Origin of the sequence: Aquabacterium sp. (assembly GCF_049317225.1) — a bacterium.
Lineage (GTDB): Bacteria > Pseudomonadota > Gammaproteobacteria > Burkholderiales > Burkholderiaceae_C > Aquabacterium.
On sequence record NZ_JBMOIR010000002.1, the window covers coordinates 227,196 to 281,529 of the forward strand.

The following is a 54,334-nucleotide window of genomic DNA, read 5'->3' on the forward strand; positions in this document are numbered from 1 at the left end:
TGCAAACACATCGGCACTGATGCGGGCAATGTGGCAGTGGGGTCCGAGTCCATCGTGCAGGCGCGTGGACACCGCGCGCAGCACATTGTCGCCAAACTCATGCCCCAGCATGTCATTGATGGAGGCAAAGCCATCAATGTCCAGCACGCCGACGGTCAGGGGTGTAGGCGCCACGGTCAGCCTTGAAAGCTGCTGCAGGAACTGGTTGAGATTGGCAATCCGCAGCAGGGGGTCGACGTAGGCTTGGTCGACCAGTCGGCCGTACAGCAAGACATTTTCAAAGCCTGCAGACATGGACGAGCAAAACACCTCGACCAGATGGCGATCAAGGGGCGGCAGATCGTCAGGGTGATCAATGTAGGCAGCCAGCCCTCGGCCATCAGAGGTGGCAAAGTACAAAACCATGCCTTGGCAGAACAGGCTGCGACGTTCTCGCAAACATTGCTCCAAGGCTGCTTGAACTTGAGGGATGCCCAGTTCGTCCAGGGGACGCTGGATGAGTTCGCCGTAGTGACCTGCGGCCGCAATCACGCGCGCCGGGTCTCCGCTGTTTTCCAGGCCGGCCTGCGCGCAGATGAGGCCTTCTGGGCGCATGCCCAGTAAGGCACACAACTGGTTGACCACACCTTCGGCGAACAACTGCATGCCGTGCAGCTTGCTGAGTTCGGTACTGGCGCGGACCACCATCTCCAACCCTCGGCGGGTCTGTTCATGCGTGCGCATCTGCCGATAGGCGCGCAATGCGGTGGTGAGGCTGGTGAACAGGCGAACCCGTGTCAGCTCCGACTTGGTTCGGTAGTCATTGATGTCGTAATTGCGGATGGTCTCCAACTCGGGGGCGTAACCCGGTTGACCGGTCCGCAGCACGATGCGCAGTGCTTCCCGCCCCAGCTTGTGGCGAACTTCGCCCACCAACTGCAGGCCGGCATCTTCGGACTCCATGACCACGTCCAGCAGCATGACGGCGATGTCGTCGTGCGTTTGCACCAGGTCAAATGCTTCCTGGCGCGAGTACGCGTGGTGGATGTAGAGCGCGCGACCTTCAATCAGCAGGTCACGCAGCGCCATTTCGGTGGCCTGGTGGACGTCGGCATCATCGTCCACCACCAGAATCTGCCAGGCGTTGTGAGCGATGGCGGGTGCGGTGCTCACCTCGCCATCATCTTCGATTAAGACGAGTAAATCGTCGTCGGCACCGTTGGGTGTGGCGCCGATTTCTGTTGAGGACGATTGATGTGTGCGATCACTCATGTCCGGGTGTCGTCTGACGAGAAATGGATCACGTCACTATATGTCGCCCGGGCCCGTCGCGTATGCGGAATGACGCGAACCTGTCGTCATCATTCGCAAAAACAGGGCGGGAGCCCCCAAGAGTGGGAAGCTTGCGCCCTGTGTGGTGTTGACCTTTTCGGACTCAGGAGCGATTGCCGTAGCGTCGCTTCATCGTGGTGATGTGAGAAATCACCTCGGTGGAAATTTCCGAGAACGGGGACCCGGAGTCAATGAGTGCGGAGGCCTCGCTGTAATCCCGCGCATTGATCTTGCGGGCGACATCGGAGGCAGTCTTGTGGAACTGCGCGTGCGTGGTCTGCAGCTTCACAAACTCTGGCTTGGAGCCCCAGCGCGAGCCGCCTGGGCCGTGAATCCATTTGCCCAGCGCGCAGCGATCATCTCGGCACAGTGTCTCAGCGTCCAGCGTCGTTTGTTCGCTGATGGCTGCACGCAGTTTGACCTTCCATTGTCGATGGGCGTCAACCGCCGCGTCGAAGTCGAATTTGTCTGCGCTGACCTCTGCTCGCTCCTTCAGGCGAACATGTGCGGGCAACTTGAAACGGGCGACTTCTTCGGCCAGCGCGAAAGCCTGATCACGCATGGCGGACGAGGCTGCTGCGGTCTCTTCGACCAGGGCCGCGTTTTGTTGCGTCATCCGATCCAGTTCGTTGACAGCGGTGCCAATTTGCTCGATGCCTTGGTGCTGTTCGCGTGCCCCCGTGACCACGTTTTGCAGCAACTGGCGGACCATCACCGACGAATCCACGATCTCGGAGATAGTCTTGCCCGCGCTGCGAACCACGGCTGTGCCGGTTTCCACCTGTTCGACGCTCTTGCCGAGAATGGTGCGAATCTCTCGTGATGCTTCCGCGCTTCGTTGTGCCAGAGTGCGCACCTCAGCCGCAACCACGGCAAAGCCGCGACCTTGTTCACCGGCTCGCGCGGCTTCCACCGCAGCATTCAATGCCAGGATGTTGGTCTGGAAGGCGATGCCGTCGATCGTGGTGATGATTTCGCCAATCCGTGCAGACGATGCCTGGATGTTCTCCATGGTCGAGACCACGTTGATCATGGCTTGGCCACCTTGCTCGGCGATTTCGGCATTGCGCTCAGCAACGCGACTGGCTTCCTGCGTGTGATCGGCTGTGTTGCGCACCGTGGAGGAGATCTCCTCCATCGATGCGGCGGTTTCTTCCAGGTTGGCTGCAGCCTGTTCAGTGCGGCTGGACAGGTCCATGGCACCGCTGGCGATCTCGCTGCTGGAATGCACGATCTCCCCGCTGGACTGACGTACCTGAAGCACCATGTGACGCAGCGAGTCCTGCATGGTTTGCAGCTCGACCATCAGGTCTGCTGCCTCGTCTTTGCCCCAGGGGTGCGGTTCGGTGGTCAGGTCACCGTCGGTGATGGCGCGAAGGTGGCGTCGGGTTTCCTTCAGGCCGCCGTCCATCACTTTGTAGAACGATACGAACAAATAGAAGACGATCACGACGCCGAGGCCGACGATGCTGCCCACAATGGTGACGTTTGCGCGAAGTGCGGCGTACAGGTCATCGACGAATGCACCGGTGCCGACCACCCAGCCCCATTGAGGGAAGCCCTGTACGTAGGCGAATTTGTCGACCGGGATCGATCCACCTGGCTTGGGCCATTGGTATTCGACGTAGCCATTGCCTCGCTCGTGAACTCGCGCAATGAACTCCTGGAACAAGGCCACGCCGTTGGGATCCTTCATGTCCAGCACGACTTTGCCATTGAGGTCTTGCTTGGACGGGTGCATCAACATGCGCCCGTCCATGTCGTTGATCCAGAAATAGTTGTCGCGGTCGTAGCGCAGTTTTGCAATCTGTGACTTGGCAAACGCCTGCGCATCTTCCCGCGTCATCTTGCCGGACTGCTCTTGCTCGTAAGCCCAACTCAGGGTCCCGATCGCCAGTTCAACCTTCTCTTTCAGGGCGTCGCGGCGTTCTTGCTTCACGTGCAGGAAGCTGGTCTGGACCTGCCAGGCAACCAGCACCACAAATGGCAGGAACAGCACAACCGAAATCAGCCAGGCCTTGTAAGAAAAGGGGAGTTGGCGAAACAGTCTGATGCCAGGGGCCCAGAAGCCGTGATGCTCAAAAAAGCCTGCTTTGGAATCGTCAGCAGCAGTACCTACGGTGGCGCCCACCGAGGGCTCATACGCAATCATCTTCATCGGACTACTTCTATGTGACAGTGGGTGGCGTTTTATGAGCGCCAGCGACATTTAGTGATCGGTGCAAATGAGGCAACCTTGAGCCCGGGATTGCCTTAATCCGGATCAATTTGCGGCAACGCAAAGTGTGTTGGAACGGGATGCCCAGGTTTTGGCGACAGCGCGGCGACATCCGCCAAACACCCGCAAAGCAAAAAGCCACCGCTAGGGTGGCTTTCGCAGCGAAGTGACTGATTCACTTGGCTTTATTTTGGTGGCGCTTCAGGGATTCGAACCCCGGACCTGCGGATTATGATTCCGTCGCTCTAACCGGCTGAGCTAAAGCGCCAACGAGACTGAAAGTATATGCTGAAAAATGCGCGGTGCGCAAGAGGTGTCGCAAAAAATCTGCAAAACGTGCGCTCTTGAAAACAACGCGGACGTCGCCACATGAAGTTCGCATTTGTTTCGCAACCCCTTTGTTGCTTCAGAACACGCCATGACAAAGCAAACCCATTCCTTCCAGGCCGAGGTCAAGCAACTGCTGCACTTGGTCACCCACGCGCTGTATTCCAACAAAGAGATCTTCCTGCGTGAGTTGATCTCCAACGCGTCTGACGCCTGCGACAAGCTTCGCTTCGAAGCGCTCGACGACAGTGCGCTGTATGAAGACGCACCCAATCTGGAGGTGCGCATCCTGGTTGACAAGGCCAACCGCACACTCACCATCCGCGACAACGGCATTGGCATGAGCGCCCAGGAAGCCATCGATCACCTGGGCACCATTGCCAAGTCCGGCACCAAAGAGTTCATGGGGCGCCTGTCGGGCGACCAGCAGAAAGACGCCCAACTGATTGGTCAGTTCGGCGTGGGCTTTTACAGCGGCTACATCGTGGCCGACAAGATCACGGTTGAATCACGCCGTGCAGGTCTGTCGGCCGAAGAGGGTGTGCGCTGGGTCAGCGAGGGCACTGGCGACTTTGATGTTGACGCCATCACCAAGTCCACCCGCGGCACCGACATCATCCTGCACCTGCGCGAAGGTGAGGATGAATACCTCGCCGCCTGGAAGCTGCGCAGCATCATCGGCAAGTACTCGGATCACATCTCGCTGCCCATCCTGATGCAAAAAGAGGAGTGGGACAAAGACAGGGGCGAATACGTGGCCCAAGACGAGTGGGAGACCGTCAACAAGGCGGCGGCCCTGTGGACCCGCGCCAAGAGCGACATCACGCCCGAGCAGTACCACGAGTTTTACAAGCAGATCAGCCATGACAGCGAAGACCCGCTGGCCTACACCCACAACCGCGTGGAAGGCCGCAGCGAATACACGCAGTTGCTGTACGTGCCCCAAAAGGCGCCTTATGACCTGTGGAACCGCGACAAGAAGGGTGGCTTGAAGCTTTACGTCAAGCGCGTCTTCATCATGGATGACGCCGAGGCGCTGCTGCCGAACTACCTGCGCTTCGTCAAAGGGGTGATCGACTCTGCCGATCTGCCTCTCAACGTCAGCCGCGAAATCCTGCAGGAAAGCCGTGACGTCAAGGCCATTCGCGAGGGATGTACCAAGCGCGTGCTGAGCATGCTCGAAGACCTGGCGAACAACGAGGATCAAGCCAAGCGCGAGCAATATGCGGCGTTCTGGAAAGAATTTGGTTCGGTGCTGAAAGAGGGCATTGGCGAAGATTTTGCTAACCGCGAGCGTCTGGCCAAGCTGTACCGTTTCGCGTCCACACACGACGAGTCGGGTGAGCCAACCGTGTCACTGGCGGACTATGTGTCGCGCATGAAGGATGGGCAGGACGCCATCTATGTCATCACGGCCGACAGCTTGGTTGCTGCCAAGAACAGCCCGCAGTTGGAGGTCTTCAGGAAGAAGGGCATCGAGGTGCTGCTGCTGACGGACCGGGTCGATGAGTGGCTGCTGTCTCACCTGTATGACTTTGAGGACAAGCCGCTCCAAAACGTCACCAAGGGTGCGGTGGATCTGGGCAAGCTGCAGGACGAAGACGAAAAGAAGAAGGCCGAAGAAGCGGCAGAAACCTTCAAGCCTGTGCTGGAGCGCTTGAAAGCGGCTCTGGGTGAGCGCGCCAAGGATGTGCGTGTGACCACGCGTCTGGTGGATTCGCCTGCCTGTCTGGTGACTGAGTCGGGTGACATGAGTGCGCACCTGGCCCGTCTGCTCAAACAGGCGGGGCAGTCGGCGCCCGATGTCAAGCCGGTGCTCGAGGTCAACCCCGAGCACGCACTCGTCAAAAAGCTCGAGTCGAGCGAGCATTTTGACGACCTGGCGCACATCCTGTTTGATCAGGCCCAGCTGGCAGAAGGGGGGCAACTGGAAGATCCGGCGGCCTATGTGCGCCGCATCAATCAACTGCTCATGACGGCCGCCGTCTGAGTGGGGTGGTGAACGCGCACGGCGCGTTCCCAAAAACACAAAGCCACGTTCCTTGCGGACGTGGCTTTGTTCATTGTGGGGGCCTGATGAGTGTCAGTTGGTGGACATCAGCATCCGCAACCAATCGCTGATGTGGATGGCGCGGTACTTCACCCGGTAAATCACCTCGGCCGCCAGAGACTGCAGCGAGCTGTTGAGGTGGGTCTTCATGGTGTCGGGGGGCAGTTTCAGCCACGCTTCAGCGTCTTGCCCATCGTCATATTCCAGCGCAGCGCCGGCTTTGGTGGCAATGCGCAGCATGGGGGCGTTTTCGCTCAGTGCGTGAATCATCAGGTGACTGGCGTGTTGATTGCGAGCGTGCGTGATGGCGTGCATGAACAGGCGCAGGCCCAGGCCCTTGCCTCGCCCGGCGGGCAGCACGGACACGCCAAACTCCATGGCGCGACCCCGATGGGTGGAGTCCACGCTGCCTGCTTGCTTTTCGGGCATGGCAGCCAGGTGCGCCACCGCGACCAGATGCAGGTGCTTGTCGAAAATGCCGAAGACTTCGTCGCGCTTGAAATCGATCGAGGCCACGTACTGGGTCATTTGCTGCGTGGTGGCCTGGAAGCCAAAGCGCAGATAGCGATCATGCTCATCCAGTTGCAGCAGGTGGTCCAGGATGCGCTTGCGATGGCGTGCATGCAGATCCCGAATCGGGATCCATCCATCGGGCAGGCGCGGGCGCGCATGGGTCACCATGCCCCCTTGTGGGCCCAAGCCAAAGCGATCCAACTCTTCTGATGGTTTTGTGGCGGTCATGTCGACCCCTTTCTTGCCCAGACACCTCTGTGGCATCGGCATGTTGCGTCGCAACATGGTCAGGGTTAACCCGGATGCTAGGTGAATATTGTGCCTGTCGCAAGGCGCTTAATGCTTCAAGTTGGTGCCTGGTAGTCCAATTCTGGTCTTTTTTTGTGTTGCGTTAAGACTGGTGGGGTTGCTGCGCGTCAGGGTGCTTGCGGGCTTGATGAAAATCCAGCTAGAATGATCGATTCCCGACATGGCTGCCGGGAAGGTTGCGTTGGTGTTGGCGTTTGCTGGCGCTGAATGTGACTTGCGATTGCGGGTGCGCTGTACTTTTTTGCGCCCGTGGCTCGTTGCTTGAGAGGCCTCCACTTTCCAAGAAGAGGTGCCAATGGTGACAGTCAGCCAGTTTTTTACTTAGGAAATCTCATGAAGACCTTCAGCGCCAAGCCGGCAGAAGTGACGCACGAGTGGTTTGTGATCGACGCCACCGATAAGGTGCTCGGACGTGTCGCCAGCGAAGTGGCACTCCGTCTGCGCGGCAAGCACAAGGCCATTTATACGCCTCACGTGGACACCGGCGACTACATCGTCATCGTCAACGCCGACAAGATCCGCGTCACCGGCACCAAGGCCACCGACAAGATCTACTACCGTCACTCTGGCTTCCCTGGCGGCATCTACGCCACGAAGTTCAAGGACATGCAAGCCAAGCATCCTGGCCGCGCCATCGAGAAGGCCGTCAAGGGCATGCTGCCCAAGGGTCCTCTGGGCTACGCCATGATCAAGAAGCTGAAGGTCTACGCAGGTAGTGAGCATCCGCACACCGCCCAGCAGCCCAAGGCCCTGGAAATCTAAGGAGCGGCCACATGATTGGTAACTGGAACTATGGCACCGGCCGTCGCAAGTCGTCCGTCGCCCGCGTCTTCATCAAGAAGGGCACTGGCCAAATCATCGTCAACGGCAAGCCTGTTGAACAATATTTCGGCCGTCAGACCTCGATCATGGTCGTCAAGCAGCCTCTGGTGCTGACCAACAATGTCGAAGCTTTCGACATCAAGGTCAACGTCCACGGCGGTGGCGAATCCGGTCAAGCTGGCGCTGTGCGTCACGGCGTGACCCGTGCCCTGATCGACTACGATGCAACGCTGAAGTCCGAACTGAGCCGCGCAGGCTTCGTGACTCGCGATGCTCGTGAAGTCGAACGTAAGAAGGTCGGTCTGCACGGCGCTCGTCGTCGTAAGCAGTTCAGCAAGCGCTGATCGAACTTCCTGGACCGGTTGTGTCAAACAATCGGTTTCCAGCACCCCGCCCCAGGCCCGCGCCTCGGGCGGGTTTATTCTTTATACCTTCCTGATTTTCCTAAAGGACACCTCATGATCAAGGTCGGCATCGTCGGCGGAACCGGCTACACCGGTGTGGAGCTTCTGCGTTTGCTGTCTCAGCACCCGCAAGTCCAGATTCAGGCCATCACCTCGCGCAAAGAGGCGGGCATGCCGGTGGCTGATATGTATCCCAGCTTGCGCGGCCATGTGGATCTGGCTTTTGTGACGCCAGATGATGCCAAGCTGACGGAGTGCGATGTGGTGTTCTTTGCCACGCCCCATGGCGTTGCCATGGCGCAGGCCCGCGAGTTGCTGGCGGCCGGCGTCAAGGTGATCGACCTCGCCGCCGATTTCCGTCTGCAAGACACGGCCGAGTTCGAGACGTGGTACGGCATGGCGCACACCTGCCCGGACATCTTGTCCGAGGCCGTGTACGGTCTGCCTGAAATCAACCGCGAGGCCATCAAGCGTGCGCGCGTGATCGGCAATCCGGGCTGCTACCCCACCTCGGTGCAGTTGGGTTTTGCGCCCCTGCTCAAGAACAAGCTGATCGAGACCACGGGACTGATCGCCAACTGTGCGTCCGGCGTGTCGGGTGCAGGTCGCAAGGCCGAAGTGCACACCCTGTTGCCTGAGGCTGCAGACAACTTCAAGGCATATGGCGTGAAGGGCCATCGCCACGGTCCGGAGATCAATCAGCAGTTGCGCGCCATCGCTGGCGACAGCAGCGTCAATTGCCTGTTTGTGCCGCACCTGCTGCCCATCATCCGCGGCATTCACTCCACGCTGTATGCGCGCCTGAACAGCGCAGGGCAGGCGGCTGATCTGCAGACGGTGTTCGAAGAGGCTTACCGCGGTGAGCGTTTTGTGGATGTGCTGCCGGCTGGCAGCGCCCCGGAAACCCGCTCGGTGCGCGCCTCGAACACCGTGCGCATTGCCGTGCACCGTCCCTTGCCCGATACCGTCATGGTGCTGGTGGTGGAAGACAACCTCACCAAGGGGGCCTCGGGTCAGGCTGTGCAGTGCATGAACCTGATGTGTGGCCTCGATGAGCACCTGGGCTTGACCGGCGTGCCGGTGTTGCCCTGATGTACCGATGAATGCCCGTGTTCATGGCAAGGTCGACCCCGGCCGTGTCATGATTCGGGCTGTCCAAGACCGATTGAATTCCCCACGGAGATATCCATGAGCGCCGTTGCTGATCAAGCCGCTGAATCCTTTGCTTCCGACATGCCTGCACCCATCATCTTCACGGATGCAGCCGCTGGCAAAGTGGCTGAACTGGTGGCCGAAGAGGGCAATCCTGACCTGAAGCTGCGCGTGTTTGTGCAGGGTGGCGGTTGCTCGGGCTTTCAGTATGGTTTCACCTTCGACGAAGTCGCCAACGACGATGACACGAAGATGGAAAAGAATGGCGTGACCCTGCTGATCGATGCCATGAGCCTGCAGTACCTGGTGGGCGCTGAGATCGACTACAAGGACGATCTGGAAGGCGCGCAGTTCGTGATCCGCAATCCCAATGCGCAAACCACTTGTGGTTGCGGTTCGAGCTTCTCGGTCTAATCGACCTCGAGATGATTCGGCGTGCTCAGCGCGCCGGATACAGGGCTCCCAGGACGCGTGGTCCTGCGGCGCCCGTGACGGCTGGCACATTGCCGGCCTGACGTTGCACATGGGTCCAAGCTAGCCATGCAAATGCGGCGGCTTCGACCTGCATGACGTTCAGCCCCCGCTCGTCAGAGCGCAGAACCTTGGCACCCGCGAGGTGTCTGTTCAGTCGGCGCATCAGGTCGCCGTTGAGGGCGCCCCCTCCGCACACAATCACTTCCTTGGCTTCTGGTGCATGTTGCTGGATGGCCTCTGCGGCGCTGCGTGCCGTCAGCTCGCACAGCGTGGCTTGCACATCAGCAGGCGCGGCAGCGTGGGGCCATGTGGTCAGCCAGCGCGCCAGCCAGTCGGGATTGAACAGATCGCGCCCCGTGCTTTTTGGGGGGGCTTGCAAAAAGAACGGGTCTTGCAATCCCGCCTGCAAGGCGTCGGCATGGACCTGTCCGCTTGCCCCCCAGGCGCCATCGGCGTCAAAGGTGCGGCCGGTGTGCGTGTGACACCAGAGGTCGAGCAAGGCGTTGCCGGGGCCGCAATCAAAGCCCAAGGGCGCATGTTCAGGTCGCAGGATGCTGACATTGGCCATGCCTCCTACGTTCAGCACGGCCACCGTGTGGGTAGGCTGGGCAAACACCGCCTGGTGGAAGGCGGGGACCAGAGGAGCGCCGTGGCCGCCTGCGGCCACGTCACGGCTGCGAAAATCCGCCACCACATCGATGCCTGTCAATTCGGCCAATAGCGCTGGCTGGTTGATCTGCAAGGTGTAGCCGAGTTCGGGCCGGTGGCGCACTGTTTGCCCGTGTGCCCCGATTGCCTGGATGGCGCTGGCGGGCAGGCTGCAGTCGGTCAGCAGCGCCTCGACAACTTCTGCGTACATACGTGCCAATGCCTGCGCGGCCAAGGCGCTGCGATGCAATTCGTCGGCCCCGGGCGTGTTCAGCGCCATCAGGCTGTCGCGCAATGCGCTGGGGAAGGGGCGGTGTTGATGGGCCACGGTTTCCCAGCCGTGAGGCGTGGTGCGTGCGATCACCCCATCGACGCCGTCCAGCGAGGTGCCCGACATCAAGCCGATGTACAACTCAGAAAAAAGCCCGCTGGCGCGGGCTGAGGGGAGCAGGTCCGGCTTCATTCGAAGCGTGGGCCCGTTTGTGCGCCGGCGGTGTGCCAGTCAGAGGCCTGGTTGAGGCGCTGGGCCACGGTGGTGGCAACCTTCTTGAAAGCGCCCAGCGACTGAGGTGACAGCTGCAGGCTTTCCGAGGCGCGGGCAATGACCATCGGGTCAATTTGCTTGCCATTGACCTTGAACTCGAAGTGCAGGTGCGGGCCGGTGGCCCAGCCGGTGGCGCCAACAGCACCAATGCGGTCGCCTTGGTCAATGCGCTGCCCGCGACGGACATCAATGCGGCTCAAGTGGGCGTACACCGTGGTGCGGTCCCCGTTGTGCTGAATCTGAACCACGTTGCCGTAGCCGTTCTGAACACCGGCGAAACTCACCACGCCATTTCCGACGCTGCGAACGGGGGTGCCGGTCGGGGCGCCGAAGTCCACGCCCAAGTGGGCTTTCCAGGTTTTCTGGATCGGGTGGAAGCGCATGGCAAAGCCCGAGGTCACACGCGAGAAGGCCAAGGGCGACGCCAGGAACGCACGGGTTTTGGACTTGCCGGTCAGATCAAAGTACGCACCCTTGCGGCCCGACTCTTGATACCAGACAGCGTCGTGAGTTTCACCCTTGTTGATGAAGCGCGCGGCCAGCACCTTGCCGGATGCGTGTCCCCAAGTGATGGGCTCACCATCTGCGGTGTGGGCTTCGTAGAGTGCGGAGAACGTATCGCCCTTGCGCAGTTCGCGGCGGAAGTCGATGTCGCTACCAAAAATCTCAGCAACCTGCGTGGTCACGGCATCGGGCATGCCTGCGTCATCGGCTGCAGCAAACAGCGAAGATTGAATCGTGCCGGACACCAACTGTTGACGCACTTCCAGTGGCACGATCTGCTGGCGGGCGGTGAAGCCGTTGGCCGTGCGCTCAATGATCAGGCGAGTGAAATGCGTTTCGTTGTCGCCATCACCGGCAGGGCCGCGGACGATCAGTTCGCGCAAACGACCGTCTTCGACCAAGGCCTTGATGGCTTTGCCGGTACGGCCCTTCAACAGGTTTGCGGCCACCGTGTCATGCCGGATGAACTGGGCAGCGTCGGCATCGTCCACACCCAAGCGCTTCAGCAGACTGTCGACCGTGTCGGCCGGACGGGTGAGCTCGCTGCGGTAGAGCGTCAGCGATTGATTGTCGATGGCCTGCACTTGCGCAGCCAGTTGACTGGGTTCAACCGATTCGGTGATTTGCGTGATGACGGGTGCGGGGCCTGGCGGCAAGGCGCCCAAGTCTGACACACCGAATGCGGTCACGGCCGAGCCAGCCAAGACCGTCAGCACCGCAGCACTGACGCGACGGGGGTGACGGTGCGCGAAGGATTGAACGGCTGTGGCCACCGAGATCGCTGTCGACAGCGGAGAAAACTGCCCGGCCTTGAACAACTTGAATGAGGTCAAAACTTGAATTCCCATCGGATCCGGTGGCGGGGAGAAGGCTCTCCCCTAAAATCTGCCCTCAGACGAAGCCAAGGCTCACGCCTGTGGACACCCACAATCTGCCAAGTATAGCCCCCACGAAGGGGGGTGTCAGGCATGATTTTCACCAGCTGGTCAGATATGTCTCAATCCGAAAAAAACACCGCAACCCAGCCCGAATTTCCTGTAACCGACCGTGTAAAGGAGGCTCTGGCTGTTACCCAGCGTGGTGTCGACGAGCTCTTGCCTGAGAACGAATGGGTTCGCAAGCTGGCGCGTTCTGAAGCCACGGGCGTGCCGCTGCGTATCAAGCTCGGCCTGGATCCGACTGCGCCCGACATCCACTTGGGTCATACCGTGGTGCTCAACAAGCTGCGTCAACTGCAGGATCTGGGGCATCAGGTCATCTTCCTGATTGGCGATTTCACGTCCTTGATTGGTGACCCGTCCGGTCGCAACACCACTCGTCCGCCCTTGACGCCCGAGCAAGTCAAGGTCAATGCCGAGACCTACTACAAGCAGGCCAGCCTCGTGCTGGATCCGGCCCGTACCGAAATTCGCTACAACAGCGAATGGTGCGATGCCTTGGGCGCACGCGGCATGATCCAGCTGGCCAGCCGCTACACCGTGGCACGGATGATGGAGCGCAATGACTTCCATGACCGCTTCCATGCTGGCACGTCCATCAGCGTGCACGAGTTCTTGTATCCCTTGATGCAAGGCTATGACTCGGTTGCGCTGAAGTCGGACCTCGAATTGGGCGGGACGGACCAGAAGTTCAACCTGTTGATGGGGCGCCACCTGCAGACCGAGTACGGCCAGGAGGCGCAATGCATCCTGACCATGCCCTTGCTGGAAGGCTTGGATGGCGTCGAAAAGATGTCCAAGTCCAAGAACAACTACGTGGGCATCAGCGAAGCACCGAACTCGATGTTCGCCAAGTTGATGAGCATCAGCGACGACCTGATGTGGAAGTACTTCACCTTGCTGAGCTTCCGCCCGATGGACGAGATCGCCAAGCTGAAGGCCGAGTGTGAGTCGGGGCGCAATCCACGCGATGCCAAGGTCCTGCTGGGGCAGGAAATCGTTGCGCGCTTCCACAGTGCTCAGGCGGCTGAAGCAGCGCTGGCTGACTTCATGAATCGCGCACGTGGTGGGATCCCGGATGATCTGCCAGAGGTCACCATCTCCCTGCCTGCTGAGGGTCTGGGAATCGGTGCGTTGCTCAAGCAGGCCGGCCTGGTGCCCTCCACCAGCGAAGCCGTTCGCATGATCGAGCAAGGTGGCGTGAAGGTCGACGGCACAGCGGTCAGCGACAAGGGTCTCAAGCTGCCAGCGGGCACGTTTGTGCTGCAAGTTGGCAAGCGCAAATTCGCGAAAGTCCACCTGAAAGGATGATTTCCTGACAGCTGGGTGTTACCCCTACGCATGAATGCGGGGGGTTTGAAAAGGAGCTAGTGTTTTCCTGATGCGTTTCATGTGACCACGGGGGGCGGCGCTGTTGTGACCTGTAGGTGGCCTCGATATTCTTTGAACGAACAGACAAACAAAAAAGTCTGTGCACGTCGAAGGAATACGCGGATGCCTTCAGACAGCAGAGAAAACTCAAAGGGCCGCTTTCAAGTGGAGAAAGACATGAAATTCGCAATCAAGAGCATCGTGGTCGCGGCTGCTTTCGTTGCCGCAGGCGCTGCCGGCGCGGCTACCCTGACTGCTGGCAACAGCAGCAGCACCTTCAACGGTCTGTACATCACTGGTGGCACGGGCACCCTGACCTTTGATAACTACGATGCCACCACAGGGACCATCGAAGGTTCGCTGGTTGACGTGCTGAACACTGGCAACGTGGCTGTCTCGGCTGCCGGTGCTGCAGTGCCCACCATCACTGGTGCTGTGGGTGAGTACACCGCCGTGTCCGTTGCTGCGCCTGTCTCGGTTTTCACCGTTGACGCTGCAGGCACCATCCTGACTGCAGGCAGCTCTGGCGGTGCGACCCAGACCGCTGGTTATGTCAAGGGCATCTCGGGTGGCGGCACCGTGTCGGTGACCAACCTGAACATCAACCTGGCCACCAAGACCATTTACGCTGACATCGTTGGCGCCACATCGTCGACGGCTACCGTTGCTGGTTCGGCCAACCTGACTCAAGTGGCTGCCTGGACCTACACCACCGTGACGGGCCCGACCGCCATCACTGGCGCTGGCACCTACACCAACGTGTTCTCTGGTCTGACCATGACCTCGACAGCGATCAACGCCATCAAGGCTTCGCTGGATCTGAAGACCAACGGTTTCAACGCTTTCAACTCGGCCGCTACGACCGATTTCGGCACCCTGACTTCGACTTTCACCGTTGCCAAGGCTGCTACGACTCCGGCTGTGCCTGAGCCTTCTACCTACGCTCTGATGGGTCTGGGTCTGGTCGGTATCAGCCTGGTTGCTCGCCGCCGCGCTGCCAAGTAAGACCAGTTGAGCGCTGCCTGACGAAAGTCGCCCGTACTTGTTACGGGCGACTTTTTTGATGAAGCGCATTCGTATTTCGCGTGAGTTGGTGAAGTGCCGGCGTGGCTGGAGGGTTAAAAATGAAGATTTCGACCTTGTCGAAATGGTGTGGTGTGCTGGCTGTCTCGAGTGTGGCCGCACTGGGGTCGATGGCTCATGCTCAAGACAGCAAGGGTTCCATTTTTGCGAAGGTTGAGCCTGCCTTGCGCGAGCGCATGTTCATGCGCCTCAACTACATCTCGGCGAATGTCAAGACCACATCGGGTGACGCACATGATGTGACTGGCGCCGTGGTGAATCGCGGAGATGTCCTGACGTACATGGGTCCAGGAACTCAGTATGCGACTGACTACGCAGCGGGTTTGGTGCCCTATACCGGCCTGTCGACCAGCGCGTCGATTGGCACGCAATACATCAACACCACGCTGAATGACGCCATGACGGTGGATGCCGACAATGGCTGCGAAGCTGTGCGAAATGGTTTGGGTACGCCGTGCGGTATCAAAGCCCGCTCGTCTTCCATGGTGGGTACGCCAGCGATCAGCTTGGGCTACTTCCTGACGGACGACTACACGTGGTTTGCCGAGGCTTATGTTTTGGCTGCACCTTTGCGCGTCACGGTCTATGGTGACGGTGCCAACAATTTGAACGGTCGGGAAATCATCAAGCTCAAGATGCTGCCGCCCACAGGTGTGCTGGGACGCTACTTCGGTAACGCCAAAGATCGCTTCCGTCCCTTTGTTGGGGTCGGTGCTTCTTACGCTGTGTTTTTTGACACGCGTGCGACCGCAACGCTCAATACCTACCAAGGCGGCGCAGGACCGAACGACACGTCGGTGTCGCTGAAAAATGCCATTGGCGTTGGTCCTTTCGCCGGTGCCAAGTGGCAAGTGGACGATGACTGGCATGTCAGCCTGAACATCGGCAAGCTGCGTTACAAGACCGAGGCAACGCTGACCACGCGCAACACGACCATCACAGGAAACAGTGAGGTGTTGTCCGCTTACGGTGCCGCCGTTCGCGGTGCGCTGGATGCAGGTGAGGCCTTGAATGTGCGTGATCGTGCAACTGGTGAGGCCGTTTCCACGACCACCGCTGTCATGTGCATGTTGGCCAAGTATCGCGACGGCCGCGACAACTGCAATTTGGGAACCTACGTCCGCAAGCAGAGCACGGTGCTCGATAACACCATGTTCATGCTGAGCGTGGGCCGCAAATTCTGATGACGACTTTGATTTTTTGAAGGCTCGATATGAAGCGTTTGTTTGTGTTGGCCGCAATGAGTGCTGCGGTGTCGTCGGTTCATGCAGAAGGGTATGCGGGCGCCGTTCTGGCGCTGACCCGGCTGGACATCCCCTGTGAGGCCTCTGTGCCGTGCGACCGCAAGGCCAATGGGGGCCGCATTTATTTTGGAAGCCGATTGAGTGAAGCGTCCCGTATCGACCTTGGGATTGGTGCGGTCGACGCGGTGGAGTTCGGCTACATGAAGTTGGGTACAGCCAAGACGGTGGGTACGGCCACAAGCTACGTGTTTGATCCGGATGATCAAACCATCGTGACGCCAGTGACTGTCCCAACGACCGCCCGCACACAGTCGGATGCTTTGACCATTGCTGCGGTGATGCACTTCCCTGTGACGACCAATCTGTCTGTGGCTGCGCGTGCTGGTGCGGCTTATGTGACCACGACCGTCAAGCGCACTCTGGATGGCTTGAGCACAGGTAGTCGCAGCGAGAGCCATTTGCGCCCTTATGTGGGCTTGGGAGTGGAGTTTGATGTCCCTCAGTGGATCAAGATTGTGGGCACCTTCGATGCCACGCAGTTCGAAGTGAATGGGAAGAAGGGATCAGCACAATCGATGGGCCTGGGGCTGGAGAAGACCTTCTGACCCATTTGGATTGAGCCTGAACTGAACCAAAAGAGGGGGCGTAAGCCCCTTTTTTCATGGTCAGAGAGTCCGCGTTGATCGTGCCGGTGGGGCGTTGGCGAGTGAGTCGTGCCCAAAGAAAAAGCCCGGCATCAGCCGGGCTCTGGTGATAACGGCGGCGCACTGGGCGCCGCTGTGCATCACAGTGCTGGAACGTATGGCTTGTTCGAGACCGGCTTGGAGCGGAACTTCACCTTGATGTCCTGGAACAGCGTGCCGAAGTCAATGGCTTCGATCACAGCGCGAGCGTAGTTGGGGAGCATGAGGCCCGCAGCAAAGGCGTCAACAGCTTCGGGGGTCAGGTACAGCGAACCCAGGGTCTCGGTCATCGAGATGTTCAGGGGGAACTGGTACTTCAGCGACAGGGGGGTGACGCGCTGGAAGTTGTAGATCGGGGTCTGAGCGTTGGTGGTGCCGCTGCCGATCACGGTGGTGTCGGCCAGCACTTGCTGTGTCAGATAGTTGATGTTGAAGTTCGCCAGTGTCAGGCCGACCTTGGTGCCCAGACGCACACGCGAGAATTCCAGAGCAGAACCCGTGGCGGCGCCGCCTGCAATCTTCAAACCGCTCAGGTTGATGCTGATGCTGGTTACGGGCAGAACGAAGGAGCCCTCTGTGGTGCCAGGCGTCGCGTTGCCCATAGGGGCGACGGTCACTTTGAACGTGGCGAAGGAGTCCAGCGCGTCAGTGGAGAACTGCTGAATGGAGTCAGCAACCATAGCGTTGGTGGGGATCGTCAGCGCGTTTGCAGAACCGCAAGCGGCTGCCAACATGGCGGCGACGATGGTGACTTTGGGCATGGACAGGATGCGCATCAGTGACTCCTCAGGGGGGTTGTGCTTGCAGTGTGCAAAGCGAACATGTGACAGGAGTTATGGTGCTTGTCGCTGGTTTCTGGCGCCTCCCTCAGCTGCGGGGTTAAGGGCCCCCGTTTGTCGGGAAATAAACCAATTTCAGGGTAATCCGGGGCTGGGTTTTAACGGGGCGTCATCAGGGATATTACGGGGCGTTGTTTAACGGGTGGTCGCGGCCGTTCTGTGATGGGATGGGGCGCCCGATGAGGCGCGGGCCTCGAGCGACATCAAGACACCCGGATCGCTCACTGCAACGGCCTTGGATGGATAGCGCGCCTGAAGCCGGTGCAGGTCGCGTTCCCCGCGCAAGCTGATCAGTTCAGAGAAGAATTCCGATGAGAACCCCACTGGGCGACCACGCTGGCAGCGGTACTCCGTGTGGGCAATCGGATGTTGGTGAATCACGGCATCAGCCAACTGCGTTAGCGTGGCGTGCTGGAGCTTTGGCATGTCGGCGGGCAGCAGAATCCAGGCCGGTGCATTGGCGCTGGCCAATACAGCCGCGCTCAGCCCCTGGACCAGGATGTCTTGCGATGTGTATTCGTGACCCCAAATGCCGGGCAATGTGACCAACTGATCTGGCGGCAGGCTGGTTTGCGCGTGGGTGGTGATGCTTGTTGGGCCGACCAGCATCACGTGCATGCCCGTGGACATGCCGCAGCGCACCAAGTCGATGGCTGGCACCGAATCTTGAGGGGGGCGAGGTTCATGCTGGTGGATGCCCTCGGGAGGCAGCGCAGCATGTTTCCTTGGCCAACTGCATGGGTCGGCAAGGATAATGAGCGTGGGCAAAGTAGACATGTTGGCTGTCTCTGGCTGTGCTACAAACTGTGACTTGTTTTGTTGCACCGCACCACCGCACCATCACTTAAGTGCATACCCGAGACAAGGTTTGATCCGGGTCATTTGGGGTGTGAATGAAGCCGATTGATACTCAAACTATGAACAAAACACCTCACGATCTCGCGCAAATGCGCAAAAGTTATGAGCGGGCTGAACTGGATGAGGCGCATGTGCGGGCCGAACCACTGGATCAGTTCCACCATTGGTTTGATGCCGCCATGCACGCCAAAGTGCTGGAGCCCAATGCCATGACGTTGGCGACGGCCGATGCGCAGGGGCGTCCGTCGACGCGCGTGCTGCTCCTCAAGGGGGCCGATGAGCGCGGCTTGGTCTGGTTCACGAATTACCAGAGCCGAAAAGGGCAAGATCTGGCAGCGAATCCCTATGCCGCGATGCAGTTCTTCTGGGGGGAGTTGGAGCGCATGGTGCGCATTGAAGGTCGGGTGGAGCGGGTCAGTGACGCCGAGTCCGATGAGTATTACCAAAGCCGCCCGTTGGGGTCACGTATTGGTGCGTGGGCCTCTCAGCAAAGCGCCGTGCTGCCCAACCGGGAAGTGCTGGAAGAGGCGTGGAAAGCGCAGCAGGCCAGTTTGGGTGACAATCCCTCTCGTCCAGCGCATTGGGGTGGTTTCCGCCTGATCCCGGATCGCTGGGAGTTCTGGCAAGGACGTCCTTCACGTTTGCATGACCGAATCGAATACCGCCTGCAAGCAGATGGCACGTGGTTGACGCAGCGTTTGGCGCCCTGAGCCCGCTCAGGCGTTTTGGAGCCAGTGACCGAAGCGTTGCCGAAAATGGGCGACCTTCGGCGCTACCACATACACGCAATAGCCTTGCTCAGGGTTGCGTTCGGCGTAGCGGGCGTGAAAGGCCTCCGCCGGGTGATAGTTGGTGACGGGGTGAACCTCCGTCACGATTGATCCAGTGTAGGCACCTGAATCGGTCAAATTTCGGATGACCTCTCTGGCCTGGTCAGCTTGCTCGGGAGAGTGGGTATAGATGCCGGACCGGTATTGCGTGCCGACGTCATGCCCTTGCCGATTCCGTGTGGTCGGGTCATGCGTCTCGAAAAAAACGGTGAGCAAGTCGGTAAAGCGGATGACAGTCGGATCAAAAGTAATTTGGACGACCTCGGCGTGCCCTGTTTCGCCCGTGCACACGTCCTCATAAGTGGGGCGCGGGTGGTGTCCATTGCTGTAGCCGGATTCCACGTGCAGCACACCCTTCAGTTGACTGAATACGGCTTCCAGGCACCAAAAACACCCCCCCGCCAGCGTGGCGAGTTCGTGACGTGTCTCGGTGGTCTGAGAGCAGTTTGTTTCCATGGGGGTACAGCTTGTGCTTAGACTGATTGCATCTTCAAGATTGCAGGAGAAGTGTCCATGACGGATTGGGCCATCTACAAGCCCCTTTTGACAGCGCTGGCTTTGCCGCCTGTCCCCTTCATTCTGCTGACCTTGGTGGGGGCTCGACTGATCTTGCCGCGAAGAGGTCTGGGGTATCTGTTTGTGCTTTTGGGCTTGATGGGGCTTTGGTTCTCGTCAACCCAAGTCACGGCTGTGTGGCTACAGCAATTTGTGTTGAAGCCGCCTGAGGCTTTGCGGGGCGAGGCACTGGAGAGATTGGAGCAGGCGGGGCGAGGGGCGAACAATGGCCGCAAGTCCACGCGCGCAGGGGCGGTTCCCGGTGCAGTGCCGCAGGCCGCCATCATCGTGCTGGGGGCTGGGCGCGAGCCGATCTCTTACGAGTATGGCGTGTCCGATTTGACTGCGCCAGCGGCCCAGCGTCTGCGATACGGTGCGTGGCTGAGTCGACGTACCGGCCTGCCCTTGGGGGCCAGTGGCGGCATTGGGTGGGCTCAGGTCGGTGGCAACCCCGGTCCTGCTGAGGCTGAAGTGGCCGCACGCATTGCTGATCAGGTCTACGGTGTGCCGATGACATGGGTCGAACCGCATTCCAGTGATACGCGCGGTAATGCGGCCTTGACGGTGGCCATGCTGGCGCAGCAGGGCGTGGCAGAAGTCGTGGTGGTGACTGAGGCGTATCACATGCGGCGTGCGCATCGTGCATTTGTCGAAGCGGTGCAAACGGCTGCTGTCGCCCATCCAGAGTGGCCAGTCATCAAGGTGACCGATGCGCCCATGGGCTTTTGGCGGCGCACCGAGCGTCCGGGGCTGGATTGGTTGCCTTCGGCAGAGGGCATGGCGCGCGTGCATCTGGCCCTTAAAGAGTGGCTGGGCTGGGCCGTGGGAAGCTGAAAACGAAAACCCCCGGGCTAAGCCGGGGGTTGGAGCGGCGCGCGGGCCGTCCGAGGAAAGGGCAGAGGGGAAAGTCCACCACTTCCCAAAACGCAGGAGACTGCGTCCCTTTGAAGTACCTGCTTGGCAGGTGTTTCCAGATTAGGGGAAGGCCGCCGGCCGCGCAAGGGCTGTTACACGCGGGCAGCCCGCGTGGCGGGCATATTGCTCACTTTTCCGCTTGTCCCAGGATGCTGCCCACCAGTGCTTCGACCCGCTGATCCACCTCGGTGGGCATGGTGATGGTGCGTCCCCACTCGCGGTTGGTTTCACCCGGCCACTTGTTCGTGGCATCCAGCCCCATCTTGCCGCCCAAGCCACTGATGGGCGACGCAAAATCCAGATAGTCGATGGGTGTGTTGTCGACCAGCGTGGTGTCGCGCACAGGGTCCATCCGTGTGGTGATGGCCCAGATCACCTCTTGCCAGTCGCGGATGTTGACATCGTCGTCCACGATGACGATGAACTTCGTGTACATGAACTGACGCAAGAAGCTCCACAGACCAAACATCAGGCGCTTGGCGTGCCCTGCATAGGCCTTCTTCATGCTGATGATGGCCATGCGGTAGCTGCACCCTTCCGGGGGCAGGTAGAAGTCCACGATTTCAGGAAACTGCTTTTGCAGGATCGGGACAAAGACCTCGTTGAGTGCCACCCCCAGCACGGCCGGCTCGTCCGGCGGTTTGCCGGTGTAGGTGGAGTGGTAAACCGGATTGGTGCGGTTGGTCAGGCGGGTCACCTCAAACACCGGGAACCAGTCCTGTTCGTTGTAATAGCCGGTGTGGTCGCCAAACGGGCCTTCCAGGGCATGCAGGTACCCGCCTCGCTCCATCAAGGGCACGCCGTGTTCACTCACGCCCTTGAAACCGACGGGCGCGGTGGGAATATGGCCCTCCAGCACGAACTCGGCGCTGGCGGGAACCTGCAGGTATTGGTCGTCTTCGCCCACGGCGGTGTTGACCACCTCGGTGCGGCTGCCGCGCAGCAAACCGGCAAACTGGTATTCACTCAAGGAGTCGGGGACCGGCGTGACCGCGCCCAGGATGGTGGCGGGGTCGGCTCCCAAGGCCACCGCAATCGGGAAAGGCTTGCCGGGGTTGGCCAGTGCGAACTCCCGGAAGTCCAGTGCGCCACCGCGATGCGCCAGCCAACGCATGATCAGCTGGTTTTTGCTGATGAGTTGTTGGCGGTAGATGCCCAGGTTCTGTCGGCGGCGCGGATTGGGCACGCTTTGAGGTCCCCGAGTCACCACCAAGCCCCAGGTCAGCAGGGGGGCCGCGTCATCGGGCCAGCAATGTTGGATGGGGAGCTCGGTGAGGTCCACCTCACTGCCTTGGCGGATTTCGGCCTGGCAGGGGGCGCTGCGGCTGGTGCTGGGCTTCATGTCCCACAGGGCCTTGGCCATTTGCAGCAACTTGCCGGTGTCTTTGAGGCCGCGAGGTGGTTCGGGCTCTTTCAGGCTGGCGAGGATGTGCCCGATGTCACGCAATTCACTGACATCACTGGCGCCCATGCCCATGGCCACGCGCCTGGGGGTGCCGAACAGGTTGGCCAGCACCGGATAGTTGTAACGTTTGGGTGGCATTGCACCGGCCGCACCGGTGGGGTGATCGAACCACAGCGCCGGGCCGCCCGCCCGCAAGATCTTGTCGCTGAGTGCGGTCATCTCGAGGTGAACAGAGACCGGCGTTGCCACGCGGTGCAACTCACCTTGCTTTTCCAGACCGGACACGAAGTCCCGCAAATCACGGTATTTCATTGTTTAAAGTTATAAAGATTCAAGTCTTTATGCTTGACTGGTTATTTCAGGCTTGCCTAGAATCCGGCCTCGTTGGATCCGGTCACATTTTTTTACCGGGTTTCCCCTTGCGCCTCATCTTGTAGGCGCAACGCTGCCAGCCCTGGCGTTTTGTTCGGCCTGTTGACGTAGACGGGTCATGTCGTGGTGGTGAGAGCGCTTTTGCACGGCGCCCACCATTGTTTTGCCGGGGCCATTATCACTGCCGCTTTCGGAGTTGTCGCGCTGGTTGGATCCAGCCAGATGACGAGGAGGGCGATGGCGAGGAAAGGAGAACCATGACAGCGTGTGTTCGTGCAGCGGATGGCCAATCGGTCGCCGCGAAATCGACAGAAGTGTCGAACTCTGAAAAGGCCCGCGTCAGTCAGCGCATGACTTGGCTCGGGGTGGTGTCACTCTTTTTGCAAGACGTGTTGACGGGCATGCGCCGTGTCAGCCACAACGCGCTGGCCATGTTGGGCCTGGCTGCGGTGGTGGCGGTGGTGTTTCTGGCCGGGCGCGTGGACATGCGTCACGGCTTGGAAAGTCGTGCCCTCAGTTGGTTGACCGAGCGTGCCGCCGTGCGCGCTGGGACGCATGCATCGGCTGACGGTGAAGAAGCAGACGAAGTGCTGTTGGCCATGGCCGAGCCGGATGCCATCCAGCGTGCCACAGCCGCCAATCCGGCTGATTTGAACCGTCAGCAGGCCAATGTTGCCTACTGGCTGGCGCGTCGCTACAGCGTGGCGCCTGAACCCGTGAGCCGTCTGGTGCAAGAGGCATGGGACGTGGGCCGTCGTGTGGGTGTCGAGCCGACCCTGGTCTTGGCCGTCATGGCCGTGGAGTCGGGATTCAATCCCTTCGCCCAAAGCCATGTGGGTGCCCAAGGCCTGATGCAGGTGATGACCCGTGTCCACCACGACAAGTACCAGATCTTTGGGGGCATGGCCGCGGCGTTTGACCCCGTGACGAATCTGCGCGTGGGTGCTCAGGTGCTCAAGGACTGTATCCGTCGTGCTGGCAGCCTGGAAGGCGGCCTGAAGGCCTATGTCGGCGCCGCCAACATGGCGGACGACGGTGGCTACGGTGCCAAAGTGTTGGCCGAGCGTGCGTTTCTGCGCCAGGTCGCGGCCGGTCAGAAGGTCGCTGTGAATTCGCCGTTGCCACAGGCCACGCCGATTCAGGCGCTGGTCCAGTCTCGCGGCGCCGAGGTGGACGTTGACGCACAGCGTGGGACCCACGGTGCGACCGATGCCCACCAGCCCGAGGCCGGTCCGTCTGCACCGGCCAGCCGACAAGTGGAGCACGTGGCCCTGCTGGCGCCCTGATTCTGTTTGTCTGGACGTGTGACTGGCGCGAAAACGGGCCAGTCCGCTACAATTCTTTCTGCTGCGCAACTGGCGATACATGGCATGGCTTTTCCTGATGGAAAGGTGATGCCTGAGGTGGTGAACCACCGGGAAGCGCGGCCAGCCCTAGGGGCTTCCAATGCCTGGGCTGAGTCAGCCGTTCGCCTGGGCAGCCCTCACACCTGATCCACGTTGATCAGTGCTGCGGGACTTCAACCTTGAAGAGGACTGCCAAGTCATGTTTGACCGAGCCCAACATACCATTGCCAACGTTGACCCCGAGCTGTTTGCAGCCATCCAGGCTGAGAACCAGCGTCAGGAAGATCACATCGAGCTGATCGCTTCTGAAAACTACACCTCACCGGCCGTGATGGAGGCCCAAGGCTCTCAGCTGACCAACAAGTACGCTGAAGGCTATCCCGGCAAGCGCTACTACGGTGGCTGTGAGAACGTCGACGTGGTCGAGCAACTGGCCATCGATCGTCTGAAGGCCCTGTTCGGCGCCGAATACGCCAACGTTCAGCCCAATTCCGGTTCGCAAGCCAACCAGGCCGTGTTCTTCGGTCTGCTGCAACCCGGTGACACCATCATGGGCCTGAGCCTGGCCGAAGGCGGTCACTTGACCCACGGCATGCCGCTGAACATGTCGGGCAAGTGGTTCAACGTGGTGTCCTACGGTCTGAACGCAGCCGAAGACATCGACTACGACAAGATGGAAGCCCTGGCACGTGAGCACAAGCCCAAGCTGATCATCGCCGGTGCATCCGCCTTCGCGCTGCGCATCGACTTTGAGCGTTTCGGCAAGATCGCCAAGGAAGTCGGTGCCTACTTCATGGTCGACATGGCCCACTATGCCGGTCTGATCGCTGCAGGCGTGTACCCCAACCCCGTGCCGTTTGCTGACGTGGTCACGTCGACGACGCACAAGAGCCTGCGCGGCCCTCGTGGCGGCATCATCCTGATGCGCGGCGAAGAAATCGCCAAGAAGATCAATTCGGCCATCTTCCCTGGTATCCAGGGCGGTCCGCTGATGCACGTCATCGCCGGCAAGGCCGTGGCGTTCAAGGAAGCCGCATCGGCTGAGTTCAAGGCTTACCAACAGCAAGTCGTGAAGAACGCTGCGGCCCTGGCTGACACGCTGACTCAGCGTGGCCTGCGCATCGTGTCGGGTCGTACCGAAAGCCACGTCATGCTGGTGGACCTGCGTCCGAAGAACCTGACTGGCAAGGAAGCGGAAGCGATCCTGGGGCAGGCTCACATCACCTGCAACAAGAACGGCATCCCCAACGATCCTCAGAAGCCTTTCGTGACTTCGGGTATCCGTCTGGGCTCGCCTGCCATGACCACTCGTGGTTTCAAGGAAGAGCAAGCGGTGCTGGTCGGTAACCTGATCGCCGACGTGCTGGACAATCCTCAGGATGAGGCTGTCATCGCCCGCGTGCGTTCGCAAGTGGCTGAACTGACCCGTCAGTTCCCCGTGTATCGCTGATTGACGCTTTCGCTCTAGCGATGCGATGAACCCGGCCGGGGCCTTTGGTCCTCGCCGGGTTTTTTACAAGTTACAGACAGAAAGTACCGACGCCATGCGCTGTCCGTTTTGTGGGCACCTGGAGACCCAGGTTGTGGAAACCCGCGACTCAGATGAGGGGGATTCGATCCGCCGCCGTCGCAGGTGCCATGGGTGTGACAAGCGTTTCACGACCTACGAGCGTGCCGAAATCGACATGCCCGCCATCGTCAAGCGCGACGGCCGTCGCACGGACTACGACCGAGCCAAGCTCAAAGGCTCGTTGATGATCGCCCTGCGCAAGCGGCCCGTGAGCGCCGAAGCGCTGGAGAGTGCGCTGGAGGCGATTGAGGCCAAGCTGCGTCAGTGCGGCGAGAAGGAAGTCAACTCGACCCAGTTGGGTGAGTGGGTGATGCGCGAACTGCGCAAGCTCGATAAGGTGGCTTACGTTCGCTTTGCCTCGGTGTATCGCAGCTTCGATGACGTCAGCGAGTTTGTGGCGGCCATCAAAGAGACTGGCACCAAACGCTCGGCCAAGGACGCATCGGGCGACGAGGACTGACTGCGGGGCGCTAGCGGGCGCACAGGCTGGCCGATGCGGCGCCAGTGTGACGCAGGCGCAGCAAATCATCGATGACGAGGGCGCCGCAAGGGTCGCGACCCATGGGCCCTGATGGCTCGGGGGCGGCTTCGACCTCAAAGGTGTGTGCGCTGACGCGTGCAACGCGCAGTCGGTAGACGGCCCCCCCACTGGGCGGTGTCTGGCGCAAGGTGGCGGGCAGGTTGGGTGTTCCCCCGTCGGACGAGTCATCCAGTTGATGTTGCATGGCGTGCAGGCGCAGCAGGTGATGCGCGGCCTCCAGCAGGGCGCGTCGTGCCTCGACGCGATGGCCCCGTGCCAGATGCTGTGCATAGCTCGGGTAAGCCAGGGCGGACAGGATGCCCACCAGCGTCAACGTGATCAGCACTTCTGGCAAGGTCCAGCCTTTTGGGGGCATGCGGGCAGGTGCAGTTGGCAAAGTCATGGGCGGGGTGGGTTGATCAGCACGCGCCAGGCCAGACGCTGTGGGGGTGCTGCAGGGGCGGTGTCAGGCACGTCGGCGGGTTCCCCCTCCGCAGGGAGCGTCACCGATTCGCGGATGCGTACCGCACTGGCTGCCGAGGGCGCCTCGATGGCGACTGTCGAGGTGGGAGCGTCTGTTGGCGGGGCCGCGCCACCGGTGCTGGTGGGCTCGTCAGGAATACGGGGAGCGGGTACGTGCCAGACGGTTTGGAGCCATACGACGGTGCCTCGCTCGGTGAGGCCGGTTCTGCTGGCGACGTAATCGGGGCTGAAGCCGCGTGCCGTGATCAACATGAAAGGGCGTGGTGAGGTTGACGTCCATTCCGCCATGCATTGCGGGGCCGGGACGGTAGGGGTGGTGACGGTGACCGTGTGCGCCCGATAGGCCGGGTGGCTGGGCAGCCAATGCGCCATCGTTTGCCATGCCGGGCTGCCTGAGGACGGGATTGGGTTGATGCGCGCCGGGCTGCTCATGGCCGCTGCTTCGCAGTGATGCAGGGCCTCCTCCGCCGCCGCGTGTGCCAGGCTTTCCATGCGGATGTGCTGACTGATGAGGTCGCCTTCAATGGTTTGTCGCATCATGCTCGCTGCGCCCAGGCTGAGCAGAGCCAGCACCACGAGCACCACCAAGAGGCTGATGCCGCGCACCCAGGGTGAGGCCAGCGGTCGATGGAGGTGTATGAGGCGTGTGCGGTTCATCATGGCGCGACATTCGGGAGCAGCACCGTTTGGGTGTAGTTGCGGTACAGGTGGGGCGTGGGAGCGGTTTGGGTGCGTCCGTCGCAACCTGGGTAGGTACTGGGGGCGTCGGTGAGCGGCGTGGGGCTGCGTACGATCAGGCAGATGCGTACGGCGCGTACCCGCTGCCAGCGCGCATGTCCGACGGGCCCCATGTCGTGTGGTGACAGGTAATGCATGACGCGCGAGGTGCCTGGGGACGAGCCGGGTTCTGCGCTCAATCCCAGTTGAATCTGCATGTCCAGAATGTTGTCCACCATCGGCTGCGCGGGGCCCAGGCCTGGGCCTTTGCAACGCAAGGCACCTGCCTTCACCACGAAGCGGTTGTCGACCCAGGTGTGGGGGAGCGCGTCAGGCGTTTCAGATGGGATTGGGTCGACGTGGTGTCCCAGGCAGTCTGTGGGTTCATGGTCGACCGTGGGCAGCGTGTTGTGGCGGTCTGCTTCGTAGCGCACGATCAAGGCGTCGGGGCCGCTCGTGTCTAGGCAACGCCAGTCGGTCATCGGCGCAGCCTCGGTGTCAGCACTGACCCCGCCTTGGCAGGCGAACACCGCCATGGGGCGGGCGCCAGGCGATTCGCCGGCAGGCATCTGCCAGCCCGCGAGCAACAGGTGGTGGCGCAAGATCTGGTGGGCCAAGCTGGCGTCCTCGCTCATTTGCGCCAGTGCGCGCGCGGTGCGCTGTGTGCGTTCGCTGCCCCACAGCAAGCCCAGGGCGGCTGCGCTGATGAGCAGTCCCAAGGCCAGCCCGATCATCAATTCAGGCAGGGTTACGCCCCGATGGTGACGCACGCGATGAGTGAATGCCACGCGCATGTTGTCTCACCATGGGCTCTGCAGGTGCACGCATTGCGCTCCAGCGTGCAGGGTGTGACCCGGTGGGCACGCTGCGCCGGATGGTTCGCTGCCTTCGCTGCCGCGCCATGCCACCCACACGTCCACGTGTTCGGTATCCAGTTGCACATGGGCCGCCCCGTCGCTGAGCTGCTGCGTCAGGGCCTCGAGCCATTGACGCAGGTCGGCCGCGGCCAGTTGGGCGTGCGTGCAGTGGGTATCGGCTTGATGGCAGGTGATGTGTTCGGCTGCATCGGTCAGTCCCGCATCCGGGTGCAGATACGGGCTGCTGGACAGGTCTTCGGGCGGATTGGCGCGGATGCGTGCCACCAGGTCTTGTGCCAGCAGCGTGGCGGCAATGACCGATTGGCTGTCATGCCCATATGCCAGGGCGCGACCTTGCATGCCCAGCATTCCGACCGCGCCCATCGACAGCAACACGGTCGACACCAAGGCTTCGATCAGGCTACCGCCTCGGTTCAGCTGGCGCATGGCGTTTCCTGGATACGGATCCGCCCAGAGGTACCCACACGCACGCAATGTGCGGTGGCTGCTGAGACGATCATGGGTGACACATCAAAGCTGCTGTTGTCGGACAGGGCGAGTCCGCTGGCCGTGAAGCTCACACTGGCTTGATTGGAAGGGAGGGTGATGGTCACCCCTCTGAGTGCATCCTGAACGGCGATCAATTGTTCGCCCTCATCCCATTGGCGAGGGGTGGCGCCTTCATCGACAAACACCAGCCAGCCCTTGGACCAGTCTCGGGCGCGGGTCTGGCAGCGGGGTGAGTTGGGGTCCCCGGTGGCTGCGCAGAGGCTCACCCGTTGACCCCGTCGGATGGCTTCGGATCGGGCCAACCGCAAGGCCGATGTGAGTGTGCTGGTCTGAGTGGTCACCGTGTGCCGGGCCACCCAGCCTTGCAAGGATGGGGTGGCGAGTGCGGCCACAATGGCCAGAATACCGAGGGTGCACAGCAACTCCACCAAGGTCCACCCTGGCTGGCGCTGTTTTTCATGAGTTGTCATCATGGGCGCGCATTGTTGTGCGGTCGTTGTGGCTTGTGTGCAGGTTTCCCCCAAAGGAATGATGGGCCTGCGTCAAAATCGTCACGCCCCGCCGGGGGATGGTTCAGAGCAAGGATTGGGTGTTGAAACCGTGATGGAACGTGATGTGCATATCAGCCGCGCCGTGGCGTTGGCGCGCCAGGCCGTGGGGCTGTCAGACCCCAATCCGCGTGTGGGCTGTGTGTTGGTGGGGCCGGACGGTCAGGTGATTGGCGAAGGTCACACGCAGCAGGCTGGTGGCCCGCATGCCGAAGTCATGGCGCTGCGCGATGCACAGGCGCGTGGACGCAACACGGCGGGTTCCACGGCCTATGTGTCGCTCGAGCCGTGCTCACATCACGGACGCACCCCACCGTGTGCGGACGCGTTGGTGCGTGCGAATGTGGCGCGTGTGGTCGTGGTCTTGATGGATCCGAACCCCTTGGTGGCGGGGCAGGGCGTGATGCGCCTGCGCGAAGCTGGCATCCAGGTCGAGACCTTGTCGCCGCAGCATCCGCAAGCGGTGGCGATGCGCGAACTCAACATGGGTTTCCTGTCGCGCATGGTGCGTCAGCGGCCATGGGTGCGCATGAAGATCGCAGGTTCCCTCGATGGTCGCACCGCGCTCGACAACGGCGACAGCCAGTGGATCACCGGCGATGCTGCACGGGCAGACGGTCAGCGTTGGCGCGCGCGGGCTGGGGCTGTGCTCACGGGCATTGGCACTGCATTGGATGACGATCCCCGACTGGATGTCCGGGCAATCGAGGTAGCGCGTCAGCCCTTGCGGGTGGTACTGGATTCGCACTGGCGCCTGCCGCCTCAGGCGCGCTTGCTGCAGTCGCCGGGGGAAGCGTTGGTGTATGGTCTGGCCGACGAGGGGGGGCGTGAGGCTGTGGCGCAGCGGCATGCCTTGCTGGCGCTCGGCGCATCGGTGCAAGTGTTGCCCGCAGATGCCTCGGGGCAGCGGTTGGATCTGGGGGCGGTCATGGCCGACCTGGTCGCGCGCGGTGTCAATGAGTTGCACGTGGAGGCGGGTGCCCGACTCAATGCGGCCCTGATCGAAGGCGGGTGGGTCGATGAATACCTGCTGTACGTGGCGCCCAAGCTCATCGGTCCGGGGCGGGCGCTGGCGGCCTTGTCGCCCCTGGCCCGCGTGGCCGATGCGCTGACCTTGCGATTCCACTCGGTTGAGCAAGTGGGCGATGACCTGCGTATCATCGCCCGACCGGACGGGCGCGAGCAGTTCTGACGTTCGTTCTTCTTTTTGAAACAGGTTCGTATACATGTTCACCGGCATCATCACTGGCGTAGGCCAGATCGTGGATTCCCAACCTCTGGGCTCGGACGCCAGCCATGGTCGTCGTCTGACCTTGCAAACCCCTGCGGGCTATCTGGATGGCGTCGGGTTGGGCGACAGCATCGCCATCAATGGCGCCTGCATGACGGTGACCAGCTTTGATGTGGCCGCGGGTCGGTTCACCATTGACGTGTCGGCCGAAAGCCTGGCCCGCACGGTGGGGCTGGACCGCACGGGGCGTGTCAACATGGAGCAAGCCCTGCGTTCGCATGACCGTTTGGGCGGTCACATCGTCACCGGACACGTCGATGATGTGGGTGACGTGGTGGTGTTTGAGCCGGTGGGCGAGTCGTGGCTGCTCCAGATCCGTGCCCCGCAGACCCTGTCGCGCTTCCTGGCGTACAAGGGCTCCGTCACGGTCAATGGTGCCAGCCTGACGGTCAACAGCGTGGCCGACAATGCCAGCGGCAGTTGTGTGTTCAGCATCAACCTGATCCCGCACACCATCGAGAACACCGCCTTGGGTGACCTGAAGGCCGGCGCGAAGGTGAACCTGGAGGTGGACCTCATTGCGCGTTATGTGGAGCGCATGTTGCGCGCCGACGGCAAGCTGGGTGCCTGAGGGGCGTTGCTCACCGTGTGAAACAGGCCAAATCGGGAAGATTAGGCCTGATTTCTGAGGGGCGCCTGACAGGGCTGGCGCCAAACTGGTGCCCGGCCCGCCTACAATGTGAGGATGCCCATCTCTCCCATTCCCGAGCTGATTGCCGAACTCGCTGCCGGTCGCATGGTCATCCTTGTGGATGAAGAAGACCGCGAAAACGAGGGCGATCTTGTCCTGGCGTCTGACCACGTCACGCCTGAAGCCATCAACTTCATGGCCAAGTTTGGTCGTGGTCTGATCTGTCTGACGCTGACGCGTGAGCGCTGCGAGACCTTGCAGTTGCCACCGATGGCGACCCGCAATGGCACCAAGCACGGCACGGCGTTCACCGTGTCGATCGAGGCGACCACGGGCGTGACCACCGGGATCTCTGCCGCTGACCGTGCCCGCACGGTGCAGGCCGCTGTGGCTCGTGATGCCAAGCCGGAAGACCTGGTGCAGCCTGGTCACATCTTCCCGCTGCAGGCGCAGGATGGAGGCGTGCTGATGCGCGCAGGTCATACTGAAGCTGGGTGCGACATGGCCCGCATGGCGGGGCTGACGCCGTCGGCCGTGATCTGCGAGATCATGAACGACGACGGCACGATGGCGCGTCTGCCAGACTTGGAGATTTTCGCCAAGGAGCACGGTCTGAAGATCGGCACCATTGCGGATCTGATCCAGTACCGCAGCCGCAACGAATCTCTCATCGAGCGCGTGGGACAGCGCACGATGGAAACCCCCGAAGGCCCCTTCAATGCCAACGTGTTCCGTGACCGCACCGGCGCGTTGCACCTGGCCTTGAGCCTTGGTGAATGGACTCCCGCTGACGAGGTGCTGGTGCGTGTGCACGAGCCTTTGTCGGTCATGGACTGGCTGGATGCAGGCAACCGCAGTCACTCCTGGGCTTTGCCCAAGGCGCTGGCTGCAGTGCGCGAAGCAGGCCGCGGCGTGCTGGTGCTGCTGAATGCGGGCGACGAAGCCGAGCGTCTGCTGGAGCGAATGCTCCCGGCGGCGCCGCAACAAGCCGCCAAGCAGCCCCTGGACTTGCGCACCTATGGGGTCGGGGCGCAAATTCTGCGCACCTTGGGTGTGCAACGCATGCGCCTGATGGGCAACCAGCAGCGCATGCCCAGTATGGTGGGCTATGGCCTGGAAGTCACCGGTTTCCTGACGGCTGCCGGCGACTTGCTCGACCCGCCACACTGATCCGCAGGGCGGACGGCGTTGGCCGCCCCATTGCTCTTTTGATTTGATTGATCGCTCTTTTTCTGGATGACGCACTATGCAAGGCGCTGACAAAGGACAAGCTGCACGACTCGATGGACACGATTTGCGTGTCGGGATCGTGCAAGCCCGCTTCAACGATGAACTGACTTCCCGCATGGCCGAGCTATGCAAGGAGGAGTTGGTGGCGCTGGGCGTGAACCCATCTCACATTCAGCACGTGACCGTGCCGGGTGCCCTGGAGGTGCCGGTTGCCCTGCAAGCCATGGCCGACAGCGAGCGTTTCGACGCCCTGGTTGCGCTGGGTTGCATCATCCGTGGCGAAACCTATCACTTCGAACTGGTGTCCAACGAAAGCGGCGCGGGTGTGACCCGTGTCAGCCTGGATCACCATGTGCCCATTGCCAATGCCATCCTGACCGTCGAGAACGACGCACAGGCGCAAGCGCGCGTGGAAGAGAAGAGCCGCGATGCAGCTCGTGTTGCCGTCGAGATGGCCAATCTGTTGGATGACCTGCTGTGACCGACGCTGCTGACACCCCCCAATCCGCCCCCCTGCAAGGCCGTCCTGCACGCAAGACGGGCCCAGGCCCCCGTGACCGCGCCAAGTCGCCGCGTCGCCGTGCGCGCGAGTTTGCTTTGCAAGGCTTGTATGAATGGCAGATCAACCCGCGTGATCCCGGTGCGGTTGATGCGCACATCCGCGAGCAGGATGATTTCGCCAAGTGTGACCGCGTGCTTTATGACGGTTTGCTGCATGGCTGCATCGAACAGCGTTCGCAACTGGATGCAACATTGCTCAAGTTCCTCGATCGCCCCGTCGAAGAACTCTCACCCGTTGAGCACGCCGTGCTCTGGATTGGCGCGTACGAACTGACCCATTGCCTGGATGTGCCTTACAAGGTCGCCATCAATGAGGCGGTTGAGCTGGCCAAGAGCTTTGGCGGAACCGACGGACACAAATACGTCAACGGCGTGTTGGACCATTTGGCTCCCAATCTGCGCCCTGACGAAGTCAAAGCGGCTCGTCCTGGCTCACGCTGAGATCTGGCCATAAGGGGTGGTTGATTCGTGTCGTCGCGTCCTACATTGCCGGGAGAAACGCAGCCTTACGATGAAGAGGCCGAGCGTCGCTTAGCGATTGACGATCCGGATACTGTGGCGGAGACTCGCCCCCTCCCCGAGCCTGAAGCGGCAGATCTCAAGAAGTTGCGCCCGGAGGCCATGCCCACGATGGGGCACATTGGTCGTTATGCGCTGAAGTACGTGATTGGCGAGGGGGGATTGGGGACGGTTTACGCGGCTCACGATCCGCTGTTGTCCAGACTGATTGCCATCAAGACACTGCATGTGGATGTCACGGCGCAAGACCGTGAGCAGTTCAATGCTTTGTTCTTGAACGAAGCCAAGGCCGCCGGCAGCCTGAATCACCCGCACATCGTCACCATGTATGACGCGGGCATGACCGAGCAGGGAACCGCCTACATCGCCATGGAAATGCTGCGCGGCAAGGATTTGCGTCAGCTTCTGGCGATGGGCTGGAAGCCCACGCCCGCGCAGGCCGCGCTGATCGTGCGGCGCGTGGCAGATGCGCTGTCCTATGCGCATCACAAAGGCGTCATTCACCGAGACATCAAGCCGGCCAACATTTTCATGGTGAGCCGGACCCAGCCGCGTGTGCTGGATTTCGGTATTGCGCGCATTCGTCAGGCAGAGTCTCTGGCGAACCGCGATGACCCGCAGAGCCGCTTCCAGGAAATCGTGGGCGGATCGCCTTATTACATGGCCCCGGAGCAGGTGCAGTACCGTCCCGTTGATCGTCGGGTAGATGTGTACGCCTTGGGCGTCGTGTTGTTTGAGTTGCTGGTGGGGCGTCGCGCTTTCACGGGCAACAGTCTGGAAGAAATCGCTGATGCGGTTTTGAGCAAGCCGGTCCCGCTGGCGCACGAAGTGAATCCGGCTGTGCCTCGCACTTTGTCCGAGATCGTCGCGCGTGCCATGCATCGCGATGTGGATCAGCGCACACGCTCGGCCCGTCGTCTCTCGGGTGAGTTGAGGGCGTGGCTGGACAGCGCCGAGGGTGAATCGGCATTGAGGGATGCGCCTGCATCGCCCATGTCCGCATCGTCGCGGTCGGGCCTCTGGTACGTGGCAGCTTTTGGTTGGGTGGCCGCGCTGGTCGGTGGTAGCTGGATGGCCTGGCAGGCCTGGAGCCATCGTGCGGTTGATCCGGTACCTGCGGCTGTGGCGCAATCGGTTCCCTCGGCGGCTGTGTCAGCCTCTGCGATCTTGACGCCTGCGCCTCACGCGCCTGTCGCGCAGGACCCAATGCAGGCGGCCAGTGTTGCCATGCCTGCGAGCGTGCCATCTCCCGCAGTGGTGGATGCCAAAGGTGTGGTCAAACTGGCTATCAGCCCTTGGGGCGAAGTGTGGGTGGATGGGCGTTCGGCTGGTGTGGCACCGCCACTCAATCAGTTGAATTTGCCCGAAGGTGAGCACACGATCACGATTCGTAACGCGGATGCCCCGGAATTCCGGCAGACTGTGCATGTGCAGGCAGGCAAGCCTGTGCGTATCAAGCATCAATTCTGATCCGCGAGTTCGCTATGAAGTTGTGTTCATCTGTCTTGGCGTGGCAGGTTGTTCGGGCCATGCTCGTTTTGGGCGCGGTGTGGATGACAGGTTGCGCGACCAAGCCGGCCGTGCCCGCTGCTGATGTGCCGCATCCGTCCTCTGTGGTGGCCTCTGCTGCGGCATCCGGCGCGGCGCCTGCGTCTTCTGCTGCGTCTGAGCCAGCTCGCGCTGTGCCGCCTGCTGAGGCTGCCTTGGCGCAAGGCGTGAAGGCGTATCAATCCGGCCAATATGGTCAGGCTGAAGCGCAGTTGAAAGCAGCGCTGAAGGCAGGCCTGACTGTGTCAGGCGACACGGCCAAGGCGCACAAGCATCTGGCGTTCATTTACTGCACCAGCAAGCGTGAAGCGCAGTGTCTGGCTGCGTTCAAAGCCGCGAAAACGGCAGATCCATCTTTTGCTCTGAGCAAGGCTGAGGCAGGGCACCCAATGTGGGCCAAGGCCTACAAAAAGGCCATGGGCCTCAAGTGAGCATGAGGCTTAGCTGGCGGTTGCCCTGAGCGCTCCATCGGCGGCACTCTTCGTCGAGCAGGTGGAGCGTCCGGGGATTCTGGTTCGCCCAGCGCTTGTTCAGTTTGAGATGAACCTTGTTGCGGCCGCGTTGCAAGCTGGCCGTTTCGGCTGACAGATCGATCCGTGCGTGATGCAGGATGATGGCCAGTCGCAAGCACAGCACTTGCGACATCAGTGCGGTGTCGTGCATGTGCTCCGCCAATTTGATCAGTTCGCCGCGCTGACCCAATACCAAGGCCGCCAAGCGACGTTGCTGGGATTGCGAAAAGCCTGCCGCATCGACGTGGCCGAGCAGATAGGCGCTGTGCCGGTGGTGGTCGTGGTGCGACACCATCATGCCGATTTCGTGAAGGGCGCTGGCCCATCCCAGTTCCCGCGTGTGCTCACCGTCTGTGGCCGCGGAAGGGTCTGCCAGGCTTTGCCACAATGACAGCGCGCGCGCCCGGATGCGCTCGCCATGGAGTTTGTCCACCCGGAAGCGTTGCTGAAGCTCGCGCACTGATGCATCACGGGGATCCAGTGCGCGGTGATTGCGAGCGGCTTCGTGGCGCTCTTCCAGATCGAAGATCACCCCTTGGCGCAAGGCACCCTTGGCCGGGCGCAAGGCCTCGATGTCAAAGTGCATCGCCAAGGTATAGAGAATGGACAGCCCGCCACCTAAAACGGCTTTGCGCTCGGCTTTCAGGCCGGGCAGATTCAGCATATCGGCCGAACCGGCTTCAATGCAGCGCTCAATGCACCAACGCAGGCTGTCAGGGGTGATGCTGCCGTCGGTGATGCCGTTGGCCACCAGAATTTGTGAAACAGCCCCCACGGTACCGGACGAGCCCAGTGCTTCTTGCCAGGCGCTGCGGTCAAACAAGGTGAGCGCCTCTTCCAGTTCGGCGCCTGCCGCAATTTGTGCAGAGCGGAAGGCGTCCGCGGTGAATCGGCCTTGCGGAAAGTGTTGCAGGGACAGGCTCACGCTGCCGACGCTGAAGGATTCTTTGGTCAGTGCGGTGCGGCCCTGGCCCAGGATCATCTCGGTAGAGCGGCCACCAATGTCGATCACCAGACGGGGCAGTTCGCTGGGTTGCAGGCGAGCCACCCCCTGGTAGATCAGGCGCGCTTCTTCGCGGCCAGCAATCACCTCGATAGGGTGGCCCAGTACGCGGTTGGCACGCTGAAGAAAGGCATCGCGGTTGCGAGCCTCGCGCAGGGTTTGCGTGGCCACGGCACGGACTTGCCAGGGTTCAAATCCTTTGAGTCGTTGTGCAAAGCGGGCCAGACAGGCCAAGCCGCGCTGCATGGCCTCTTCGGTCAACATGCCGTGGCTGTCGAGGCCGCCCCCCAGGCGCACCATTTCCTTGAGGTAGTCGACGCGCTTGTATCGACCCTTCGTGATGGTGCCGATTTCCAGTCGTGCACTGTTGGAGCCGATGTCGATGGCTGCCAGCAATTCGGATTGACGGCTGCGGTCCAGCCCCGGGGTGGTTTTCTTGGCCGACTTGGCGCTCAGCATGGTGTCCATAGCTCGGTATTGTCTATGGTTTGCGTGACAGGGGGCGTGGGTTGTTGACAGCATTGCTAAGATCATCAAATGACCTTGTTATCCATCGTGCTGGCGACCTTCATTGGTGGCCTGGTTTCGGTGCTGCTGGCCGCAGCCCTGTCTGCCCCTTTGTTGGGTTTGATCGTTCGACACCTGGTGAGTCTGTCGACCGGTGTGTTGCTCGGGACAGCCTTGTTGCATGTGTTGCCCGAGGCCTTTGATTCCGGCAAAGCGCCACACGGCTTGTTCATGACCCTGCTGGGGGGGCTGCTGTTTTTCTTCCTCCTGGAAAAGGCTGAGCTGTATCGCCATGGGCACCACCATGAACATGATCATCACGATCACCACCATGGTTTCGATGCCGAGCAAGCCGGCCGTGGCGGCTGGAGCGTGCTGGTGGGGGACAGCATCCATAACTTTTGCGATGGCGTGCTGATCGCCGCATCGTTCCTGGCCGATCAGCAACTGGGTGTGGTGACGGCGCTGGCCATCATCGCGCACGAGATTCCACAGGAAGTGGGCGATTACATCGTGTTGATCAACGCGGGGTTCTCGCGCATGCGGGCGCTGGCGTACAACGCGCTGTCAGGCCTGGCGGCCGTGGTGGGCGGTGTGCTGGGCTATTTCCTGATTGGACCTTGGCAGGACTACTTGCCCTACATGATGGTGCTGGCTGCGAGCAGCTTCATCTACGTGGCGGTGGCCGATTTGATCCCGCAATTGCAAAAGCGCTTGAATGGCCGAGATACGGCGCTGCAGATTGTCTGGTTGGCGATTGGGTTGGGCATGATCGCGACCATCGTGGGTAAGTTGCACGATGAACATGATGCGCATGGTCACCACGAACACGCTGACGCGCCGGCAGGCCGTGCCGCGCAGAGCGCCAGCCAATTGCCGGTGAAGCCCTGACGGCTGTTCAACTTATTTGGCAGATGGTGAGGGTGTCGGAGTCGTTGACTTCAGGCGCGTGGACACCATGCCCGAGGCAACGATGAGCAGCATGCCGATCACGGCATCCCACTGGAGCGTTTCGTCAAACAACCAGGTGCCCAACAGGCCGGCGTGCACGATGCCCAGGTACTGCAGGTTGGCGATGACCAGCGTGCTGCCTTGGGAGTAAGCGCGGGTCATGAGCAATTGCGCGATGGTTGCGAAGACGCCCACGCCCAGCAAGGCCATCCATGACTTCCATGGAATGTCTGGTAGCGCGGTGGGGTTGGCTTGACCGGGGAGCAACCACAGCACGGCGCCCAGCACGGCGCCCATCAGTGAGAAGTAGAACACTACCCGGATTTCCGGCTCACCAGCCCGCCCCAGTGCGGTGACTTGCAGATAGGCCGTGGCGGCCAGCATGCCGGAGCAAAGGCCGCACAACCCTGCCCACATTTGATCGCGGTTGATGGTGGGGTGAAGGACCAGTGCGACGCCGATGAAGCCCACGGCAATGGCGGCCACGATGCGCTGGTCCACCCGTCGCCCCCCCAGAAACATAGCCTGGACGATGAGGAACACGGCCATCCACACCGACGACATGTAGTTGAGGGTGACCGACGTGGCCAGTGGCAGCTTTCCCATTGCATAGAACCACATTGACAGGGCAGCGACCCCGGCCAGGCCACGCCGGACGTGCAACATGGGGACACGTGTGCGCAGGCTGGTGGTCGCACTCATGGCAATGATGGACATCATCACAGCGCCGACACCTCCTCGTGCGGCCACGACGGCAGCCGTGCCGAAGTCGGCTGATGCGAATTTCACGCAGACTCCCATGCAGGCAAACAGCATGGTGGCCATTACCATCTGGATGTAGGGGGAGACGCGAGGCTGAGTCATGGATAGAAAAAGCCGCCCGAGGGCGGCTTGGATGGCTGAGGGCTGGGTCAGTCCTTGAAGTTCATCACGCGGCGATACCACTCGTGGAAGTGCTGCATGCCATCTTCCATCGGACTCTGGTAGGGGCCCACTTCGTTGTCGCCGCGCAGCATCAGGGCTTTGCGACCGGCGTCCATGCGTTCGCCGATTTCATCGTCCTCGATGCAGGTCTCCATGTAGGCCGCGCGCTGTGCCTCGATGAACTCGCGCTCGAAGGCCGCGATTTCTTCGGGGTAGTAGAACTCGACCACATTGAGGGTCTTTTGCGGACCCATCGGGTACATGTTCGAGACCACCAGCACGTGCGGATACCACTCGACCATCATGGTGGGGTAGTAGGTCAGCCACACAGCGCCTTGCGAGGGCTTCTCGCCACCACGGTACTTCAGCAGCACTTCGCGCCACTTCTTGTACACGTCGGAGCCTGGCTTGTCGAACGTGGACGCCACGCCCACGGTCTGCACCGAGTATTCCTTGGCCATGTCCCAGCGCAGGTCGTCACAGGTGACGAAATTGCCCAGGCCGGGGTGGAAGGGGCCGACGTGGTAGTCCTCGAGGTACACCTCGATGAACGTCTTCCAGTTGTAGTTGCACTCGTGCAGCTCGACGTGGTCGAGCACATAGCCACTGAAGTCCAGGTCACCGCCGGGTTTGAAGCGGGCATCGATGCCAGCCAGATCTGCAGCGATGTCGCGGCCATTGTCCTCAAACAGCAAGCCGTTCCAGTTGCGGACCTTGTAGTTGTTGAGGTTCAGGCAGGGATCGTGGTCGAAGTGCGGGGCACCGATCAGTTCGCCCTTGTGGCTGTAGGTCCAGCGGTGCAGCGGGCACACGATGTTGTGCTTGCTGTTGCCGCGACCTTTGAGCATCACCGCCTGACGGTGGCGGCAGATGTTGGAGATCAGTTCGATGCCATCCGGCGTGCGCACGAGCGCACGGCCTTCGTTTTCCTGAGGCAGTGCATAGTAGTCGCCTACCTCAGGCACGCTCAGTGCGTGGCCTAGGTAGCGAGGACCGGACTGAAAGATGCGTTCAAGCTCCTCCTTATAGAGTGATTCGTCAAAGTAGACGGACACAGGCAGCTGAGAGTGGCTGCGTTGAAGAGAGTTGAGCGCGTTACTCAGGTCGGACATGATCCCCAGGATCTCCAAAAACCAATGTCAACCCACCTTGGCGGCACAGCACAGGCATGGCCCGACCCAAGGTCTTGGATGAATCCCCAATGTCTTGATTGGGGGGCGATGCCCTCGAATCCGGTCGCAGGAACACAGCCGTGAGGCAGTATCCGGCATGGTGCGTCAGGCGCCATGTCGGTGCGTGATCAGGTTCGGGGGAACCCGAGATTGTACCCTTAGGGGGGTGTTTGGGGTAGCCCTGCCTGCTCGCGTGGGTATGAGGCAGGTCAACCGAAATAGAATACGCGTTTGCCCGCAAACTTCCCTGACGAAGCTTCTCAGGCCCGCACATGGCTAAAACTTCTGCCAAAACAGGCGCAGCTGCCGCACCCACTTTGCCCGCCACCTACGAGGAGGCGCTGGCTGAGCTTGAGCAACTCGTCGCTCAGATGGAGTCGGGTGCCTTGCCACTGGAGCAGCTGTTGAGCAGCTATCAGCGTGGGGCAGCATTGCTGCAGTTCTGCCGTGATCGTCTGCAGGCCGTGGAAGAGCAGGTCAAGCTGCTGGAAGATGGGCAGGTCAAACCGTGGGATGCGGCATGAGCCCCGAAGGATTCAAGAACTGGTCAGACGACGTGCTGGCCCGCGTGGAAACGGCGCTGAGTGAGTGGGTGCCGGTGTCGGCGCCGGCAGGCTTGGGTGAGGCCATGCGCTATGGGGTGCTGGAGGGTGGCAAGCGTTTGCGCGCCTTGCTGGTGCAGGCGGCCGCCCAAGCGGTGGGGGCACTGGCCTCGCCAGCTGGGGCAGAGGCGGCCTTGCGTGCTGCCTGTGCGGTCGAGTTGATCCACGCTTATTCGCTGGTGCATGACGACATGCCCTGCATGGACAACGACGTGCTACGGCGAGGCAAGCCCACCGTGCATGTGGCGTTTGGCGAGGCGCAGGCCATGCTGGCGGGTGATGCCATGCAAGCCCTGGCTTTCGAGGTGCTGGCCCCGGACGTGGGCGAGGGCGCTGGTGTGGCGCCCGCGTTGCAAGCCCGGCTGGTGCGCTTGCTGGCTCGCGCATCGGGTCAGTCGGGCATGGCGGGTGGCCAGGCGATTGACCTGGCCAGCGTGGGCCGTGCGCTGGACGAGCAGACCTTGCGCGACATGCATCAGCGCAAGACGGGTGCCTTGTTGCAAGCCAGTGTCCAGATGGGCGCAGCGTGCGGCGGCTTGCAGGCCGACAGTGCCGCCTGGCAGGCGCTGACGGCGTATGGCCATGCCGTGGGCCTGGCTTTCCAGATCGTCGATGACGTGCTCGATGCCACCCAAGGGTCTGAAACCTTGGGCAAGACGGCCGGCAAGGATGCCGATGCCAACAAACCAACTTATGTCAGCCTGTTGGGTCTCGAAGGGGCCCGGCAGGAAGCGGCGGACTTGCTGACACAGGCCCACGATGCGCTGGCGTGCAGTGGTCTGTCCGAGCAGGCCACCGCGCCACTGGCCGCCTTGGCGGACCGGATCGTTCACCGCGATCACTGACACACCGAATTGATCCTCTGAGGATGCCCACCATGAGTTACCCCTTGCTGTCCAGGATCGATAAGCCCGCCGACATTCGGCACCTGTCCCGGACTGAGCTCAAACAGCTTGCGACCGAGTTGCGCGATTACCTGCTGCACAGCGTGTCTCGCACGGGCGGGCATTTGTCGTCCAACCTGGGGACGGTGGAGCTGACGATCGCCTTGCACTACGTTTTCAACACGCCGGAAGATCGGCTGGTGTGGGACGTGGGGCACCAGACCTATCCCCACAAGATCCTGACGGGGCGCCGTGACCGCATGCCCAGCCTGCGTCAGTTCGGGGGCATGAGCGGTTTTCCGCGCCGTGATGAGAGCGAGTACGACACCTTCGGTACGGCGCATTCGTCCACCTCGATTTCTGCTGCACTGGGCATGGCCTTGGGGGCCCAATTGCGTGGTGAAAAGCGCAAGGCGGTGGCGATCATCGGCGACGGTGCGATGACCGCCGGCATGGCGTTCGAGGCCATGAACAACGCGGGCGTGCCGCATGACGGCAAGATGCCCGACATGCTGGTGGTGCTCAACGACAACGACATGTCGATCTCTCCACCGGTGGGGGCACTCAACCGACATCTGGCTCGTTTGATGTCGGGCCGGTTCTACGCTGCTGCGCGGGAGAGTGCGAAGGAGGTGCTGCGTCACGCACCGCCTTTGTTCGAGTTGGCCAAGCGGTTTGAGGAGCATGCCAAGGGCATGGTGGTGCCAGGCACCATCTTTGAAGAGTTCGGCTTCAACTATGTGGGCCCGATTGATGGGCACGATCTGGACTCGCTGATTCCCACACTGGAAAACCTGCGCGACCGCGGTGGTCCGCAATTCCTGCACGTGGTGACCAAGAAAGGCTATGGCTACAAACTGGCCGAAGTCGATCCGATTTCGTACCATGGTCCTGGCAAGTTTGATCCGGCTGTCGGCTTGGTGAAGGCCACGCCCGCCACCCCACCCAAACCGACCTTCACCCAGGTGTTTGGTCAATGGTTGTGCGACATGGCGGCACACGATCCGCGACTGGTGGCGATCACGCCAGCCATGCGCGAAGGTTCAGGCATGGTGGAGTTCCACCAGAAGTACCCTTCACGCTACTTTGACGTCGGGATTGCCGAGCAGCACGCCGTGACCTTTGCCGGTGGGCTGGCTTGCGAAGGCCTCAAGCCGGTGGTGGCCATCTATTCCACCTTCCTGCAGCGTGGCTACGATCAGCTGATTCACGACGTGGCGCTGCAGAATTTGCCAGTGGTGTTTGCGTTGGATCGCGCTGGCATCGTGGGCGCGGACGGTGCCACACACATGGGGGCGTTCGACATTGCCTTTGTGCGCTGTATCCCGAACATGAGCATGATCGCGCCCGCTGACGAGGCCGAGTGCCGTCAGGCCTTGAGCGCGGCCTACGCGCAGAGCCATCCGGTCTGCGTGCGTTATCCGCGTGGCGCTGGGGTGGGGACGCCCGTCCCGTCCGACCTGACGCCGCTGCCTTGGGGCAAGGGTGAGATTCGCCGACAGTCCCGCGAAACCGTTCAGGGCAAGCGCGTGGCCATGCTGGCCTTTGGCACCTTGCTGTACCCCGCACTGCAGGCCGGCGAGGCGCTGGACGCCACCGTGGTCAACATGCGTTTTGTGAAGCCGCTGGACACGGATCTGCTGCTCGAGGTGGCCCGTAACCATGATTTGTTGGTGACCGTGGAAGAAGGCTGCGTGCAAGGTGGTGCAGGCTCGGCCGTGGCGGAAGCCTTGGCCGCTGCAGGGGTGAACACGCCCTTGATGATTCTGGGTTTGCCCGACGAGTTCGTCGAGCACGGTGAGCCCGCCAAGCTGCTGTCTCTGTGTGGGCTGGATGCCGAAGGCATTGAGCAATCGGTGCGGGCACGTCGCGCTCAATTGGCCTCTCAGTAGGTGTAGCCCACGGTCAGCCAGATTTCACGACCGGTGCTGTACGCATTCTGATTGGCCGCACTGGTGGGACTGAGGATCGCGGTGGGTTTGATCTGGTTGAGCAGATTCAACACATCGACGGTGAAACTCATGCCTTTCAGTGCGGCGGGTTTGTAGGTCGCCGCGGTGTCCCAAGTCCAGTACGCGCCGAGATTGCGCGAAGCATATCGATCGATGCCTTTGCTGCTGCCGATGTAGACCACCGCATCGCGAGAGCTGTTCCAGTTCACGCGATGCCCCCACGTGATGCCGGCGGGCTTCCACTCTCCACTCCAATCGAATGTGATGCGACGTGGTTGATTGAACTCCCTGGATGGAAGATGCTGGTACTCGATTGGCACACCGTTGTACTCGACGATGTCATCCGGCTGGTACAGATCGGCTTCCCAGGCGCTGCCAACGTCGGTGTTGCGTTGGCTGTGTTGCCAGCTGAAATTCAGTTGTCCGTGCCAGCGTGCTCCCCAAGCGGCCACCGGTTGGCTGGTTTGCAGCGTGAACGTGATGGTTTGGTTGTTGCCTTGTCCATCGTTGGTGTAGGTGTAGCCGGTTGAGTTGCTGCCCGTGCGTATGACGTCATCCCGGTATGCCCGCTGGACGTAGGCCACTTTGCCCTGCAGCCAGACCCCGAGGCGTTGCGTCAGGTTCAAAGCGGTTTCATCAGTGTGCGGGGTTCTGATGCCTTCGAAGCGGTGTGTTTCTCCAGCGGCGGCGCCCGTTCCGTTGCCGCCCGTGCTGTTGAGGAGATTGACCTTGAGCTGGCTTTTGCCCGCCTCCAGTGCATACCCCAGCAAGTCCATGCCGTAGTAACGGCTCCAGCCGCTTTGCAGCTGAGTTTGCCCATTGCCGAACACGTCCCACCCTAAGCGGGCTCGCGGAGACACGTTGGTGTTGTCAAACAAGTCATCCTGATCCATGCGAGCGGAGACGGTGGCATCGATGGCTCGCCAGCGCATCGTGTCGGACAGGTAAGCCGATGTCGTGTGGACCTGAGCACCCACGGTGCCGGCCTTGTAGAGGTTTTTGGATCGCTCGGAGACGGTTCCGGTGCTCAGGTTCAGTCGAGAGGTGTAAGACAAGACATCCTGATCACGAATGAACTTTGCCAGCATGTTCTGCCCTTCCAGTCCAACATACATCTGGTGCTGAATGCTCGCTGTCTGAAAGCCTGGGAGGTCGTAGCGCAGCTTGGCGGTACGTTGATGTTGCTTCAGCGATTCGGTGCCGAAGCCTCCGGTCGTGTAGGACGGATAGGCCATCGAGCTTCCCTTGTAGAACTGGTAGGTGACAAACTCGTCGCTGTCGGAGTGCCGCAGATTGTCGAGTTGGTCGTAGCCGAGGTTGATCTTGATCTGTCCGCCTTGCGTCAGGGTGTGCTGCAACTCGGTTGCGATACCCTGTGCTTGTTGCTGGTTGGTCCAAGCGGTGTCGGCATACGTGTTGGACACGAGGTTTTCCTGGCGATCTGCCAGCTTCACGAGCACGCTGCTTTCTGTAGCGGTGTTCCAAGTTGTGTGTACCTTGAGCAAGGCGTTGTCCACGCGGTCTGTCGCTGTTTTGTCCGTCAGATAGGCGTTTTGACCTGAAATGACGGTACCACCGCCCGAGTCGATGGCCTTGAATTGCCGAGTGATGTCGGATTCACGGCGTGACACCGCCAACAGAAGGTTGTTGCGCTCGGTCAATCGCAGGTCGGCGTGCGCACTGCTGAAGTGCTTGCGCCAGGTGGATGAAGTACCTGGTTCACCTGCCGCCCAGTCCTCGTATTCGCTTTTTGCGATGCGCTGTTGTGTCAGCTTGGAGCTGTTGAGACTGCGCTTGAGTGTGAATGTGTTGCTGCCAGTCGGGGTTTTGACCCGTGCATCGATGACGCCACCGGTGAACTTGCCAAACTCGATGGGGATGAGACTGTCATAGACCGCCACTTGATCGACCAATTCGGTGTCGATGTTGTATGCCTGAGCAAAACCCGGCACGTTGCCAATCTGAAGGTTGAGGTTGTTGCTTTGCGGACTGATGATGTTGGTGCCACTGATGCCGTCAATCAGAAATTGGTTCTGGTAAGGACTGGCGCCATGGATGGACAGCGTTTCGGGGGCCAGCGACCCTCGGTTGCCGGCCTGTTCCACGGAAGGGTTCAGGCGGACGGCGGGGTGGTTGGCCACCAAAGAAGTGAGGTCCCGGTTGCCGGTCGGTGTGTTGTCGATGGTGTCTCGGCGATAGGTTTGCGTGCTCACCTTGCGAGCTGTGACACTGACTCCGGGCAAATCGCCTGTGGGCAGCATCTCGTCGCTCGCGAAGTGGGTTTGTGCGTGAACGGGCATGCACAGGACGCTGAGCACAACGGCCTGATGCAGGGAGCAGCGGCGGAATGGGATCGCAGACATGGGGGGAATTTCGAGATGAGCGATTGACTGGAGCAATTGGGGTTGGCAGATTGATTGCTCCTGCTTGATTTGCAACAATAGCATTAAGAATCATTCTCATTCGCATATAACCATGAGGAATGCTGGGGTAAGCCCTGAATTCAAGGGACCCTGTGCACAATGCCCGCCATGAAAGTTGTTTGGTGCTTCAAGGTCTGTGTGACCGTCGCAGTGGCGTTTGCCGGAACCATGGTCGCTGTGCAGAGTGGTGCGGCAGAGCAGGCGGGGGGGCGTTTTTCGGATGGATGCCGTTTACCCGAAGGGCGTTGGCAACTGTCATGTTTGCGAGAGGCGTATGGTGCGGCGCCCGTTAATTGGCCAAGGCCAACGGTGGACGCTGGAGTGGCCTGGCAAGAGTTGGCGCAGGTTCCGGTGCAGGCGCCTGAGCCTGCAGACAATCCTTCCACGCCTGAGAAAGTGGCGCTAGGGAGAAAACTGTTTTTCGATACGCGCATCTCTCGCAAGGGCGAGGCTGCGTGTGCGACCTGTCATCAGCCAGCCAGGTCGTTCACGGATGGCAAGGCGTTGGCGGTGGGCGACGAGGCGATGCAAGGGCGTCGTCGTAGTCAAACCTTGTTCGGTGCGCCGTTTGCGCCCCGGGGTTTGTTCTGGGATGGCCGCGCGGCGACGCTGGAGCAACAGGTGCTCATGCCCATTGCCAATACCTTCGAGCTCAATCACTCACTCGATCAGGTGACAGCGAGTCTGAGTCGTTTGCCGGACTACCGTCCGCTGTATGAGGCCGCGTTTGGCAAGCGTTCGCCACAATCGTCCGACGTGGCGAACGCTCTGGCCAGTTTTGTTCGTACGATTCGTCCCGCTCCCTCGCGCTTCGATCAGTTCTTGCAAGGCCAGACGACAGCGTTGACGGAGCAGGAAATTCTGGGCTTGCATCTGTTCCGTACCAAGGCGCGGTGCATGAATTGCCACAGTGGTCCGTTGATGACGGACTTTCAGTTTCACGACTTGGGCTTGTCGTTCTATGGCCGACGCAATCAGGATCTAGGGCGGTTTGAGGTCACGCGAGACAAGGCTCACCTAGGACAGTTCAAAACGCCGTCGTTGCGAGGCATTTCACAGGCAGCACCGTACATGCACAACGGTATCTTTCCGAATTTAATCGGAACGATCCGGATGTACAACAATGCAATGGGCTCGGTCACGGGCAAACCGGGGGATCCGTATGTGCCGAAAAAGTCGTCACTGATTCACAAGCTGAATCTGACGGAGGACGAGATGGCGGCCCTGGTGGCGTGGCTGGAGACGCTGTGAAGCAAGTCGATCAGGCGTGATCGTCACACGGCTCCACGCTGCAGCTGGTCAGGGTGGTTTCCGGCAGAGCCTCTGGTGCAGTGATTTCACCGGTTTCGGTGTTGTAGCCCACATTGCGCAGGTGCATGACCAGGCCGGCATCCATTGCGTCGATGTGATGGGGCAGCCACAAGGTCAACTCCTGTGCCATCTGGCGCACGATGCCGAGGTCACCGTTGGCGCCTTTCTCGGCCCCTTCGCGCATGATCTTCAGCACGATGGCGTGCTGAGAGCTGTGGCAGTTGTTGGGCGCAAAGCCCGTGTCCTGCATCCAGCGGTCTTCCTGGGCAAAGTGCTCAGCCGTGTGTTCGATCAGCTTGTCCCAGGCCGGCAGCAGGTCGGCGTCGCTGGCCGCGATGACCGCATTGATCAGGTCCGTGCACTCGGTGTGCAGGTGATCAATGGCGGGCAGGTCCAGTGCCATCTCTTCGGACCAGGTAAAGCTCGACATCAGAAAGTCCTTCTCGGGGCCGCGACGGGCCAAGGTTCACATCGGACGCAGAGGGTATCTGGCCGTTCGCAGCAGGGTTTTGCGTTGGCGCAAGGGGGCGTGTGTGCCCCCTGCGCAGCCGATCCGCTGAATCAGGCCAGACGGGTGCGGTGGCGGGCCACCTGGGCGCGCACTTGCTCGGGTGCCGTGCCACCCAGAATGTTGCGCGCGTTCAGCGAGCCACGCAGGCTCAGCACCTCGTACACATCCTGCTCGATGGCGGGGTTGTAGGTCTTGAGCTTGTCCAGCGGCAATTCCGACAGGTCCACGCCTGCGGCAATCGCATCCTTCACGGCGTGGGCCACGACTTCGTGGGCATCGCGGAAGGGCAGGCCCTTCTTGACCAGGTAGTCGGCCAGGTCGGTGGCGGTGGCGTAACCCTTCTTGGCGGCGCGCTCCATGGCTTCGGGCTTGACCGTGATGCCGGCGGCCATTTCAGCGAAGATGCGCAGCGTGTCCTTCAGCGTGTCCACCGTGTCGAACAAGGGTTCCTTGTCTTCCTGGTTGTCCTTGTTGTAGGCCAGCGGCTGGCCCTTCATCAGCGTGATCAGGCCCATCAGGTGGCCGACCACGCGGCCGGTCTTGCCACGCGCCAGTTCGGGGACGTCGGGGTTCTTCTTCTGCGGCATGATCGACGAGCCGGTGCAGAAGCGATCTGCCAGATCGATGAAGCCGAAGGATTGGCTCATCCACAGGATCAACTCTTCGCTCAGGCGCGAGACGTGGACCATCAGCAGCGAGGCGGCGGCGGAGAATTCGATGGCGAAGTCGCGGTCCGAGACGCCGTCCAGGCTGTTCTGGCAAACGGCTTCGAAGCCCAGCGTGCGGGCCACGCGCTCGCGGTCCAGCGGGTAGCTGGTGCCGGCCAGCGCAGCCGAGCCCAGCGGCAGGCGGTTCACGCGCTTGCGCAGGTCGAGCATGCGTTCGGCATCGCGGGCAAACATTTCCACATAGGCCAGCAGGTGATGACCAAAGGCCACGGGCTGGGCCACTTGCAGGTGGGTGAAGCCGGGCAGGATGGTGTCGGCGTTTTGCTCGGCCACATCCACCAGGGCTTTTTGCAGCTCGATCAGCAGCACGCCAATTTCGTCGATCTCGCCGCGCAGCCACAGGCGCACGTCGGTGGCGACCTGGTCGTTGCGCGAGCGGCCGGTGTGCAGACGCTTGCCGGCGTCACCCACCAACTGGGTCAGACGGGCTTCGATGTTGAGGTGGACGTCTTCCAGATCCAGCTTCCACTCGAAGGTGCCGGCTTCGATTTCCGAGCGGATCTGTGCCATGCCCTTTTGAATGGACTCCCAGTCGGAGGCCGAGATCAGGCCTTTGGCTTGCAGCATTTCGGCGTGTGCCAGGGAGCCTTGAATGTCAGCGGCCCACAGGCGTTTGTCAAAGAAGACGCTGGCGGTGTAGCGCTTGACCAGTTCGCTCATGGGCTCGGAAAACAGGGCCGACCAGGCCTGGGACTTCTTGTCGAGTTGGTTGGTGCTCATGGGTGTATCCGGCAGCGCGCTTCTCACGCAAAATGTGCAAACCATGGATTTTAATGAGTTGCCGCCGTCTACGTCCTTCGGATCGACGCAGCTTGATGCACAAGCTGGGTCAAATGGCCTGTCTTCGCCCGTGTTGGGCTCTCCATTCGATGTGTGTCACGTCGGGGTGGTGTTGCGGGTGGTGCTGGGTGTCCAGGCGGTGGTGGCGCTGGCCGTGTCCGTTCAAGCCGCCTCTGCGGGGGATGCATTCAATCGGTGGTCACAGGTTGCGGTGGTGACCTTGTCTGCTAGTTTGTTCTGGCTGGTGGTGGCGTGTGCCGGCAAGCGCTGGGTCAACACGCTGTCAGATTGGACGCAAACGTGTGTGGCGTTGGCGTTGGGGGCCATTGCGGGTGGCTTGGCGCAGTATGGCGGGGCCTTGCTCAATGAGTATTTGATTGGTGAGCGCGCCTTGACGGGCTGGCCGCAGGTGTCAGCGATGATGACCGGGGCCGCGCTGTCGGCGCTGGCGCTCGGGTGGCTGCGCCATCGCGCGCGCAGCGTCGTGCCTGCCCATGCCACCGCACGTTTGGCCGAGCTGCAGGCACGCATTCGGCCTCACTTCCTGTTCAATACACTGAACACGGCCATTGCGTTGGTGCAGATTGATCCACAGCGCGCCGAGCGCGTGCTGGAGGACTTGGCGGAGTTGTTTCGTCAAGCCTTGCAATCCCCGTCCACGATGTCCACCCTGCGTGACGAAGTGTCGCTGGCCAAACGCTATCTCGACATTGAAGCGCTTCGCTTTGGTGAGCGGATGAAAGTTCGCTGGGATGTGGACGAAGCCGCAGGCGGTGCCAAAGTGCCTGCCCTGGTTTTGCAGCCCCTGGTCGAAAACGCCGTGCATCACGGCATCGAGGTGGACCCGCAAGGTGGGTGGATCGTGGTGAGGGCGGTAGTGCAAGGGGGGCAGGTCGTGTTGACTGTCAGCAATTCGGTTCCGCTGCAATTGCCGCTGCAGGGCCGAGAGGGGCATGGCATGGCTTTGCGCAATGTACGTCAGCGACTGAAGTTGATGCATGACGTTGTGGCCGATTTTGACGCCCGCTTGCAGCAAAGTACCGATGGTCGTCAGCCGCCGGTGTATGTGGTTCGCATGGTGTTGCCCTTGCCTTCGGAGACGTCAGCATGAATGCGTGCCTGAAGGTGGTTCTGATCGATGACGAGCCCTTGGCCCGTGCCCGCATGCGCACTCTGTTGAGCCAAGCTGATGCCTCCTGCGAGGTCGTTGGTGAGTTTGGCGAGTCGGTCGCGGCATTGATGTGGCTGCGCGAGCAAGACGATCTCGGGCAGTCTCCCGACATGGTGTTGTTGGACATCCAGATGCCCGGTTTGGACGGCATGGTTCTGGCTGCACGTTTGCGGGACATGCGAACACCGCCTGCGGTCGTGTTTGTGACGGCGCATGCCGAGCACGCGGTGCGTGCTTTTGATGTGGCGGCCGTTGACTATTTGACCAAACCCGTTCGGGGCGAGCGCTTGAATGCCTCGTTGGCGCGGGTGCGCCATTGGCTGGCATCGCGTCCGCCGGAGGAACTGCGGGAGTCTGGCGATACCTTCGTTGTGCAGGACCGGGGCCGCGTCGAGCGGATTCCCTTTGCGCACATCCTCTACTTCAAGGCTGAGCAGAAGGTTGTGACCCTTCATGCCGTCGAGCGGACAGCGGTGGTCGGTGAATCGCTGATTGAATTGGAGTCCCGGCTTGGGCCACGGTTTGTCCGTGTGCACCGCAACACGCTGGTCGCTCGTGCGGCCATGAAAGCCTTGGCACGACACCCTGACGACGACGAGGGCGGCGAGGTGTGGGCCGTGCAGATCAGGCCCACCGGCGAATGGCTGGCGGTTTCACGACGCCAATTGGCTACCGTCAAAGAAATCATGGCGACGGGCAGTTGACTGCCGCGTCGCCATGCATTGATCTGAGTATCAAGAAAGGGTCAGAAACCCAAACTCGCCAGCAGATCGTCGACTTCGCTTTGGTTGCTGACCACGTCTGAGCGACCTTCTGGGTTGACGACGGGACCTTCCAGCTTGATTTCGCCCGGTGCGGGGCTGTGCGTCAGTGCTGCCTCGACCTTGTGTGCTTGATCCAGCGGCGCCGCCTGCACCAGCAGCTTGACCAACTGACTTTCGAGGTCATTGGCAAGCTTGACCACTTTGGCGACCACCTGACCCGTCAGGTCATGGAAGTCTTGCGCCATCATGATGTCGGTCAGGTGTGCGTCGACGCGGTGAGTCGTGGTCTCAACGTCTTGCACAAAGTTGTAGACAGCGCCTGTGGCGACAGCCTTGACCGGGTCGGCGGTGATCAGGGCAGCCAGCTTGCGTGTTTCGCTCGCAATGTGCTCTTGATCGGCTTTGGCCGCGTCAACCAGATTCAAAACGCGCTCGGCGGCGTCGGCCGTCTTGGTGGCGATGTAGCTCAGACGCGCGCGGGCATCAGGCAGGTCGTCGACATTGTTTTTCAGGCCCGGCAAAACGCCGAGCATGTTCAAGGTGTCGTGCAGCTGACGGGTCAGCGTACCCAGTTGTTGAAAGATTTCAGGCGATGCCGCTGGCATCGTCATGTTATCGGGCAGATCGACCTGCATGCTGCTCTCCCTAAGCTCAGGCCGCTGCGGCCAGTTTCTGCATGATCTTTTCGACCTTCTCTTCCAAGGTGGCCTTGGTGAAAGGTTTGACGATGTAGCCCGCAGCACCCGATTGGGCGGCCAGCACGATGTCTTCTTTTTTGGCTTCGGCCGTCACCATCAGGACGGGAAGATGCTTCAGTGTGTCGTCTGCCTTGATGGCCTTGAGCAACTCAAAGCCATTCATGTTCGGCATATTGATGTCGCTGACCACGAAATCGAACTTGCCGTTCTTGAGCATGTTCAGTGCCACGGCACCGTCTTCTGCTTCTTCGGCGTTCACGTAGCCACTTTCCTTCAGCAAGCCTCTAACGATTCGGCGCATGGTGGAAAAATCATCCACGATGAGAAACTTCATGTCGGTGGGTTTGCTCATGGGCTCGTCCTTGTGAGAAATCATGGCGCAGTCTCCGCTGCGCGCAGTCGCTGATGGTTTATCGGCCAGTGATGGACGGTCTTGAGGGTTTTATGTCAGTCTGTTCCTGGACCTTGGCCGCTGCGGCCTCTTCTTTGGCGGCCAATTCCTCATCTTCGGCATCGATGGCGGCCGATCGGGCAGCATCAAAGAAGCGATCTTCGGCCTCCCGGTTCATCACGATGATGCTGATGCGCCGGTTGAGGGGGCTTTCCGGCTGCTCTTTTTCGAACAGCATGCTGGCGGCCAACCCCTGAACCCGCAGCACCTTGTCGCCCGACAAGCCTCCTGCAATCAGCTCTCTGCGCGACGCGTTGGCCCGGTCTGCCGACAACTCCCAGTTGCTGTAGCCGCGCTCACCTCCGCTGAAAGGCTTGGCGTCGGTGTGGCCTTCGATGGTCAGGCGGTTGGGGACTTCTTGCAAGACGCTGCCGATGGCACGCAGGATGTCGCGCATGTACCCCTCCACCACGGGAGAGCCGCTGGCAAACATGGGGCGACTCTGGTCATCCACGATCTGGATGCGCAGGCCTTCGGCGGTCAGGTCCAGGCGAATTTGTGTCTTGTACTTGGCCAGACGGTCGTCATTGGCGATGACTTCTTCAACGCGTTGCTTCAGCACGCGCAGGCGTTCGGCCTCTGCGCGGGCCTGTTCCATGCGGATGGCCTTGCGCTTCATCTTTTCCTCGGCCGTCTCGGACGTGCGCCCCTTTTTCATCTGACCCGTGGATTCGGACAGGTTGTTGCCGCCGCCCTTGATGATGGACGTGGCATCCCCGGCGCCAGAGCCCCCGAAGAATGCCACCTTCAACGGGCTGTTGAAGTAGTCGGCAATGCCCTTCTTGTCGCCTTCTGTGGTCGACCCCAGCAGCCACATCAGGAGGAAGAACGCCATCATGGCGGTCACGAAGTCGGCATAAGCGATCTTCCACGCACCACCGTGGGCAGCGTGGCCGCCCTTCTTGATGCGCTTGATGATGATCGGCTGGACCTTCTTCGAATCACCGGCCATGGTTTACTTCTTCTTGACGTGAGCTTCCAGCTCGGCAAAGGTGGGGCGCTCGGTGGAATACAACACCTTACGGCCAAACTCGATGGCAACTTGAGGGGCGTAGCCCTGCATCGATGCCAATAGTACGGTTTTTACAACCTGAAATTCCTTGGTGCCTTCATCCAGCTTTTGCTCCATCAGGCCGCCTAGAGGTTCCACCACGCCATACGCCAGCAAAATCCCCAGGAAGGTTCCCACCAGCGCGGAGCCGATCATGCCCCCCAGCACAGCAGGCGGTTGACCCACCGAGCCCATGGTGTTCACCACGCCCAGCACCGCCGCCACGATACCGAAGGCGGGCAGGGCGCCGGCCAAACGTGCCACGGCAGCCACAGGTTGGTGGCCTTCATGGTGGTGGGTGTCAATTTCGTTGTCCATGAGCGTCTCGATCTCATGCGCATTCAGGTTGCCAGACACCATCATGCGCAGATAGTCCGTGACGAACTCCACCACGTGGTGATCACTGCCGACCACGGGGTATTTCTTGAACAGCGCAGAGTTGTGCGGGTCTTCCACGTCCTTTTCGATGGACATCAGGCCCTCTTTGCGGACCTTTTGCAGGATCTCGAAAAGCATTGCCATCAATTCCATGTAGCGATCCTTGCTGTACTTCGAGCCCTTGAAGAGAGGGCCAAAGTTACGCAAAACCGCTTTGACGGTCTTGGGCTGGTTGTTCACCAGAAAGGCTCCAATGGCGCCACCACCAATGGCCATCATTTCCGTGGGCATGGCGTGGATGATCACGCTCATGTTGCCGCCGTGAATGATGTAGGCGCCAAAGATGCACCCCAGGCAGACTACATAACCAATGAGTACGAACATGATGGCTCAGCTTGAGATCGAATCATGTGTGCATCTTCGGTCAGCGAGGCGCTTTTGATGCAGTGAACAAGGCCACGACCATGGCTTTTTTTCACTTCACATCCCGCTTTATGGAAAAAGCACGCGGTGGTCCAGGAAAAAAAGCGGACCCTGATCGGGGTCCGCGATAAAGCACTGATCTAGTGCGGAGGAGACAAGCAAGGACGCTTTCCTTCACAAAACCGTCCGTCTGTTTCTTCGGCGACGCATCTCAAAACTTGAAGCCGAAAGTGCATTGCAGGGCGACTTTGTGACAAAAGACACGCACTCAGTGCATCTGGATGGCGCCGGAGGCCTTGCCCTTGCCGGCGCGTGCGGGCGGGTTGCACAGGCCGCAGGTGAAGTGACGGGCGATTTCGTGCGGGTGGGTGATGAAGTGGCCACCGCACTTGTTGCACTTGGTCATGGCCAGCATGCCGGTGTCGACAAACTTGACCA

Annotated in this window: 53 protein-coding genes, 1 tRNA gene and 1 riboswitch (1 of these 55 running past the window's edge); of the genes, 28 read left to right on the forward strand and 26 right to left on the reverse strand. The window is 60.9% G+C overall.

The window, feature by feature from the left end; genetic code table 11:
* From ACOYNB_RS03005 to ACOYNB_RS03015, 3 genes are all read right to left on the reverse strand, one after another.
* On the reverse strand, nt 1-1,251 hold the 5' portion of the coding sequence (locus tag ACOYNB_RS03005; protein WP_422837631.1) for an EAL domain-containing response regulator. It extends 1,008 nt beyond the left edge of the window; only the first 1,251 of its 2,259 coding nucleotides appear in the window; its start codon is at nt 1,249-1,251; the stop codon falls past the left edge of the window.
* A 163-nt stretch (nt 1,252-1,414) separates the two neighbouring features.
* A complete protein-coding gene (locus tag ACOYNB_RS03010; protein ID WP_422837632.1) occupies nt 1,415-3,469 on the reverse strand; it encodes a methyl-accepting chemotaxis protein in 2,055 nt (684 codons plus the stop codon).
* Between the two features lie 251 nt (nt 3,470-3,720).
* A tRNA-Met gene (locus ACOYNB_RS03015) sits at nt 3,721-3,797 on the reverse strand.
* A gap of 150 nt (nt 3,798-3,947) precedes the next feature.
* Between ACOYNB_RS03015 and htpG the strand changes: the two genes are divergently transcribed.
* Nucleotides 3,948-5,846 (forward strand): molecular chaperone HtpG, encoded by a 1,899-nt coding sequence (gene htpG / locus ACOYNB_RS03020; protein WP_422837633.1) that lies wholly within the window; start codon nt 3,948-3,950, stop codon nt 5,844-5,846.
* A gap of 93 nt (nt 5,847-5,939) precedes the next feature.
* On the opposite strand, the gene ACOYNB_RS03025 is transcribed toward htpG, so the two are convergent.
* The gene (locus ACOYNB_RS03025; protein ID WP_422837634.1) at nt 5,940-6,647 is read right to left on the reverse strand and encodes a GNAT family N-acetyltransferase; all 708 of its coding nucleotides are present in this window, start codon (nt 6,645-6,647) and stop codon (nt 5,940-5,942) included.
* Nucleotides 6,648-7,061: 414 nt separating this feature from the next.
* Between ACOYNB_RS03025 and rplM the strand changes: the two genes are divergently transcribed.
* From rplM to erpA, 4 genes are all read left to right on the forward strand, one after another.
* The gene (rplM, locus tag ACOYNB_RS03030; RefSeq protein WP_374255921.1) at nt 7,062-7,490 is read left to right on the forward strand and encodes a 50S ribosomal protein L13; all 429 of its coding nucleotides are present in this window, start codon (nt 7,062-7,064) and stop codon (nt 7,488-7,490) included.
* Nucleotides 7,491-7,501: 11 nt separating this feature from the next.
* Complete coding sequence (rpsI, locus tag ACOYNB_RS03035; RefSeq protein ID WP_374255922.1) at nt 7,502-7,894, forward strand: 30S ribosomal protein S9; 393 nt, start codon at nt 7,502-7,504, stop codon at nt 7,892-7,894.
* A gap of 114 nt (nt 7,895-8,008) precedes the next feature.
* Nucleotides 8,009-9,046, forward strand: a complete 1,038-nt coding sequence (argC, locus tag ACOYNB_RS03040) for an N-acetyl-gamma-glutamyl-phosphate reductase (protein ID WP_422837635.1) — start codon at nt 8,009-8,011, stop codon at nt 9,044-9,046.
* 96 nt (nt 9,047-9,142) lie between these two features.
* Nucleotides 9,143-9,520 carry an iron-sulfur cluster insertion protein ErpA gene (erpA, locus tag ACOYNB_RS03045; protein WP_422837636.1) on the forward strand — a complete coding sequence of 126 codons (378 nt, stop codon included), beginning with the start codon at nt 9,143-9,145 and terminating at the stop codon, nt 9,518-9,520.
* A gap of 25 nt (nt 9,521-9,545) precedes the next feature.
* Here the strand turns inward: erpA and ACOYNB_RS03050 are convergent, their stop codons facing one another.
* Together ACOYNB_RS03050 and ACOYNB_RS03055 are read right to left on the reverse strand one after the other, a co-directional pair.
* Nucleotides 9,546-10,691, reverse strand: a complete 1,146-nt coding sequence (locus ACOYNB_RS03050) for an anhydro-N-acetylmuramic acid kinase (RefSeq protein ID WP_422837638.1) — start codon at nt 10,689-10,691, stop codon at nt 9,546-9,548.
* The gene (locus ACOYNB_RS03055; RefSeq protein WP_422837639.1) at nt 10,688-12,109 is read right to left on the reverse strand and encodes a peptidoglycan DD-metalloendopeptidase family protein; all 1,422 of its coding nucleotides are present in this window, start codon (nt 12,107-12,109) and stop codon (nt 10,688-10,690) included. Before ACOYNB_RS03055 ends, ACOYNB_RS03050 begins: the two co-directional genes overlap by 4 nt.
* 159 nt (nt 12,110-12,268) lie before the next feature.
* Between ACOYNB_RS03055 and tyrS the strand changes: the two genes are divergently transcribed.
* From tyrS to ACOYNB_RS03075, 4 genes are all read left to right on the forward strand, one after another.
* On the forward strand, nt 12,269-13,525 hold the full coding sequence (tyrS, locus tag ACOYNB_RS03060; RefSeq protein ID WP_422837640.1) for a tyrosine--tRNA ligase: 1,257 nt from the start codon (nt 12,269-12,271) through the stop codon (nt 13,523-13,525).
* A gap of 237 nt (nt 13,526-13,762) precedes the next feature.
* A complete protein-coding gene (locus ACOYNB_RS03065; RefSeq protein ID WP_422837641.1) occupies nt 13,763-14,590 on the forward strand; it encodes a PEP-CTERM sorting domain-containing protein in 828 nt (275 codons plus the stop codon).
* Nucleotides 14,591-14,709: 119 nt separating this feature from the next.
* Nucleotides 14,710-15,852, forward strand: a complete 1,143-nt coding sequence (locus ACOYNB_RS03070) for an OmpW/AlkL family protein (protein WP_422837642.1) — start codon at nt 14,710-14,712, stop codon at nt 15,850-15,852.
* Nucleotides 15,853-15,881: 29 nt separating this feature from the next.
* Nucleotides 15,882-16,517, forward strand: a complete 636-nt coding sequence (locus tag ACOYNB_RS03075) for an outer membrane protein (RefSeq protein ID WP_422837643.1) — start codon at nt 15,882-15,884, stop codon at nt 16,515-16,517.
* Nucleotides 16,518-16,696: 179 nt separating this feature from the next.
* On the opposite strand, the gene ACOYNB_RS03080 is transcribed toward ACOYNB_RS03075, so the two are convergent.
* Nucleotides 16,697-17,371 (reverse strand): hypothetical protein, encoded by a 675-nt coding sequence (locus ACOYNB_RS03080; RefSeq protein WP_422837644.1) that lies wholly within the window; start codon nt 17,369-17,371, stop codon nt 16,697-16,699.
* A gap of 198 nt (nt 17,372-17,569) precedes the next feature.
* Nucleotides 17,570-18,094 (reverse strand): NTP transferase domain-containing protein, encoded by a 525-nt coding sequence (locus tag ACOYNB_RS03085; protein WP_422837645.1) that lies wholly within the window; start codon nt 18,092-18,094, stop codon nt 17,570-17,572.
* Between the two features lie 257 nt (nt 18,095-18,351).
* Here ACOYNB_RS03085 and pdxH point away from each other — a divergent pair, with 257 nt between their 5' ends.
* Entirely contained in the window at nt 18,352-19,002 is a 651-nt protein-coding gene (pdxH, locus tag ACOYNB_RS03090) for a pyridoxamine 5'-phosphate oxidase (RefSeq protein ID WP_422837647.1), read from the forward strand.
* Nucleotides 19,003-19,008: 6 nt separating this feature from the next.
* On the opposite strand, the gene msrA is transcribed toward pdxH, so the two are convergent.
* A complete protein-coding gene (gene msrA / locus ACOYNB_RS03095) occupies nt 19,009-19,578 on the reverse strand; it encodes a peptide-methionine (S)-S-oxide reductase MsrA (protein ID WP_422837648.1) in 570 nt (189 codons plus the stop codon).
* 57 nt (nt 19,579-19,635) lie between these two features.
* Between msrA and ACOYNB_RS03100 the strand changes: the two genes are divergently transcribed.
* On the forward strand, nt 19,636-20,511 hold the full coding sequence (locus ACOYNB_RS03100) for a YdcF family protein (protein WP_422837649.1): 876 nt from the start codon (nt 19,636-19,638) through the stop codon (nt 20,509-20,511).
* 208 nt (nt 20,512-20,719) lie between these two features.
* Here ACOYNB_RS03100 and ACOYNB_RS03105 read toward each other — a convergent pair whose 3' ends face one another.
* Nucleotides 20,720-22,309, reverse strand: a complete 1,590-nt coding sequence (locus tag ACOYNB_RS03105) for a UbiD family decarboxylase (protein ID WP_422837650.1) — start codon at nt 22,307-22,309, stop codon at nt 20,720-20,722.
* Between the two features lie 410 nt (nt 22,310-22,719).
* Here ACOYNB_RS03105 and ACOYNB_RS03110 point away from each other — a divergent pair, with 410 nt between their 5' ends.
* The 3 genes from ACOYNB_RS03110 (at nt 22,720) to nrdR (ending at nt 25,745) form a co-directional block, all read left to right on the forward strand.
* Nucleotides 22,720-23,655: a lytic transglycosylase domain-containing protein gene (locus tag ACOYNB_RS03110; protein WP_422837687.1), complete on the forward strand. Its 936-nt coding sequence runs from the start codon at nt 22,720-22,722 to the stop codon at nt 23,653-23,655.
* Between the two features lie 55 nt (nt 23,656-23,710).
* Nucleotides 23,711-23,854, forward strand: a riboswitch (ZMP/ZTP riboswitch).
* A gap of 60 nt (nt 23,855-23,914) precedes the next feature.
* Nucleotides 23,915-25,165 (forward strand): serine hydroxymethyltransferase, encoded by a 1,251-nt coding sequence (gene glyA / locus ACOYNB_RS03115; protein ID WP_422837651.1) that lies wholly within the window; start codon nt 23,915-23,917, stop codon nt 25,163-25,165.
* A 94-nt stretch (nt 25,166-25,259) separates the two neighbouring features.
* The gene (nrdR, locus tag ACOYNB_RS03120) at nt 25,260-25,745 is read left to right on the forward strand and encodes a transcriptional regulator NrdR (protein ID WP_422837652.1); all 486 of its coding nucleotides are present in this window, start codon (nt 25,260-25,262) and stop codon (nt 25,743-25,745) included.
* Nucleotides 25,746-25,755: 10 nt separating this feature from the next.
* Here the strand turns inward: nrdR and ACOYNB_RS03125 are convergent, their stop codons facing one another.
* From ACOYNB_RS03125 to ACOYNB_RS03145, 5 genes are read right to left on the reverse strand one after another with little or no spacing between them, the layout of a single operon-like run.
* Nucleotides 25,756-26,208 (reverse strand): type IV pilin protein, encoded by a 453-nt coding sequence (locus tag ACOYNB_RS03125; RefSeq protein WP_422837653.1) that lies wholly within the window; start codon nt 26,206-26,208, stop codon nt 25,756-25,758.
* Nucleotides 26,205-26,948 (reverse strand): hypothetical protein, encoded by a 744-nt coding sequence (locus ACOYNB_RS03130; protein ID WP_422837654.1) that lies wholly within the window; start codon nt 26,946-26,948, stop codon nt 26,205-26,207. The genes ACOYNB_RS03125 and ACOYNB_RS03130 overlap by 4 nt, the downstream gene beginning before the upstream one ends.
* The gene (locus ACOYNB_RS03135; RefSeq protein WP_422837655.1) at nt 26,945-27,799 is read right to left on the reverse strand and encodes a PilW family protein; all 855 of its coding nucleotides are present in this window, start codon (nt 27,797-27,799) and stop codon (nt 26,945-26,947) included. Before ACOYNB_RS03135 ends, ACOYNB_RS03130 begins: the two co-directional genes overlap by 4 nt.
* A gap of 6 nt (nt 27,800-27,805) precedes the next feature.
* Nucleotides 27,806-28,309, reverse strand: a complete 504-nt coding sequence (pilV, locus tag ACOYNB_RS03140; RefSeq protein WP_422837657.1) for a type IV pilus modification protein PilV — start codon at nt 28,307-28,309, stop codon at nt 27,806-27,808.
* Nucleotides 28,297-28,845 (reverse strand): GspH/FimT family pseudopilin, encoded by a 549-nt coding sequence (locus ACOYNB_RS03145; RefSeq protein ID WP_422837658.1) that lies wholly within the window; start codon nt 28,843-28,845, stop codon nt 28,297-28,299. Before ACOYNB_RS03145 ends, pilV begins: the two co-directional genes overlap by 13 nt.
* A 142-nt stretch (nt 28,846-28,987) precedes the next feature.
* Here ACOYNB_RS03145 and ribD point away from each other — a divergent pair, with 142 nt between their 5' ends.
* From ribD to ACOYNB_RS03180, 7 genes are all read left to right on the forward strand, one after another.
* Entirely contained in the window at nt 28,988-30,112 is a 1,125-nt protein-coding gene (gene ribD, locus ACOYNB_RS03150) for a bifunctional diaminohydroxyphosphoribosylaminopyrimidine deaminase/5-amino-6-(5-phosphoribosylamino)uracil reductase RibD (protein ID WP_422837659.1), read from the forward strand.
* 34 nt (nt 30,113-30,146) lie between these two features.
* Entirely contained in the window at nt 30,147-30,782 is a 636-nt protein-coding gene (locus ACOYNB_RS03155) for a riboflavin synthase (RefSeq protein WP_422837660.1), read from the forward strand.
* 114 nt (nt 30,783-30,896) lie between these two features.
* Nucleotides 30,897-32,012 (forward strand): bifunctional 3,4-dihydroxy-2-butanone-4-phosphate synthase/GTP cyclohydrolase II, encoded by a 1,116-nt coding sequence (ribBA, locus tag ACOYNB_RS03160; RefSeq protein WP_374255951.1) that lies wholly within the window; start codon nt 30,897-30,899, stop codon nt 32,010-32,012.
* Between the two features lie 76 nt (nt 32,013-32,088).
* Entirely contained in the window at nt 32,089-32,553 is a 465-nt protein-coding gene (gene ribH, locus ACOYNB_RS03165) for a 6,7-dimethyl-8-ribityllumazine synthase (RefSeq protein ID WP_374255954.1), read from the forward strand.
* Complete coding sequence (gene nusB, locus ACOYNB_RS03170) at nt 32,550-33,074, forward strand: transcription antitermination factor NusB (RefSeq protein ID WP_374255955.1); 525 nt, start codon at nt 32,550-32,552, stop codon at nt 33,072-33,074. Before ribH ends, nusB begins: the two co-directional genes overlap by 4 nt.
* Before the next feature lie 27 nt (nt 33,075-33,101).
* Nucleotides 33,102-34,622, forward strand: a complete 1,521-nt coding sequence (locus ACOYNB_RS03175; RefSeq protein WP_422837661.1) for a protein kinase domain-containing protein — start codon at nt 33,102-33,104, stop codon at nt 34,620-34,622.
* 14 nt (nt 34,623-34,636) lie between these two features.
* Nucleotides 34,637-35,131 (forward strand): TssQ family T6SS-associated lipoprotein, encoded by a 495-nt coding sequence (locus ACOYNB_RS03180; RefSeq protein ID WP_422837662.1) that lies wholly within the window; start codon nt 34,637-34,639, stop codon nt 35,129-35,131.
* On the opposite strand, the gene ACOYNB_RS03185 is transcribed toward ACOYNB_RS03180, so the two are convergent.
* Nucleotides 35,124-36,683: an exopolyphosphatase gene (locus ACOYNB_RS03185; protein ID WP_422837663.1), complete on the reverse strand. Its 1,560-nt coding sequence runs from the start codon at nt 36,681-36,683 to the stop codon at nt 35,124-35,126. The two genes, ACOYNB_RS03180 and ACOYNB_RS03185, sit on opposite strands and share 8 nt — an antisense overlap.
* 69 nt (nt 36,684-36,752) lie before the next feature.
* On the opposite strand from ACOYNB_RS03185, the gene ACOYNB_RS03190 reads away from it, so the two are divergent.
* The gene (locus ACOYNB_RS03190; protein ID WP_422837664.1) at nt 36,753-37,613 is read left to right on the forward strand and encodes a ZIP family metal transporter; all 861 of its coding nucleotides are present in this window, start codon (nt 36,753-36,755) and stop codon (nt 37,611-37,613) included.
* 12 nt (nt 37,614-37,625) lie between these two features.
* Here ACOYNB_RS03190 and ACOYNB_RS03195 read toward each other — a convergent pair whose 3' ends face one another.
* Together ACOYNB_RS03195 and ACOYNB_RS03200 are read right to left on the reverse strand one after the other, a co-directional pair.
* Nucleotides 37,626-38,537: a DMT family transporter gene (locus tag ACOYNB_RS03195; RefSeq protein ID WP_422837665.1), complete on the reverse strand. Its 912-nt coding sequence runs from the start codon at nt 38,535-38,537 to the stop codon at nt 37,626-37,628.
* 47 nt (nt 38,538-38,584) lie between these two features.
* The gene (locus tag ACOYNB_RS03200; RefSeq protein ID WP_422837666.1) at nt 38,585-39,709 is read right to left on the reverse strand and encodes an aromatic ring-hydroxylating oxygenase subunit alpha; all 1,125 of its coding nucleotides are present in this window, start codon (nt 39,707-39,709) and stop codon (nt 38,585-38,587) included.
* A gap of 332 nt (nt 39,710-40,041) precedes the next feature.
* Between ACOYNB_RS03200 and ACOYNB_RS03205 the strand changes: the two genes are divergently transcribed.
* Genes ACOYNB_RS03205 through dxs form a run of 3 tightly spaced genes read left to right on the forward strand, consistent with a single transcriptional unit; the run spans nt 40,042 to nt 43,147 of the window.
* Nucleotides 40,042-40,293, forward strand: coding sequence for an exodeoxyribonuclease VII small subunit (locus ACOYNB_RS03205; RefSeq protein WP_374255966.1), 252 nt, complete (start codon nt 40,042-40,044; stop codon nt 40,291-40,293).
* Nucleotides 40,290-41,216 carry a polyprenyl synthetase family protein gene (locus tag ACOYNB_RS03210; protein WP_422837667.1) on the forward strand — a complete coding sequence of 309 codons (927 nt, stop codon included), beginning with the start codon at nt 40,290-40,292 and terminating at the stop codon, nt 41,214-41,216. Before ACOYNB_RS03205 ends, ACOYNB_RS03210 begins: the two co-directional genes overlap by 4 nt.
* Before the next feature lie 23 nt (nt 41,217-41,239).
* A complete protein-coding gene (gene dxs, locus ACOYNB_RS03215) occupies nt 41,240-43,147 on the forward strand; it encodes a 1-deoxy-D-xylulose-5-phosphate synthase (protein ID WP_422837668.1) in 1,908 nt (635 codons plus the stop codon).
* Here dxs and ACOYNB_RS03220 read toward each other — a convergent pair.
* Nucleotides 43,141-45,570 carry a TonB-dependent receptor plug domain-containing protein gene (locus ACOYNB_RS03220; RefSeq protein ID WP_422837669.1) on the reverse strand — a complete coding sequence of 810 codons (2,430 nt, stop codon included), beginning with the start codon at nt 45,568-45,570 and terminating at the stop codon, nt 43,141-43,143. The genes dxs and ACOYNB_RS03220 overlap by 7 nt on opposite strands.
* 168 nt (nt 45,571-45,738) lie before the next feature.
* Between ACOYNB_RS03220 and ACOYNB_RS03225 the strand changes: the two genes are divergently transcribed.
* A complete protein-coding gene (locus ACOYNB_RS03225) occupies nt 45,739-46,881 on the forward strand; it encodes a cytochrome-c peroxidase (RefSeq protein WP_422837670.1) in 1,143 nt (380 codons plus the stop codon).
* A gap of 10 nt (nt 46,882-46,891) precedes the next feature.
* Here ACOYNB_RS03225 and ACOYNB_RS03230 read toward each other — a convergent pair whose 3' ends face one another.
* Together ACOYNB_RS03230 and argH are read right to left on the reverse strand one after the other, a co-directional pair.
* Nucleotides 46,892-47,371 carry a hemerythrin domain-containing protein gene (locus ACOYNB_RS03230; RefSeq protein WP_422837671.1) on the reverse strand — a complete coding sequence of 160 codons (480 nt, stop codon included), beginning with the start codon at nt 47,369-47,371 and terminating at the stop codon, nt 46,892-46,894.
* A 131-nt stretch (nt 47,372-47,502) separates the two neighbouring features.
* Entirely contained in the window at nt 47,503-48,900 is a 1,398-nt protein-coding gene (gene argH, locus ACOYNB_RS03235) for an argininosuccinate lyase (protein ID WP_422837672.1), read from the reverse strand.
* A 130-nt stretch (nt 48,901-49,030) separates the two neighbouring features.
* Here argH and ACOYNB_RS03240 point away from each other — a divergent pair, with 130 nt between their 5' ends.
* Complete coding sequence (locus tag ACOYNB_RS03240) at nt 49,031-50,071, forward strand: sensor histidine kinase (RefSeq protein ID WP_422837673.1); 1,041 nt, start codon at nt 49,031-49,033, stop codon at nt 50,069-50,071.
* Nucleotides 50,068-50,835, forward strand: a complete 768-nt coding sequence (locus ACOYNB_RS03245) for a LytR/AlgR family response regulator transcription factor (RefSeq protein WP_422837674.1) — start codon at nt 50,068-50,070, stop codon at nt 50,833-50,835. The genes ACOYNB_RS03240 and ACOYNB_RS03245 overlap by 4 nt, the downstream gene beginning before the upstream one ends.
* A gap of 41 nt (nt 50,836-50,876) precedes the next feature.
* Here the strand turns inward: ACOYNB_RS03245 and ACOYNB_RS03250 are convergent, their stop codons facing one another.
* The 5 genes from ACOYNB_RS03250 to ACOYNB_RS03270 form a co-directional block, all read right to left on the reverse strand.
* Nucleotides 50,877-51,530 (reverse strand): protein phosphatase CheZ, encoded by a 654-nt coding sequence (locus ACOYNB_RS03250; protein WP_422837675.1) that lies wholly within the window; start codon nt 51,528-51,530, stop codon nt 50,877-50,879.
* A 16-nt stretch (nt 51,531-51,546) separates the two neighbouring features.
* Nucleotides 51,547-51,945 carry a chemotaxis response regulator CheY gene (cheY, locus tag ACOYNB_RS03255; protein WP_422837688.1) on the reverse strand — a complete coding sequence of 133 codons (399 nt, stop codon included), beginning with the start codon at nt 51,943-51,945 and terminating at the stop codon, nt 51,547-51,549.
* Nucleotides 51,946-52,003: 58 nt separating this feature from the next.
* Complete coding sequence (gene motB / locus ACOYNB_RS03260; protein WP_422837676.1) at nt 52,004-52,996, reverse strand: flagellar motor protein MotB; 993 nt, start codon at nt 52,994-52,996, stop codon at nt 52,004-52,006.
* Nucleotides 52,997-52,999: 3 nt separating this feature from the next.
* Nucleotides 53,000-53,857: a flagellar motor stator protein MotA gene (gene motA / locus ACOYNB_RS03265; protein WP_420817882.1), complete on the reverse strand. Its 858-nt coding sequence runs from the start codon at nt 53,855-53,857 to the stop codon at nt 53,000-53,002.
* A 307-nt stretch (nt 53,858-54,164) separates the two neighbouring features.
* The coding region (locus ACOYNB_RS03270; protein ID WP_422837689.1) for a FlhC family transcriptional regulator at nt 54,165-54,334 on the reverse strand (170 nt) is incomplete at its 5' end.

Coding starts and splice junctions, on each gene's coding strand:
- ACOYNB_RS03010 (WP_422837632.1), bottom strand. CDS start 3,469: ATGAAGATGATTGCGTATGAGCCCTCGGTGGGCGCCACCGTAGGTACT.
- htpG (WP_422837633.1), top strand. CDS start 3,948: ATGACAAAGCAAACCCATTCCTTCCAGGCCGAGGTCAAGCAACTGCTG.
- ACOYNB_RS03025 (WP_422837634.1), bottom strand. CDS start 6,647: ATGACCGCCACAAAACCATCAGAAGAGTTGGATCGCTTTGGCTTGGGC.
- rplM (WP_374255921.1), top strand. CDS start 7,062: ATGAAGACCTTCAGCGCCAAGCCGGCAGAAGTGACGCACGAGTGGTTT.
- rpsI (WP_374255922.1), top strand. CDS start 7,502: ATGATTGGTAACTGGAACTATGGCACCGGCCGTCGCAAGTCGTCCGTC.
- argC (WP_422837635.1), top strand. CDS start 8,009: ATGATCAAGGTCGGCATCGTCGGCGGAACCGGCTACACCGGTGTGGAG.
- erpA (WP_422837636.1), top strand. CDS start 9,143: ATGAGCGCCGTTGCTGATCAAGCCGCTGAATCCTTTGCTTCCGACATG.
- ACOYNB_RS03050 (WP_422837638.1), bottom strand. CDS start 10,691: ATGAAGCCGGACCTGCTCCCCTCAGCCCGCGCCAGCGGGCTTTTTTCT.
- tyrS (WP_422837640.1), top strand. CDS start 12,269: ATGTCTCAATCCGAAAAAAACACCGCAACCCAGCCCGAATTTCCTGTA.
- ACOYNB_RS03065 (WP_422837641.1), top strand. CDS start 13,763: ATGAAATTCGCAATCAAGAGCATCGTGGTCGCGGCTGCTTTCGTTGCC.
- ACOYNB_RS03070 (WP_422837642.1), top strand. CDS start 14,710: ATGAAGATTTCGACCTTGTCGAAATGGTGTGGTGTGCTGGCTGTCTCG.
- ACOYNB_RS03075 (WP_422837643.1), top strand. CDS start 15,882: ATGAAGCGTTTGTTTGTGTTGGCCGCAATGAGTGCTGCGGTGTCGTCG.
- ACOYNB_RS03080 (WP_422837644.1), bottom strand. CDS start 17,371: ATGCGCATCCTGTCCATGCCCAAAGTCACCATCGTCGCCGCCATGTTG.
- pdxH (WP_422837647.1), top strand. CDS start 18,352: ATGAACAAAACACCTCACGATCTCGCGCAAATGCGCAAAAGTTATGAG.
- msrA (WP_422837648.1), bottom strand. CDS start 19,578: ATGGAAACAAACTGCTCTCAGACCACCGAGACACGTCACGAACTCGCC.
- ACOYNB_RS03100 (WP_422837649.1), top strand. CDS start 19,636: ATGACGGATTGGGCCATCTACAAGCCCCTTTTGACAGCGCTGGCTTTG.
- ACOYNB_RS03105 (WP_422837650.1), bottom strand. CDS start 22,309: ATGAAATACCGTGATTTGCGGGACTTCGTGTCCGGTCTGGAAAAGCAA.
- ACOYNB_RS03110 (WP_422837687.1), top strand. CDS start 22,720: ATGACTTGGCTCGGGGTGGTGTCACTCTTTTTGCAAGACGTGTTGACG.
- glyA (WP_422837651.1), top strand. CDS start 23,915: ATGTTTGACCGAGCCCAACATACCATTGCCAACGTTGACCCCGAGCTG.
- nrdR (WP_422837652.1), top strand. CDS start 25,260: ATGCGCTGTCCGTTTTGTGGGCACCTGGAGACCCAGGTTGTGGAAACC.
- ACOYNB_RS03125 (WP_422837653.1), bottom strand. CDS start 26,208: ATGACTTTGCCAACTGCACCTGCCCGCATGCCCCCAAAAGGCTGGACC.
- ACOYNB_RS03130 (WP_422837654.1), bottom strand. CDS start 26,948: ATGATGAACCGCACACGCCTCATACACCTCCATCGACCGCTGGCCTCA.
- ACOYNB_RS03135 (WP_422837655.1), bottom strand. CDS start 27,799: ATGCGCGTGGCATTCACTCATCGCGTGCGTCACCATCGGGGCGTAACC.
- pilV (WP_422837657.1), bottom strand. CDS start 28,309: ATGCGCCAGCTGAACCGAGGCGGTAGCCTGATCGAAGCCTTGGTGTCG.
- ACOYNB_RS03145 (WP_422837658.1), bottom strand. CDS start 28,845: ATGATGACAACTCATGAAAAACAGCGCCAGCCAGGGTGGACCTTGGTG.
- ACOYNB_RS03155 (WP_422837660.1), top strand. CDS start 30,147: ATGTTCACCGGCATCATCACTGGCGTAGGCCAGATCGTGGATTCCCAA.
- ribBA (WP_374255951.1), top strand. CDS start 30,897: ATGCCCATCTCTCCCATTCCCGAGCTGATTGCCGAACTCGCTGCCGGT.
- ribH (WP_374255954.1), top strand. CDS start 32,089: ATGCAAGGCGCTGACAAAGGACAAGCTGCACGACTCGATGGACACGAT.
- ACOYNB_RS03180 (WP_422837662.1), top strand. CDS start 34,637: ATGAAGTTGTGTTCATCTGTCTTGGCGTGGCAGGTTGTTCGGGCCATG.
- ACOYNB_RS03185 (WP_422837663.1), bottom strand. CDS start 36,683: ATGGACACCATGCTGAGCGCCAAGTCGGCCAAGAAAACCACCCCGGGG.
- ACOYNB_RS03190 (WP_422837664.1), top strand. CDS start 36,753: ATGACCTTGTTATCCATCGTGCTGGCGACCTTCATTGGTGGCCTGGTT.
- ACOYNB_RS03195 (WP_422837665.1), bottom strand. CDS start 38,537: ATGACTCAGCCTCGCGTCTCCCCCTACATCCAGATGGTAATGGCCACC.
- ACOYNB_RS03200 (WP_422837666.1), bottom strand. CDS start 39,709: ATGTCCGACCTGAGTAACGCGCTCAACTCTCTTCAACGCAGCCACTCT.
- ACOYNB_RS03205 (WP_374255966.1), top strand. CDS start 40,042: ATGGCTAAAACTTCTGCCAAAACAGGCGCAGCTGCCGCACCCACTTTG.
- ACOYNB_RS03210 (WP_422837667.1), top strand. CDS start 40,290: ATGAGCCCCGAAGGATTCAAGAACTGGTCAGACGACGTGCTGGCCCGC.
- dxs (WP_422837668.1), top strand. CDS start 41,240: ATGCCCACCATGAGTTACCCCTTGCTGTCCAGGATCGATAAGCCCGCC.
- ACOYNB_RS03220 (WP_422837669.1), bottom strand. CDS start 45,570: ATGTCTGCGATCCCATTCCGCCGCTGCTCCCTGCATCAGGCCGTTGTG.
- ACOYNB_RS03225 (WP_422837670.1), top strand. CDS start 45,739: ATGAAAGTTGTTTGGTGCTTCAAGGTCTGTGTGACCGTCGCAGTGGCG.
- ACOYNB_RS03230 (WP_422837671.1), bottom strand. CDS start 47,371: ATGTCGAGCTTTACCTGGTCCGAAGAGATGGCACTGGACCTGCCCGCC.
- argH (WP_422837672.1), bottom strand. CDS start 48,900: ATGAGCACCAACCAACTCGACAAGAAGTCCCAGGCCTGGTCGGCCCTG.
- ACOYNB_RS03245 (WP_422837674.1), top strand. CDS start 50,068: ATGAATGCGTGCCTGAAGGTGGTTCTGATCGATGACGAGCCCTTGGCC.
- ACOYNB_RS03250 (WP_422837675.1), bottom strand. CDS start 51,530: ATGCAGGTCGATCTGCCCGATAACATGACGATGCCAGCGGCATCGCCT.
- cheY (WP_422837688.1), bottom strand. CDS start 51,945: ATGAGCAAACCCACCGACATGAAGTTTCTCATCGTGGATGATTTTTCC.
- motB (WP_422837676.1), bottom strand. CDS start 52,996: ATGGCCGGTGATTCGAAGAAGGTCCAGCCGATCATCATCAAGCGCATC.
- motA (WP_420817882.1), bottom strand. CDS start 53,857: ATGTTCGTACTCATTGGTTATGTAGTCTGCCTGGGGTGCATCTTTGGC.